Below are 40800 nucleotides of genomic sequence, written 5' to 3' on the forward strand. Positions count from 1 at the left end.
GCGGTCGTCACGACGCGGGGCGCCACGGTCCTCGTCACGACGGCCGTACCCGCGGTCGTCACGGCGCGGAGCGCCACGGTCGTCACGCCGGTCGCCCTCGTGTCGGACGAACCCGCGGTCGTCACGACGGGGAGCGCCACGGTCCTCGCGCCGCACGAACCCGCCGTCGTCGCGTCGCGGAGCACGGTCCGACCCACGGTCGTCACGACGCGGAGCGCCACGGTCGTCACGACGCGGAGCGCCACGGTCGTCACGACGCGGAGCGCCACGGTCGTCGTCGCGACGCCCGTACCCGCCGCGGTCGTCCCGACGGGGAGCGCCCCGGTCGGCACCGCGATCGGCGCCGCGGAACCCACCGCGGTCGTCGCGCGGCGCACCACCGGAGGGGCGGCCGCCGTACCCACGGTCGTCACGGCGCGGAGCTCCGCGATCCGGGCTGCGGTCGTCACGGCGCGGAGCTCCGCGGTCCGCGGTGCGGTCGTCACGACGGAACCCACCGCGGTCGTCGCGCGGCGCGCCACCGGACGACCGTCCGCCGTACCCACCACGGTCGCCACCGCGGTCCGACCCGCCGGGACGACCACGCTCGTCGTCGCGACCCCGGTACCCACCGCGGTCCGACCCACTCGGCCGACCAGGGCCTCCCGGTCGTCCGCCGCCGGAGCCGCCGTCCCTGCGACCGGCGCCGCCGTGTCGTCCGTCCTCATACGCGGCCATCGGGGATCCCTTCGTTCTGCTCGAAACCGTCGACGCCGTCCTCCAACAGGGGAGAGATCAGCGGCAGTTCGTCGAGCGAGTTGATGCCGAGCTGCTGCAGGAGCAGGTCGGATGTGACGTAGTTGATGGCGCCGGTCTCAGAGTCGGTGAAGGACTCCTCGATGAGCCCGCGGGCGACCAGGGTGCGGACGACACCGTCGACGTTGACGGCGCGGATGGAGGCGATCTGCGAACGGGTGATCGGCTGCTTGTAGGCGACGACGGCCAGGGTCTCGAGCGCCGCCTGGGACAGCCGTGCCGGGCGCTCCGCCTCGACGAACTGCTCGACCACCGCGTCGAGCTCCGCGCGGACGTAGAAGCGCCAGCCGCCGCCGACCTCGCGCAGCTCGAAGCCCCGGCGGACCGTGCCGTCGACGCCGTCGAAGTCCGCGACCAGGCGCTCGATCCCCTGGCGGACGACGGGGACGGGGACGCCGATGGCCGTGCCGAGCGCGACGAGCGACTGCGGTTCGTCGGCGATCATCAGGATCGCTTCGAGCTGTCGGTCGACGGCGTGACCGGCCGCCTGCGCGCGGACGGACTGCGCACGGATCGACTGCTCGACGGCGCGGGCGTCACCGATCTCGTCGGCGCCGCCGGGTTCGGCGCTGGAGACGTCGTGGACGTCATCCGTCATAGTCGGCTCCAAGGTTGGCGAGGCTCTCGTCGGTCCAGTGCTCCGCGGTCCACCGCAGGGTCAGTTCCCCGAGCGGCTCGTCCTGTTCGAAGGTGATCGACGCGTTCCGGTAGAGCTCGAGGATCGCGAGGAAACGAGCCACCACGATACCCGTGATGTCGACCCCGGCGACCAGTTCGCGGAACGCGACGTCGGGATCGCCCGTGGCGGCGCGGGTCCGGAGGATCGAGACGACGACCGCGGCCTGCTCGCGGATGCTGACGAGCGGGGCGTGCAGGTGGTCGAGCCCGACGGTCGGGATCTCGCGCGGGGCGAACGCCAGCGCGGCGAGCGCGGCGAAATCCTGCGCGGACAGCGTCCACACCAGCTCGGGTGTGCGGGCGCGGAACCGTTCCTCGAGCCGGACGCTCCGGACGTGCCGACGCGACTCGGTGCTCCAGCGTGCGCCGAACCAGTCGGCCGCCTGTTTGAACGCCCGGTACTGCAGCAGCCGGGCGAACAGCAGGTCGCGGGCCTCGAGCAGCGCGACGTCCTCGGCGTCGACGAGTTCGCCCTGCGGCAGCAGCCCGGCGATCTTCAGGTCGAGCAGGGTGGCCGCGACGACCAGGAACTCGCTCGCCTCGTCGAGCTCCTCGGCGGACTCGGCCTGGCGCACGTGCGCGATGAACTCCCCCGTGACGACGCCGAGCGCCACCTCGGTGATGTCCATCTCGTGCTTCGTGATGAGCGAGAGCAGCAGGTCGAACGGCCCGTCGAAGTTCGTCAGGCGGACCCGGAAGCCCTGCGGCCCGGGGACGGCCGGTGTGTCGGCGACGGGGTCAGGCGACGGCGCCACGCTGGACGAGCTCTCGTGCGAGCTGCCGGTAGGACTTCGCCGCGATGTGCTCCGGCGCCGTCTGTGTGATGGGCCGGGCGGACACGGTGGCGTCCGGGAACTTCACGGTGCGACCGATGACGGTGTCGAGCACGCGCTCGTCGAACGTGTCCACCACGCGCTCCATGACCTCGCGGGAGTGCAGCGTGCGCGAGTCGTACATGGTCGCGAGGATGCCGTCGAGCGTCAGCGCCGGGTTGAGGCGGTCGCGGACCTTGTCGATCGTCTCGATGAGCAGTGCGACACCGCGCAGGGCGAAGAACTCGCACTCGAGCGGGATCAGCACGCCGTGCGCCGCGGTCAGCGCGTTCACGGTGAGCAGGCCGAGCGAGGGCTGGCAGTCGACCAGGATGACGTCGTAGTCCTTCGCGACCTTGCGCAGGACGCTCGCCAGGATCTGTTCGCGGGCGACCTCGTTGACCAGGTGGACCTCGGCGGCGGACAGGTCGATGTTGGCCGGGATGACGTCGAGCCCGGGGGTGTTCGTCGGCTGGATGACCTGGTTCGGGTCCTTCACGGCACCCATGAGCAGGTCGTAGACGGTGTGGATGTCGTGCGTGCGCACCCCGAGCCCCGCGGACAGTGCGCCCTGCGGGTCGAAGTCGACCGCGAGGACCTTGCGGCCGTACTCGGCGAGCGCGGCACCGAGGTTGATCGCGGTGGTCGTCTTGCCGACGCCGCCCTTCTGGTTGCACAGGGCGATGATGCGGGCGGGGCCGTGTCCGTCGAGTTCCTCGGGCACGGGGAACTCGCGAACGGGCCGGCCGGTCGGACCGTACGTGGTCTCGCCGGTGCCGGGCTGGGTCGTCGGGTTCGTGCTCACCCCGTCATCGTACCGGCGCACACGGCGCGGTCCGGGGCGCACCGCCGGACGGTGGCGACGCCCGTGCGGACGGTGGCGACGCCCGTGCGCACGGCGGTGACGACCGTGACCGGGCCGTCGCGCCGGCCGCAGCGGACGGGACCCGGGCGACCGGGCCCTCCCGGCGGACGCCTCAGACGGCGCGCAGCGCCACCCGCATGCTGTCGACGCGTTCCGCGATGACGACGTCGGCCGTCCACCGCTGCTGCAGCCGACCGACCAGGGCACCGACGTGGTCGCGGTCGAGGCCCGGGTGCAGGACCAGCCCGACGGTCAGCTCGGGTCCGGCGAAGCGTCCGAGCGGGTCGCCGGGTGCGAGTTCGACGCGGGCGACGGCGGGCTCGGCGGCGACGGAGTCGGCGAAGGCCCGAGCGACCTCGGGGTCCTCGAAGCACGGCGTCCACGCCAGGTCCTGTCCGAGCGCCCAGACCGCGGGACGGCGCAGCACGAACTCGGTCGACGCGGTCGGGTCGAGCACCACGAGCTGGGTGTCTTCGCTGGCGGCGGCCATCGCCACGCGGCGGGACTCGACCGGGATGGGCCGCGCCGTGGCGTCCCAGGACTGCATCGCGGCGACCGAGGTGAACGCCGGCATCACCGTGCGGCCGTCCGGGCCCGCGACCGTGACGATCGAGAGCTCCTGGGTCTTGTCGACGACCCGGCCGTCCGGGGTCTCGCCGACCTCGCCGGCCTCGGCCACGAGCGGGACGAGCAGTCGTGCGGTCCCGAGCGCTGCGACGACCGCCGACTGCGATCCTCCGGTGGGCAGCGCGGCGATGGCGGCGACCAGCGCCGGGTCCGCCAGGCCGTCGTCGTCGGCGAACGCGTCGTCGTGGCTGTCGAAGGTGCGCCCGGCCCACGGGAAGCCCGCCGAGTCCGCGCTGTGGTCGCCGACGCCGTGGTCGTGCGTCCGCTCGCGCTCGTCCGGTGCGCCACCGAGGCCGTTCGAGATGCCCGCCACGCGGCTACTCCGAGGCGACGTCGAGCGCGGCCGGCAGCGTGAACGCGCCGGAGTACAGGGCCTTGCCGATGATGGCGCCCTCGAGCCCGTGCGGCACGAGTCCGCGCAGCGCGACCAGGTCGTCGAGCGTCGAGATCCCGCCGGAGGCGACCACGGGCTGGTCCGTGCGGTCGCACACCTGGCGCAGCAACTCGACGTTCGGACCCTGCAGCGTGCCGTCCTTCGTCACGTCGGTCACCACGTACCGCGCGCACCCGGCGGCTTCGAGCCGGTCCAGGACCTCCCACAGGTCGCCGCCGTCCTCGGTCCAACCGCGGGCTGCGAGCGTGGTGCCGCGGACGTCCAGCCCGACGGCGATCTGCTCGCCGTACTCACCGATCACCCGCGCGGCCCACTCCGGGTCCTCGAGCGCCGCGGTCCCGAGGTTCACGCGCGCCGCACCGGTCGCCAGTGCGGCCTCGAGCGCGGCGTCGTCGCGGATGCCGCCCGACAGCTCGACCTGGACGCCCTCGACCTCGCGGATCGCGTGCGCGATCACCCGCCGGTTGTCGCCCCGGCCGAACGCCGCGTCGAGGTCGACCAGGTGGATCCACTCGGCACCCTGGTCACGCCAGGCGCGCGCCGCGGCGACCGGGTCGCCGTAGCCGGTCTCACTGCCGGCTTCCCCCTGCGTCAGGCGGACGGCCTGGCCGTCGACGACGTCGATCGCGGGCAGCAGGACGAGGGGCGGGGTGGAGGTCAGCTCGGTCATGGTCCTGTCGGTTCTGTGGCTGGTTGCACGGCGGCCGGGAGGCCCGGTGCGAGACGGTCGCGCAGGTCGGGTCCGGTGCTGGGCGGGTTCGGTACTGGGCGGGTTCGGTGCTGGTGGCGTCGGGTGCTGGTTGCGTCCGGTGCTGGTCGCGTTCGGTACTGGGTACGTCCGGTACTGGGTGCGTCCGGTCCTGCTCGCACCGGGTACCGGTCGCGCCGCGTCAGAGCGAGCGGACCCAGTTGCGGAGCAGCTGGATGCCCGGCTCGCCGGACTTCTCGGGGTGGAACTGCGTGGCGGTGAGCGGGCCGTTCTCGACCGCCGCGATGAAGCGCTGCCCGTGCTCGGCCCAGGTGAGCTTCGGGGCCCGGAACGGCCCGTACGCCTCCAGCGGGAAGTCGGTCACGCCGTACGAGTGCACGAAGTAGAAGCGCTCGTCCTGCAGCCCGTCGAACAGCACCGTGTCCTCGGGGGCCTGCACCGTGTTCCAGCCCATGTGCGGCAGGACGTCGGCCTGCAGTTGCTCGACCGTGCCGGGCCACTGCCCGAGGCCCTCGACGTCCACACCGCGTTCGGCACCGCGGGCGAACAGGACCTGCATGCCGACGCAGATGCCGAGCACCGGTCGTCCCCCGGCCAGACGGTGGTCGACGATCTCGCCGCCCTGGACCCCTTCGAGCTGGTCGATGACGGCCGCGAAGGCACCGACGCCGGGGACGAGGAGCCCGTCGGCCTCGAGCGCTGTGCGCTTGTCCGACGTCAGTGTCACGTCGGCGCCGGCGCGCTCGAGGGCCTTGGCTGCGGAGTGGACGTTGCCGGAGCCGTAGTCGAGGACGACGACGTTCGGTGTCCCGGTCACAGGGCGCCCTTCGTCGAGGGGATGCCGTCGACACGGGGGTCGAGCTCGACCGCGCGCCGCATCGCCCGCGCGAACGCCTTGAACTCGGCCTCGGCGATGTGGTGCGGGTCGCGGCCCTCGAGCACGCGGACGTGCACGGTGATGCCGGCGTTCACGGTGATGGCCTCGAACACGTGGCGGACCATCGACCCGGTGAAGTGCCCGCCGATGCGGTGGAACTCGAACCCGGTCGGCTCACCGGTGTGCACGAGGTAGGGACGTCCGGAGACGTCGACGACCGCCTGGGCCAGGGCCTCGTCGAGGGGCACGAGCGCGTCGCCGTAGCGACCGATGCCGGACCGGTCGCCGAGAGCCTGCTTGAGGGCCTGACCGAGCACGATGCCGGTGTCCTCGACGGTGTGGTGCACGTCGATGTCGGTGTCCCCCGTCGACCGCACGCGCAGGTCGATCAGGGAGTGCTTGCTGAACGCCGTGAGCATGTGGTCGAAGAACGGCACGCTCGTGTCGATGTCGGAGGCCCCGATGCCGTCCAGGTCGAGCTCGAGTTCGACGCTCGACTCACTGGTGCGGCGGCTGATCGTGGCGGTGCGCGCGGTCATGGCCCAACCCTAACCGGCGGCTGGTCGGCGGCGACCCGGCGCATGGCGTCGAGGAAGGCGGTCGTCTCCGCTTCCGTCCCGGCACTCACGCGCAGGTGGTTCGGGATGCCGAGGTCGCGCACGATGACGTCCTGGTCGAGCAACGACTCGAACGCGGCGTGCGGGTCCGCCACCCCGCCGAAGAGGACGAAGTTCGACCACGTCTCGTGCGGGGTGTACCCCATCGCGCGGAGCTCGGTCACCATGCGGTCGCGCTGCCCGCGGATGTCGTCGACCATCGCGAGCATCTCGGGCGCGTGTCGCAGTGCGGCGACGGCGGCCGCCTGGGTCAGGGCGGACAGGTGGTAGGGCAGCCGGACCAGCCGGAGCGCGTCGATCACGGCGGGATCGGCCGCGAGGTACCCGACCCGGGCGCCGGCGAACGCGAACGCCTTGCTCATGGTGCGCGAGACCACCAGGCGCTCGCGGCCGTCGAGGAGCGTCAGCGCCGTGGGCTGACCGACCGGCATGAACTCGGCGTAGGCCTCGTCCACCATCACGATCCCGTCGGTGGCGTCGTACACGGCCTCGATCGTGGCGAGGTCGAGCGGCGTGCCCGTCGGGTTGTTCGGGCCACAGAGGAAGACGACGTCGGGCTGGTGCTGTCGGACCGCCGCGACCGCCGTCTCGGGCGAGATCCGGAAGGCCGCGTCGCGCGCAGCGGGGATCCAGCGTGTGCCGGTGCCGGACGCGATGATCGAGTGCATCGAGTAGGTGGGCGGGAACCCGAGCACACTGCGGCCCGGACCGCCGAAGGCCTGCAGCAGCTGCTGGATGACCTCGTTCGAGCCGTTCGCCGCCCAGACTTGCTCCGGAACGATGCCGTGCCCGAGGTACCCCGCGAGGGACACGCGCAGCTCCGTGAACTCACGGTCCGGGTAGCGGTTGACCGTCTCGAGCGCCCGACGGATCGACGCGATGATGTCCTCGGCGACGTCCTGCGGCACGGGATGCGTGTTCTCGTTGACGTTGAGCTGCACGCTGACGTGCTTCTGCGGAGCGCCGTACGGGCTCTGCCCGCGGAGGTCGTCGCGGATCGGGAGGTCTTCGAGCGTGGTTGCCACCGATCCATCGTAGAGCGCCCGGCCGAGGGGACTCCCGGCCGTCCGGACGGTGGTGCGGCCTGCCGGCGCCGCGCCCCCGCGCTCCTGCGCTACCGCGCTACCGCGCGTCGGTGTACTTGGTCGGGATCGCGATCTGCTCGCCGGCCTGCAGCGCCGAACCGTCGAGCGCATTGAGGCTGATGACGTCCTGCACGAAGTCGCGCGGGTCGGCGTTCGGGGCGGTCTGCTCAGCGAGTGCCCACAGGGTCTCCCCGGGCTGGATGGTCACCGTCTGGAAGTCACTGTGACCCGCCGTGTTGCCGGCGGATGCCTGCCCGCCGTTGAGCGCGAAGAACGCCACGGCGACCAGCAGCGGCAGCGCCGCCAGCGCCGTGAGGACGATCCGGCCGCGCCGGGTCAGGCGGAGGTGGGTGCCGACGACGCGAGGAGCGTCCTGCATGGGTGCAAGTGCGATGGTGCTCATCTCGTGGTGCCTTCCTTGTCTTGGTGGACCGCTGCCCCGATGGACCTGTGATCCGGTTGCGCGGGCGAAATCACGTTCCGAAGCGCTGTACCGAACATACGTTCGAACGGCGGGACACACAAGACCCCTGGGGACTTTTCCGCGAGGTTTTCATGCGACACGCTCGAACAGGTGTTTGTCCGGCTGAAGGCGGTCGGATACTGTTTCGACTGACTGGGACAAGTCTCACGGGGACCACCGACATTCCCCATCGGCCGTCCAGGGTCACGACCAGAAGGCGAGACGACGTGCCGGACGAACTGCGGGTCCAGAAACCGCTCACCGCGAAGCAGCAGGCGATCTTCGACGCGATCCGCGCCTCCATCGCCAGCCGCGGCTACCCGCCGAGCATGCGCGAGATCGGTGACGCCGCCGGGCTGTCCTCGCTGTCCAGCGTCTCCCACCAACTCGGACAGCTCGAGCTCGGTGGCTGGATCCGCCGCGACCCGAACCGCCCCCGCGCGCTCGAGGTCCTGGTCGACGAGCCGTCGGCAGACGTCGACGGCCCGGACGTCGACGCCACGACCCTGGTCCCCCTGGTCGGCCGGATCGCCGCCGGTGTGCCGATCACGGCAGAGCAGCACGTCGACGAGATCATCCCGCTCCCCCGACAGCTCGTCGGCACCGGCGACCTGTTCATGCTCAAGGTCGTGGGCGAGTCGATGATCGACGCCGCGATCTGCGACGGCGACTGGGTCGTCGTCCGGTCGCAGCAGACGGCGGAGAACGGCGACGTCGTCGCGGCGATGCTCGACGAAGAAGCCACCGTCAAGGTCTTCCGACAGCGCGACGGCCACACCTGGCTGCTGCCGCGCAACACCGCCTTCGAGCCGATCCTCGGCGACGCGGCGACGGTCCTCGGCAAGGTCGTGGCGGTCCTCCGCTCCCTCTGATCGTCCGAGTCGCCCCGGTCACGACGAAACGCCGCCATCGCTGGCGGCGTTTCGTGTGTTCCAAGGCGTCTCACGGAACGGGCGACGCGTGGCGGACGTCGGTCGGGCCTCCGGACTGCGTCGGGCCGGAGCCCTAGGCCGACGGGACCGGCGCGACCACGTACGGGTCGAGTTCCGCGACCTGTCGCTGGAACACCTTGACCCGCAGTCGTGTGCCGGACTCGACGTAGTCGACGGTCTCGACCGCGCCGGTGTCGTGCAGCTGCGAGACCAGGTCCCCACGGTCGTACGGCACGACGACGGTCAGGTCGACGTCCGGCTCGGGCAGCCGTGACTCGATCGCGGCGAGCAGGTCGCCGATGCCCTCGCCGGTGCGCGCCGACACGAAGACGGCATCCGGGGCGAGCCCGACGAGCACCAGGCGCTGCGCGTCGTCGATCAGGTCGGCCTTGTTGAACGCGACGATCTCCGGGATGTCCCGGGCGCCCACGTCCCCGATGACCTCGCGCACGGTCGCGAGCTGCGCGGCCGGGTCCGGGTGCGAGCCGTCGACGACGTGCACGATGACGTCGGCCTCGCCGACTTCCTCGAGCGTCGACCGGAATGCCTCGACCAGCTGGTGCGGCAGGTTCCGGACGAACCCGACGGTGTCGACGAAGGTGAACTCGCGGCCCTTGGTGCTCTCGGTCCGTCGCACGGTGGCGTCCAGCGTGGCGAACAGCTGGTTCTGCACGAGCACACCCGCGCTGGTCAGCCGGTTCAGCAGCGAGGACTTGCCCGCGTTCGTGTACCCGGCGATGGCGACGCTCGGGACCTCGTTGCGGTGGCGGTCGGCGCGCTTGGCCTCGCGCGCAGGGCGGAAGCCGGCGATCTGACGACGGAGCTTCGACATCCGCGTGTGGATGCGTCGACGGTCGAGCTCGATCTTGGTCTCACCGGGACCACGCGAGCCCATGCCAGCACCGCCCGACACCTGGCCACCGGCCTGGCGGGACATCGACTCACCCCAACCGCGCAGCCGCGGGAGCAGGTACTCGAGCTGGGCGAGCTCGACCTGCGCCTTGCCCTCGCGGGACTTGGCGTGCTGGCTGAAGATGTCGAGGATGACGGCCGTGCGGTCGATCACCTTGACCTTGACGACGTCCTCGAGCGCACGCCGCTGCGAGGGCGCGAGCTCGGTGTCGGCGATCACCGTGTCGGCACCGGTGGCCTTGACGACCATCGCGAGTTCCTCGGCTTTGCCCTTGCCGAGGTACGTCGACGGGTCGGGGTGCGGTCGCCGCTGTAGCAGCCCGTCGAGCACCACCGCGCCGGCGGTCTCGGCGAGGGCGGACAGTTCGCGCAGGGAGTTCTCGGCGTCGGCCGCGTCGCCCTGGGCGTACACGCCGATCAGGACGACCTGCTCGAGCCGGAGTTGCCGGTACTCGACCTCGGTGACGTCCTCGAGTTCGGTGGAGAGACCGGCGACCCGACGCAGCGCCGCGCGGTCCTCACGGTCGTACTGGTCGCCGTCACCGGCCCAGCCGTGCTCGTCGACCGATCGGGTCTGGATGGCCTGCGCCGGGGCGAAGATGGACGAGCTGGCCCGCGAGTCGGCGTTGCGCAGCACGCGCTCGACGACGCCGTCGCCTTCAGCTTGGTTGTTGGGTTCCGTCATGCTGTCCACAGGGTACCTCCGGCGCCGCCAGGACACACGGGTCAGCCGGTACGGTTCTTCCATGGCGAACGACCACTACTTCTCGGCCACCCCGGAGAGCCCGGCGCGCCCGCGCCAGATCTCCGTCACCCTGGCCGGTCGGACGCTCTCGCTCACCACTGCTGCCGGGGTCTTCAGCCCGGACGGCATCGACCGTGGCACCCGCGTGCTGCTCGGCTCGGTGCCGCCGCCCGCACCCGACGGCGCACTGCTCGACGTCGGCTGCGGCTGGGGTCCGATCGCCATCACCATGGCGCTGCACTCCCCCGACGCCACGGTGTGGGGCGTCGACGTCAACGAGCGGGTGCTCGACCTGGCGCGGCACAACGCCCAGGTCGCGGGAGCCGAGAACGTGTCGATCGGGCTCCCGGGCGACGTCCCTGCCGATCTGCGCTTCCGTACGATCTGGTCGAACCCGCCGATCCGCGTGGGCAAGGACGAGCTCCACGACATCCTCATGACGTGGCTCCCCCGGCTCGAGGTCGCCGGCGACGCCTGGCTGGTCGTCTCGAAGGACCTCGGCGGCGACTCGCTCCAGCGCTGGCTGCACGACGCGCTCGGGTCGTCGTTCCACGTCACGCGGTCGACGACCGACAAGGGCTTCCGCGTGCTGCGCGTCCACCGGGCGACGGAGTAGCGGGGCGAGCGGCCGCACGGGCGTGCACCGTGTGCGCCCGCTCATCCGGTGCGAGGTTGCCCGCCCCGTGCGCCCCAACGTCCTCGCACCGGGCGACGAACCCCGCACCACCCGAACCGACCATGGCGCCGCACGGCAGGCACGAGGAGCGTCACCGACGTCGGCCAGCCGAAAGAAGCCTCCCGGCCTGGGAACGCGCACCGTGCGTGATCACCACCCGGTGCGAGGTTGCCCGCCCCGTGCATCCCAACGTCCTCGCACTGAGTGACGAAGCCCGCACCGGGCATCACGCACCGGGCACCAGACGGACACGGCAGCACCCGCTCGGCACCGTCAGACCGTCAGGTCCCCGGAGAAGACGAGCTCGGCAGGCCCGGCCAGCGAGACGTGTTCGCCGTCCTCGGCCGCGAACATGCGCACCGTCACGACCCCGCCCGGCACCCGCACCCGCCAGGTGTCCGGCGCGGACGCTCCCGCCCAGTGCCGCGTCGCCAGCGCCGCGGCGACGGCCCCGGTGCCGCACGACAGGGTCTCCCCGCTGCCGCGCTCGTGCACCCGCATCGTGATCTGCCCGACGCCGTCCTGCACCAGCGGGTCGCCGGGCAGCACGAACTCGACGTTCGCACCGGCCGCGGGAGCCGGGTCGAGCACGGGCACGTAGGTCAGGTCGAGCCCAGCGAGCTCGTCGTCCGTCGCGACGGCCACCACGACGTGTGGGTTCCCCACGTCGATCCCCAGGCCCGGACGCGCACGGTCCAGGTTCTTCGCCCGGACCAGCACGTCGGACGCGCCACCGCCCTCGATCCCGAGGCCCCAGCGCCCCAGGTCGGCGGCGAACCCGTTCGCCTGGCGCTGGACGTCGACGACGCCCTTGCGGCTGCCGACCGACAGGGTCTCGCCGGGCTGCAGGTCGACGAGCCCGGACTCGGTCAGGTACCGTGCGAACACCCGGATGCCGTTGCCGCACATCTCGGCGACGGTGCCGTCGGCGTTGTGGTAGTCCATGAACCAGGTGGCCTCAGGGGCCTGCTCGACGACGGCACGCCCCTCGGGAAGCGCATCGGACCGCACGGCCCGGATGACCCCGTCGGCCCCCACGCCGAACCGGCGGTCGGCGATGGCGCGGATGCGCTCCGGCGTCAGGTCGACCGTGGCGTCGGGGTCGGCGAACAGGACGAAGTCGTTGCCGGTCCCCTGGCCCTTGGTGAAGTGCAGCTCGGTCACGGCACGATCCTACGGGCCAGCGCCGAGAGGTCCCCGCGGTCGTTCTCGGTGACGTCGAGCACCTGTGCCTCGGCGTACCGGCGGAACCAGGACACCTGCCGTCTGGCGTACTTGCGCGTCGCGATGCCGGTCGCCTCGACCGCCTCGTCGAGCGTTGACGTGCCGTGCAGGACCTCGAGGGCCTGCGAGTACCCGATCGCCGCGCGCGCGGTCCGCCCCTGCTCGAGACCGCGCTCGCGGAGCGCTGCGACCTCGTCGACGAGCCCGTCGGCGAACATCCGGGCGGCTCGCGCGTGCAGGGCCGACACGAGCTGCTCCCGTTCGCGGTGCAGCCGGAGGACCGTGGCGGGTCGCCATGCCTGCGGCGCGGACGGGAGGCTCGTGGTCACGCGGTCCGATCGGCTCGCGATCTCGACGGCGCGGATCAGGCGCCGCGGGTTGCGGGCGTCGATGGTCGCCGCCGCCGCGGGGTCCAGTTCCCGCAGGCGTGCGAGCAGCGCGTTCGGCCCGTGCTGCTCGTGCGCGCGTTCGAGTTCGGCGCGGAGGTCCGGGTCCGTCCCCGGGAAGTCGAGCTCGTACAGGACCGAGGACACGTACAACCCGCTGCCGCCGACGAGCACCGCGACCCCGCCGTCACCCGTGATGCGCTCGATCGTCGCCCGGGCATCCCGCTGGTAGGCGGCGACGCTGGCCTCGTCCGTGACGTCGAGCACGTCGAGCTGGTGGTGCGGGATGCCGTGGCGTTCCCCGGGCGGCACCTTCGCCGTGCCGATGTCCATCCCCCGGTAGAACTGCATCGCGTCGGCGTTGACGACCTCGGCGCGCCGCCCCTGCTCGCGGAACCGGTCGGCCACGGCGATCGCCAGGTCGGACTTGCCGGTCCCCGTCGCGCCGACGATCGCGACGAGACCGTCGGTCGCGACGAGACCGTCAGTCGCGACGAGACCGTCAGTCGCGACGAGACCGTCGATCGCGCCGAGGTCGTGCGTCGGGTCCTGGTCGCGCGACTCCGGGGCCCCCGGCTCCGGGTCGCCCGGCACCGCCGCGTCAGCGACCGACACGGAGCGAGGGCAGTCCCAGCGACACCGGCCGTGCAGCAGCGCCAGCCGCGGTGGGGGTCGGGACCCCGCACGACTCGGCCTGCGCCAGGTCCCAGGCGTCACCGGCACGGGTCCGTCGGACCCGCAGCTGCGCTTCTGCCGCGGCGTCGGCGACCAGGAAGTGCGGCGCCGCGCGCGTGACCTCGACGGTGACGACGTCGCCCGGCCGCGGGACGTCCGAGCCGGCCGGCACGGAGAAGTGCACGAGGCGGGAGTCCTCGGCGCGGCCCGACAGGCGGTGCGTGGCGTCGTCCTTCCGTCCCTCGCCGCTCGCCACCAGGACCTCGACGGTCCGGCCGACCTGCTTGGTGTTCTCCTCGGCCGTGATGCGCTCCTGCAGGGCCGTGAGGCGCTCGTAGCGGGCCTGCACGACCTCCTTGGGCAGCTGGTCGTCCATCGTCGCCGCCGGGGTGCCCGGTCGGATGGAGTACTGGAACGTGAAGGCGGACGCGAAGCGGGCCTGCTCGACGACGCGGAGCGTGTCCTCGAAGTCCTGCTCGGTCTCGCCGGGGAAGCCGACGATGATGTCGGTCGAGATCGCGGCGTGCGGGATGGCGGCTCGGACCCGGTCGAGGATGCCGAGGAACCGCTCGCTTCGGTAGCTCCGCCGCATCGCCTTGAGCACCCGGTCGGATCCGGACTGCAGCGGCATGTGCAGCTGCGGCATCACGTTCGGGGTCTCGGCCATCGCGTCGATGACGTCGTCCGTGAAGGCGGCCGGGTGCGGGCTGGTGAACCGGACGCGCTCGAGTCCCTCGATCTGCCCGGCCGCCCGCAGCAGCTTGCCGAAGGCCTGGCGGTCGCCGAACTCCACGCCGTAGGAGTTCACGTTCTGCCCGAGCAGCGTGACCTCGATCGCGCCGCCGTCGACCAGTGCCTGGATCTCGGCGAGGACGTCACCCGGGCGACGGTCCTTCTCCTTGCCCCGCAGCGAGGGGACGATGCAGAACGTGCAGGTGTTGTTGCACCCGACCGAGATCGAGACCCAGCCGCTGTGCGTCGAGTCGCGCTTGGTCGGCAACGTCGACGGGAAGACCTCGAGGGACTCGAGGATCTCGAGCTGGGCTTCGCCGTTGTGCCGCGCGCGCTCGAGCAGGGTGGGCAACGAGCCCATGTTGTGCGTGCCGAAGACGACGTCGACCCAGGGTGCCTTCTCGAGGATGACGGCCTTGTCCTTCTGCGCCAGGCATCCGCCGACCGCGATCTGCATGCCCGGGTGCTCGCGCTTGATGCCGGCGAGCTGCCCCAGGTTGCCGTAGAGCCGGTTGTCAGCGTTCTCGCGAACGGCGCAGGTGTTGATCACGACGACGTCGGCCTGGGCTCCGTCGGCCGCGACGTACCCGGCGGCCTGGAGCGAGCCGCTCAGCCGCTCGGAGTCGTGCACGTTCATCTGGCACCCGTGCGTACGGACTTCGTAGGTGCGGGGCTGCGCGTCGACGGTCGCCATGATCGTCCCAGTGTAGGTCGGGACCGGCCGCAGGGCAGTCCCGCCGGTCGGTCGGGAGCCGCCTGCGGCCAGCCCGGCGCTACTCGAAGCGGACGGGGCCGCGCGGTCCCCCGGACCGGGGCGGGGTGGAGCCGTCGAGGGCACGTTCGACGGCGATCCGCACGATCCCGCCGTTGTAGCCCTTGCGCATCAGGAAGCCCGACAGACGACGCTCTGCCGTTGCCCGGTCGAGCCCCCGCATCTGCCCGGCGCGCTTCTGCGCGAGCTCGATCGCCCGCAGGAACTCGTCGTCGTCATCGTCCGCCGCGGCGTCGAGGGCCGCGTCGATCGCGACCTGGTCGATGCCCCGGCGGCGGAGTTCCGCGACGACACCCTGACGCCCCAGGCTCTTGCGGTCGTGCAGCCGGTCGACCAGGTCGGTCGCCAGTGCCACGTCGTCGAGCAACCCGACCCGGGTCAGACGCTCGATCTCCTCCTCGACGACCTGGGCGTCGAGGTCGTTGCGCGCCAGCGTCGAGCGCATCTCGGACTCGCTGATGCCCTTGCGTCCGAGCGCCCGCATGCTGAGGCGCTCGGCGTCTGCACGCTGGTCGTCGAGGGGGCGCGGAGCGTCGGCGGGGTCGATCTCGTCGCCGTCCGTGATCGAGAACACCGATGCCGTCGGCGCCGATGCTTCGTCCTCGGTGTCGTACCCGGACTGCTCGGCACGAGCGCTACGGCCCGAACCGTCCCCGATCACCGGGGAGACCCACTCGGACGGGCTCCGTGAGCCCCCGAGCTGCACCGGGACCGGCGTGTCCGCATCAGCAGCGAACGACTCGTCGGCGTCTGCCTCGTCGCGGCCCGACTCGACGCGGCCCGACTCGACGCGGCCTGCTTCATCGCCACCCGGCTCGTCGTCACCGGGCGCGTCCTGGGCACGGCCGGCGTCGCCCTTCCCCGCGGGCCCCCGACCACGACGGGACCGCGCACCGAACAGGTCGGTGACCGGCGCGAGGTCCGCGTCGTCGTCGATGCTCACGCGCCCTTGCGCGCGGCGAGCTTGGGCTCGATGGACTCCACCGGAGCGGCGTCGGCCGCGGGCTTGGCACCACCGACACCGAGCTTGGCGAGGATCTTGCCTTCGATCTCGGCGGCGATCTCGGGGTTCTGGATCAGGAAGGAACGCGAGTTCTCCTTGCCCTGCCCGAGCTGGTCGCCGTCGTACGTGTACCAGGCACCGGACTTCTTGACGATGTTGTGGTCGACACCGAAGTCGAGCAGCGAACCCTCGCGCGAGATGCCCGTGCCGTACAGGATGTCGAACTCGGCCTGCTTGAAGGGCGGTGCCATCTTGTTCTTGACGACCTTGACGCGCGTGCGGTTGCCGACGGCGTCCGTCCCCGTCTTCAGGGTCTCGATGCGGCGGATGTCGAGCCGGACCGACGCGTAGAACTTGAGCGCCTTGCCGCCCGACGTGGTCTCCGGGGAACCGAAGAACACGCCGATCTTCTCGCGCAGCTGGTTGATGAAGATCATCGTGGTCTGCGTCTGGTTCAGGCCACCGGCCAGCTTGCGGAGCGCCTGCGACATGAGGCGTGCCTGCAGGCCGACGTGGGAGTCACCCATCTCGCCCTCGATCTCGGCCCGGGGCACCAGCGCTGCGACGGAGTCGATCACGATCAGGTCGATGGACCCCGAACGGACGAGCATGTCCGCGATCTCGAGAGCCTGTTCTGCGGTGTCCGGCTGCGACACCAAGAGGGCGTCGATGTCGACACCGAGCTTCTTGGCGTACTCCGGGTCGAGTGCGTGCTCGGCGTCGATGAAGGCCGCGATGCCGCCGTTACGTTGGGCGTTGGCGATCGCGTGGATCGTCAGCGTCGTCTTTCCGGACGACTCCGGGCCGTAGATCTCGATGATGCGGCCACGCGGGAGACCACCGATCCCGAGCGCGACGTCCAGCGCGACCGAACCGGTGGGGATGACGGCGACCGGGGCGCGGTCGTCGGAGCCCAGGCGCATGACTGCACCCTTGCCGAACTGCCGGTCGATCTGGGCGAGGGCGGTCTCGAGGGACTTCTCGCGGTCTGCGGGTGAAGGCATGGTGTGCTCCTGCGTGCTCGTGGTCTGCCGCCTGTAGGCTGTCTGGTCCCCAGCAGCCGGTGGTGCAGGGCTGCTGGTTCTCGGACAAGGCTCCGGGTGTCTCCCGATGCCTCCGAACCTAGGGCTGGCCACCGACATGACTGCCGGTCGCCGCGTTGCCTGTGGACGGATGCATCGCTCGACTCCGATGTGCAGGAACGTACCACCCGTCGAACACGCGTTCGAGCGACACGCCGAATGCGTGTTCGACCCCGACGATCAGTCCCGCGGCTCCAGCAGGCCCTTGCCGTGACGGCGCTCCGGCGGGACGTCCTGGGAGTCGCAGAGCGCTTCCCACACCTTGCGGGTCGGCACCCCTGCGGCGATCGCGTCGGCGGCCGAGCGACCGCCGAGTTCCTCGAGCACGACGTCACGGGCGACGACGGCACCGTAGGCCTCGCCGAAGACCTGGTCGACGGCCCGCCAGAACTCACTCACACGCATCCGACAAGGCTAGACCGGCCACGCGCGCACGACGTGACGCAGGGCACCGGCAGTGCACGCCACGGACGCGAGAACGCCCCCGCCGGCGGACCGACGGGGGCGTTCAGTTGCCGTGCGACTCAGCGCACCGCGAGGTCGTTGTCGAACTCGGCGACGAGTTCGTCCGGGAGCATGTCCGGGACCGGGACCAGTCCTTCGACCACGGCGAGACGGTCTCCCACTTCGCGCATGATCGTCGAGATGGGGGTGTCCAGCGCGTCCGCGACGGACGCGAGGATCTCCGAGCTGGCCTCTTTCTGACCGCGCTCGACCTCGCTGAGGTACCCGAGCGCAACGCTGGCCTTGGACGCGACCTGACGGAGGGTCCGGCCCTTCTGCAAGCGGAAGTCACGCAGAACATCGCCGATTTCCTGACGAACGAGAACCATGAGAACTCCTCCTCTCTGTCGTCTCCGCGCCCGACCGGCCGGGATGACCGTTTCGGGGTTCGGCAACACGAGCGTTGCCGGTTGCAGCATGCTAGCCACCTGGGCTGCCGTCCTGCTGGAGATTGCGTGAGATGTAACCCGGTGGTAACGCGGGTCATTCCCCACTCTGGAGCGTGGCGAACAGTCGTACCAGGAGTTCGGAGACGGTCCGCTGTCGGATTGCGTCACGAGCACCGTCGAGGTGCAGCGCGAACGCCTGGGCGCCGTCGGCCGAGGCGATGCCGACGAACACCGTGCCGACCGGCTTGCCGTCCTGCGGGTCGGGTCCGGCGACCCCCGTGGTGCTGATCCCCCACGTGGCGGGCTCGCCGTCGACCGCGAGCGCCGTCCGGACCCCGGCCGCCATCTGCCTCGCGACCTCGGGGTCCACGGCACCGTTCGCGGCCAGCAGCGAGGCAGAGACACCGAGCACGGACGCCTTGACCGGGGTCGCGTAGGCCACGACACCGCCGCGGACCACGGCGCTCGCTCCCGGGACGCCCACGAGCGTCGCGACCACGAGACCGCCGGTCAGGGACTCCGCCACCGCGAGGGATTCACCGCGGACGGTCAGTTCCCCGATCACCCGTGGCGCGATGCGGACAGGGTCCTCGTCCGGGGACGGATCGCCGGGTCGGGTCACGCGCCGGTCCGGTTGTGCCGGTACGCCTGCCACAGGTAGTCGAGCCCGCTGAGCACGGTGGCGACCACCGCCGCGGTCATCAGGATGCCGTTGGTCCAGTGGGCAACGTCGCCGGCGAAACCCCACCACGGGAACAGCGCGAGCGTGATCGCCACGGCCTGCAGCACGGTCTTGATCTTGCCGCCGCGGCTGGCGGGGATGACGCGGTCCGACAGCACCGCGAACCGGAACACGGTGATGCCGATCTCGCGCACCATGATCAGGACCGTGACGTACCAGGGCAGCTCACCGAGGATCGACAGGGCGACCAGTGCGCCGCCGATCAGGACCTTGTCGGCGATGGGGTCGACGAGCTTGCCGAAGTCCGTCACCAGGTCCTGGCGGCGGGCGATGATGCCGTCGGCGCTGTCGGTGACGATCGCCACGACGAACAGCACCGCCGCCCAGATGCGCACGGCCGTGTCCTGCCCGCCGTCCGACAGCAGCAGGACGAAGAAGAGCGGCGCCATCAGGATGCGGATGACGGTGATGATGTTCGCGACGTTCGCCGTCGACGCGGGACCGGGACCCTTGCGGATCAGCCGTCCGCGCCACGGGAACCGCTTCGTGGTGGTGCCGTCCGAGGCGGTCATCATGATCACTCCCTGCCTGTGAGGCCCCAGGCGTCCTCGTCCGGTTCGTCCTCGACCTGATCGTACCCGCGCGTCATGTCGCCCACCGGGTCAGCACCGTACCGGTCGTCGTCCGGCGCAGGAACCGGTACGGCCGCGGCGGGCGCACCGACACCCGGTTCGACCGGCGGAGCGGGCGCTGCCGGCGGCTCCTCGCCGCGCAGCTTCGCGAGCACCGACGGCAGCTGGTCCGCCGTGACCAGGACGTCGCGGGCCTTGGATCCCTCGGACGGCCCGACGATGTCGCGGGACTCCATGAGGTCCATGAGCCGCCCGGCCTTGGCGAACCCGACCCGGAGCTTGCGCTGCAGCATCGAGGTCGAACCGAACTGCGTCGAGACGACCTGCTCGACCGCCGCGAGGAGCAGCTCGAGGTCGTCGCCGATGTCGGCGTCGATCTCCTTGCGCTCGACGACGGCGGCGACGTCCTGGCGGTACTCGGGCTGCGCCTGTCGCGTGACGTGCTGGACGACCTCGGCGACCTCGCTCTCCTGCACCCAGGCGCCCTGCACGCGGACGGCCTTGGACGAGCCCATCGGCAGGAAGAGCGCGTCGCCCTGCCCGATGAGCTTGTCGGCGCCCGGCTGGTCGAGGATGACGCGGGAGTCGGTGACGCTCGTGACCGCGAACGCGATGCGCGACGGCACGTTGGCCTTGATGAGCCCGGTGATGACGTCGACCGACGGTCGCTGCGTGGCGAGCACGAGGTGGATGCCGGCAGCGCGGGCGAGCTGCGTGATGCGGACGATCGACTCCTCGACGTCACGCGGGGCGACGAGCATGAGGTCGGCGAGCTCGTCGACGACGACGAGCAGGTACGGGTACGGCTTGAGCTTGCGCTCGCTGCCGGCCGGCAGCACGATCTCGCCGTTCTGGATCGCCTTGTTGAAGTCGTCGACGTGGCGGAACCCGAAGGACGCCAGGTCGTCGTACCGCATGTCCATCTCCTTCACGACCCACTGCAGCGCTTCGGCCGCCTTCTTGGGGTTCGTGATGATGGGCGTGATCAGGTGCGGGACACCCGCGTAGATCGACAGCTCGACGCGCTTGGGGTCGACCAGGACCATGCGGACCTCGGACGGCTTCGCCCGCATGAGCAGCGAGGTGATCATCGAGTTGATGAAGACGGACTTGCCGGAGCCGGTGGACCCGGCGACGAGCATGTGCGGCATCTTCGCCAGGTTCGCCACGACGAACCCGCCCTCGACGTCCTTGCCGACACCGATCGTCATCGGGTGCTTCGACTTGGTCGCCGCGTTCGAGCGCAGGACGTCTCCGAGGGACACGACCTCGCGGTCGGAGTTCGGGATCTCGACGCCGATGGCGCTCTTGCCCGGGATCGGCGACAGGATGCGGACTTCGTTCGAGGCCACCGCGTAGGACAGGTTCTTGGACAGCGCGGTGACGCGCTCGACCTTGACACCCGGGCCGAGCTCGATCTCGTACCGCGTGACCGTCGGGCCGCGGGAGAACCCGGTCACCTTCGCGTCGACCTTGAACTCGGTGAGCACGCCGGTGATCGCCGCGACGATGTCCTCGTTCGCCTGGCTGCGCGCGACCGAGGGCGTGCCGGCGCTCAGCGTGCTGGCGGCAGGCAGTCGGTACGGGCGCGACGGGTCGTCAGCAGACGGCGCCGGGTCCGCCGGCAGGACCGGCTCCGCCACGTCGGCCGGGAGGGCCGGGGAGACCACGGCAGGCACGTCACGTCCGGGACGGATCACCTCTGTTGCGTCGTCCGGCACGGGCGCACCGAAGTCGCGGAGCGCCTGTTCGGCGCGGTCGAGGTCGGCGGCGACCTCGGTCTCGAGCGAGTCGTTGAGGTTCACCGACGCCGGCTCAGCCGGGGTGTGGTCGACGAGCCCTGCGGCGGCACCGGCGTTCGGCGACGGTGTGGCTGCCGGCGCGGCGGCGGTCTGCGCCGCGGGGATCACGGGGCTGTCGTACGCCGGGTCTTCTTCGCGCCCGGACTTGTTGCGGCGCCACCAGGGGACGTGCCCCTCGGCGTCGGGGTCGGGCTGCTCGCCGTCCTCGAAGCCGAGGTCGTCGAACAGCTGCAGACCCTGCGACGTGGTCTTGCCGCCGCGCTTGCGGGACGGTGCCGCCGGCTCGGCTGCGGACTCGTCGAGTTCCTCGGCCGCCGGGGCGGGCGCACCGAACAGGTAGGCGTAGAGCTCGTGCAGGCGACGGGGGAGCTTGTTCGGGGGCGTCTTGGTGATGATGAAGAGGGAGAGCACGAGCAGCACCACGGCGACCGGCACGGCGATCCACGCGGTGGCGACGGCGACGAGCCAGCCGATGACGACCCAGCCGAGGACTCCACCGGCGGTCGCGAGCGCGGGCATGCCGTCGGCAGCGCTCGGCTGTCCGCCGAACACGTGGCAGAGCGACGAGATCGACACGAGCAGCAGGCCGAGACCGATCCCGATCCGGGTGTTGTCGTGGACGGACGCCGGGTGCCGGAACAACCACCCCGCGAAGACGACCATGATGACCGGCAGCGCGAACGCCAACCGACCGAACAGGCCGCCGAACGTGTAGGCGTCGAGCGCGATCGACACCGCGTTGGTGGGGTTGAGCCACTCGACGACGGCACCGGCGATGGCCAGCACGAACAGGAAGAACGGGAAGCCGTCGCGGCGCTGGTCCTTCTCGAGGGACTCCTTGCCGAGCAGGCGGAACATCGCCCCCACACCGTGCGCCATGCCCATCCATGCGGTCACGAGGGGGTTCGGTCCACTGAACTCGACCGGGGGCGTCGCCTGTGGGAGCTTCTTCGTGGTGGCCTGGGTGCGCGACGTACCGCGCGCTCCACTCGTGCGTGACGACGTTGACGCGCGCGAGCGCGTGGTCGACTTGGTGCCTCCGGCCATGGGGACGACCATAACGCCCCGGGCGGACAATGCCCGGCAGCCCCGCCGCGCACACGACGGGACTGCCGGGACCGGTCCTCAGTACCGGATGGCGTCGATGACCTTGACGCGGACGGCGACCAGTGCCGGCAGCAGCCCGGCGAGCGCGCCGACGGCCACCGCCGCACCGATCCCGACGAGCGCGGCCTCGAGAGGGAACGGCGCTCCCCCGACGTCGGCACCGCTCGTGATCGCCGAACGGACCGTCCCGTTGCTGAGCACCGCGGCGCCGAGCATCACGCCGACCGCGCCGGCGACCGCCGTGCCGAGGACGTTCTCGAGCAGCACGGCGACGAAGACCCGGCCGGCCGTCGCTCCGACACCGCGACGGATGCCGATCTCGCGGATGCGCTGCCGGACGCTCACGAGCGAGACGTTGAGCAACCCGAGACCGCCGAGCACGAGCACCAGGACCGAGACCGCCGCGATGACGTACCGCAGGGGCCCGAGCGGATCGCCGTCGACGGTGCCCGCGGCGTCCATCCGGTCCGCCGAGACCTCCACCGTGCCGCCGGACGCCCGCTCGGCGTCGCTGGCGATCCGCTTCGCGAGCTGCTTCGCGTGGTGGTCGGGCACCCAGACCTCGAACGAGCGGCTGATGCCCATGTCCGGGTCGGCCGTCAGTCCGGTCGACGCGACGGACCGGGCCATCTCGTACATGGACGGCTCGGTGTCGTACTCGCTCGTCACGTACTCGCCGATGACGACGGCCACCGATCCCGGCGTCCCCGGCAACCGGACGGTCGGGTGCGTGACGATGTCCGGGTCGCCGAGGCGCTCGAGGAACGCCCGGTTGACGACGACCGCCGGCGCGAGCCGCCCACGGTCGTCCTCGGTGAACCACGCCCCGGAGGCCATGCGCACCCGGTGCATCTCGGCGTAGTCCGGGTCGACCGTCCTTGTGTACACGTCGGCGACCCCGTCGGGGAACTGGACCTTCCGCGGCCCCTCCATCGCCTCACTGGTCCACCGCACGTCGTAGCGGTCGGCCGCCGCGCGGTACTCGGCGAACAGGGCGTCCTCATCCGCGACGGCGTCCCCGGTCGACGACGACGCCGTCAGCGAGAACGTCGCGGGACGTCCGCCGTACTGCTCGTTCAGTGCCGCGGTCGCCTTCTCGGCGAGCGCGCCGAAGCCGACGACGACGGCGAGCGACGCGACGGCGATCGTCACGCCGACCAGGCTGAGGACGACCCGACCGCGGTGGACCCGCAGTTCCTGCCAGGACTCGACGAACGTCCCGACGACGGTCGTGAGGACCCCGTTCACGCCAGGGCCTCGGCGGTCGCGTCGACGACGAGACCGTGGTCGATCCGGTGCACGACCTCGGCCCGTGCGGCCACCGCGGGATCGTGCGTGATGGTCACGAGCGCCGCACCGGTCTCGGCGGCGACGGTCTCGAGCAGCGCCATCACCGACCGCCCGGTGTCGACGTCGAGCGCTCCGGTCGGCTCGTCGGCCAGGATCAGCCGCGGGGACCGCACCAGGGCGCGCGCGATCGCCACACGCTGCTGTTCGCCGCCCGACAGCCGGTGCGGCTGCGTGTCGGCACGGTCGGACAGGCCCACGCGGTCGAGCATCTCGGTGGCCAGACGCCGACGCCGCCAGAAGTCGCGGCCGGACGCGTAGAGCAGGGGCACCTCGACGTTCTCGACCGCGGTCCGGCCCTGCAGCAGGTTGAACTGCTGGAACACGAACCCGACGTCCGCGCCGCGGATCCGGTCGCGGCGAACCGACCCGGCGCGACCGACGTCGACCCCGTCGAAACGATGGTCGCCGTCGGTCGGGGCATCGAGCAGCCCCAGGATGTTCAGCAGCGTCGACTTGCCCGAGCCCGACCGGCCGACGATGGCGGTCCGGCTGTCGGCGTCGACCTCGAGGTCGATGCCGCGCAGGATCTCGAGCGTCGACCCGTCGGGCAGCACCACGGACTTCCGGAGCCCGCGCACCGAGACCAGGCTCATCCGGACACCACGCTGCCGCCGTCGACCGCGTCGTCGTCGGTCTGCTCCTTGCCGGGGACGAACTGCAGCACCCGGTCGCCCTCGGCCAGACCGGTCTTCACCTCGACCTGCTCACCGTCGGTGATGCCCAGCTCGACCTCGCGCCGCTCGCGGTCACCGCTCTTGCCGACGACGGTGACGACGCCCCGCTGGGCCGTCCCCTGCACCGCGGTGGTCGGGAGCGTGAGCACACCCTCGGCCTTGCCCGCCGGCACCGCCATCGTGACCTCGAGTCCGGGGAAGACGGTGACGTCACCCGGGACGTCGCACTCGAGCTGCGTGCCGCCGGTCGAGGAGTCCGATGCGCTGCCGTCCTGCGAGGCGTCGTCGTCCGCAGCGCCGTCGCCGGACGGAGCGCTGGTGAGGGAGAGGTTCGTGCACGTGAACGGCGCCGGGCCGTCCTTGACGGTGACCGTGGCCTCGGACGGACGGTCGACGAGCCGGTAGAGCTGCGCCGCCTGCAGGGTCGCACTCGCCCGGTAGGACTCCGGTGCCACCCGGGCGACCACGGTGCCGATCTCGACCGGCTGCTTCTCGACCAGGTCGAGCCCGGACACCGTGCCGGCCGCCGGCGCCGTGACCGTCGAGAACGTGACCTTCGGCGGCAGGGCGCTGCCGTCCTCGGTGACGCCCTCGACAGGGGTCTCGACGCGCACGTCGAGGACGGCAGCCCCCTGCTCGACGTGTGCGCCGTCGGCGACGAAGACGCGGTTCACCGCACCCGCGACCGTCGCACGCACCGGGGTGGACGCGACGGAGCGGATCGTGCCCTTCGCCTCGACGTCGTTGCTGATGTCGCCCGTCGCGACGGTGACGACCGGGTCCGTGATCTGCCCGGTCGGGACGGTGTCGGCTTCGGGCGGCGTCGCCGCGAAGAAAGCGAGCCGGACGAGCGCCACCGCGATCGCGGCGAAGACGAGGAACTTGAGGCCGGGCCACACCCAGCGGCGGAGGACGTTCACACCGAAATGCTAGTGTCCGGCATCCCAGTCAGGGTCATTCCTGAGGATGAGACCAGGTGGCCGGTCGGACGAACCGGCGCACGGAACACGACCAGGAGGCCCGGTGCGCGTCCGTGACGGACGTGCACCGGGCCTCCTGGTCAGCTCTGCGCGTCGGCGCTACGCCTCGATGATCACCGGGACGATCATCGGGCGGCGACGGTGCTTGGTGTTGACCCACCGGCCGACGGTCCGGCGGACAACCTGGCTGAAGGCGTGCGCGTCCCGGGTGCCGTTGCCGGCCGCGTCGGCGAGCGCGCGCGCGATCTGCGGACGGACGTCGTCGAAGACGGAGTCGTCCTCGGCGAAGCCGCGGGACTGGATCTCCGGGCCGATGACGCACTGGCCGGTCGCGAAGTCGACGGCGCAGAAGACCGAGATGAAGCCCTCTTCGGCCAGGACGCGACGGTCCTTGAGGTCGGCATCGGTGATCTCGCCGACGGTGGACCCGTCGACGTAGACGTAGCCGATGTCGAGCTGCCCGGCGACGTTCACGACGCCGTCCTTCAGGTCGACGACGATGCCGTCCTGACCGAGGATGACGTTGCGCGGCGGCACACCGGTCTGGATCGCCAGGTCGGCGTTCGCGTACAGGTGGCGCTGCTCGCCGTGCACGGGCAGGACGTTGCGCGGGCGCAGGATGTTGTAGCAGTACAGGAGTTCGCCGGCCGATGCGTGCCCGGAGACGTGCACCTTCGCGTTGCCCTTGTGCACGACCTTCGCGCCGAGCTTGGTCAGCCCGTCGATCACGCGGTAGACGGCGTTCTCGTTGCCCGGGATGAGCGAGGACGCCAGGATGACGGTGTCGCCCTCGCCGATCTCGATCTGGTGCTCGAGGTTCGCCATGCGTGCCAGGACCGCCATCGGCTCGCCCTGCGACCCGGTCGACATGTAGACGATCTGGTCGTCCGGGACGTTCTTGGCCTTCTTGGTGTCGATGAGCACGTTCTCCGGCACCCGCAGGTACCCGAGGTCGGCAGCGATCGTCATGTTGCGGATCATCGACCGGCCCATGAACGCGACCTTGCGGTTGGCGGCGGCCGCGGCGTCGAGGACCTGCTGCACTCGGTGCACGTGCGACGAGAAGCTCGCGACGACCACCTTCTTGCGGGCGCGCATGATGATGTTCTCGAGGACCGGACCGATGTCGCGCTCCGGAGCGGTGAAGCCCGGCACGTCGGCGTTGGTGGAGTCCGGCAGGAACAGGTCGACGCCGGCCTCGCCCAGGCGTGCGAACGCGCGGAGGTCGGTGATGCGGTCGTCGAGCGGCAGCTGATCCATCTTGAAGTCACCGGTGTGCAGCACACGGCCCGCGGGGGTCGTGATGGCGACGGCGAGGGCGTCCGGGATGGAGTGGTTCACCGCGACGAACTCGAGGTGGAACGGGCCGATCTGCTCGGTCTGGTCCTCGGCGACGACCAGCGTGTACGGCTTGATCCGGTGTTCCTTGAGCTTCGCCTCGACCAGCGCCAGGGTCAGCGTGGAGCCGATCAGCGGGATGTCGCCACGGAGCTTGAGCAGGTACGGCACGGCGCCGATGTGGTCCTCGTGGCCGTGGGTGAGTACGACACCGAGGACGTCGTCCAGGCGGTCCCGGATCGGCGCGAAGTCGGGCAGGATCAGGTCGACGCCCGGCTGGTGCTCCTCGGGGAACAGCACGCCGGCATCGACGATGAGGAGCTTGCCCTCGTACTCGTAGACGGTCATGTTGCGACCGATCTCACCGAGGCCACCGATCGGGATGACGCGGAGGGTGCCCGGCTCGAGGGGCTGGGGTTCGGAGACTTGCGTGGGCATTCGGTCCTGACTGCTTCGGCGACGCGCGTCCTGCGCGCCGCGGTCGATCAACGGGTGGTGCCTGGCACCTTCGGAAGCGCACCGCCGGCGGCCGCGTTGCGGTCCGGGCGGAAGTTCGAGAAGTCGGCGCCGGGGATGCCGTGCACCGCTTCGAGGGAGGTCTCGATGGCGTAGGCCTCGGAGTCCTCGGGGCCGACGAGCGGCAGACGGACGCGCGGGCTGCCGATGCGGCCGAGCCCGTGCAGGATGTACTTCGCCGCGACGGTGCCCGGCACGTGGGTCATCACGGCGCGGACCAGTGGCTCGATGCGCTGGTGCTCGCGGGTCGCGGTGGCCAGGTCGCCGGCGTTCACCGCGTCGACGATCGTGCGGTACGGCGTGCTCGTGACGTTCGCGGTGACGCCGATCAGGCCGGTCGCCCCGATCGACAGGTGCGGGAGCACGTTCGTGTCGTCACCGGAGAAGTACATGAGGTCGGTGTTGTTGAGGACGCGGGAGACCTCGGCGAAGTCGCCCTTGGCGTCCTTCACCGCGAGGATGTTCGGGTGCTTGGACGCACGCACGATCGTTTCGTACGTGATCGGGATGCCCGTGCGACCCGGGATGTCGTAGAGGATGACCGGCAGGTCGGTGGCGTCGGCGATCATCCGGAAGTGGGTGAGCACGCCCGCCTGGGTCGGCTTGTTGTAGTACGGCGTGACGATCATCACGCCGTCGGCGCCGGCCCGCTCGCTCTGCTTGTAGAGGTGGATGGCGTGCGCGGTCTCGTTCGAGCCACCGCCCGTGATGATCTTCGCGCGACCGGCCGCGACGGACTTGCCGACCTCGACCAGACGGAGCTTCTCCGGGTCGGTCAGGGTCGAGGTCTCGCCCGTGGTGCCGGTGACGACGATGCCGTCCGCCCCGGCCGTGATGCAGTCGTCGATGTGCTGCTCGACGCCCGGCCAGTCCACTTCGCCGTCGGCGGTGAACGGGGTCACGAGGGCGACGAGCACCTGGCCGAAGGGGTTCTCACGCGGGGACACGGCGTCCAGCGTACCGGGGATGGGCGACACGCAGGCCGTCCGCGTGGACGGTGGGCGGACAGGAGGCCCGGTGCGGCCCCGGTGCACCGGTCGCGCCCGCCGGTTCGCAGCTGCTGCGAACCGCCTTCCGGACACGGAACCGTGAACGAGCGAGGTGCCGTGTCCGCGAGGCGGTGCTGTGTCGGGCTCGACGCTACGAGCGGCGGCTCCACTCGACGAAGCGGTAGCGGACGCCGCCGTTCCGTGACTGATGCCAGTCGCCGTCGTCGACGCGCTGCCAGCCGTCGTCGAGCGTCGGCGCGACCGTGTCGCCGTCGACCTGCACGTCGATGACCGTCTCGGAGACCCGGTCGGCGAAGGGCAGTGCCGCCGCGTAGACCTGACCACCGCCGATCACCCACACGGGTTCGTCCGTGTCGAGCGCGGTCGCCAGGTCGTGCACGGGCACGGCGCCCTCGGCAGCCCACGACGGGTCTCGCGTCAGCACGACGTTGCGGCGACCGGGCAGCGGACGGAAGCGCGGCGGGAGCGCGTCCCAGGTGCGGCGCCCCATCACGACGGTCGCGCTGCCGGTGACCTGGCGGAAGTGAGCGAGGTCCTCGGGGACGTGCCAGGGCATCCCGCCGTCGGCGCCGATCACGCCGTCGGTCGACCGGGCCCAGACCATGCCGACGCCACGCACGGGCTCGGACCATGCGGCGTCGGACATCAGACCGCGACCGCGCCCGAGATCGCCGGGTGGTGGTGGTAGCCGACCACGGTGAAGTCGTCGTACTCGTAGTCGTCGATCGAGTCGCGCGGCGCGAGCTCGAGCGTGGGCAGCGGGTACGCCGTGCGGGAGAGCTGCTCCTCGACCTGCTCGACGTGGTTGTCGTAGACGTGGCAGTCGCCGCCGGTCCACACGAAGTCGCCGACCTGCAGGCCAGTCTGCGCCGCGATCATGTGGGTGAGCAGCGCGTACGAGGCGATGTTGAAGGGCACGCCGAGGAACATGTCCGCGCTGCGCTGGTAGAGCTGGCACGAGAGCTTGCCGTCGTTGACGTGGAACTGGAAGAACGCGTGGCACGGGGCGAGCGCCATGTCCGGGATGTCCGCGACGTTCCAGGCCGAGACGATCAGGCGACGGGAGTCCGGGTTCGTGCGGATCTGCTCGATGACCTGGGCGATCTGGTCGATGTGCTCGCCGGAGGGCGTCGGCCATGAGCGCCACTGCACGCCGTAGACGGGTCCGAGGTCACCGGACGCGTCCGCCCACTCGTTCCAGATCCGGACGCCGTGCTCCTGCAGCCAGGTGGCGTTGCCGTCGCCGCGCAGGAACCACAGCAGCTCGTACGCGATCGACTTGAAGTGCACCCGCTTGGTGGTGATGAGCGGGAAGCCCTGCGACAGGTCGAACCGCAGCTGCGCACCGAACAGGCTGCGCGTCCCCGTGCCGGTGCGGTCCCCCTTGGGGGCGCCCTCGGTCAGGACGCGGCGCAGCAGGTCCTCGTAGGGGGTGGCAACGGTGGCGTCGGGCTGGACGGCCTGGGTGTCAGTCACGCCTCCGAGCCTAAACGCCACCACCGTCGCCGGCGACCCGTCACACCGGGGCGGCATCGGGCCTCCCGTCAGTGTCCTGAGTAGCCTTGCCCGCATGACCGATCAGCCGCTCTCGATCCTGGTCGCCGGCGCGTCCGGCTTCATCGGGACTCCCCTGGTCCGCGCCCTGCGTGACGCCGGACACCACGTCTCGACCCTGGTGCGGCGCGAGCCGCACTCCCCCACCGAGTTCCGCTGGGCCCCCGGCAGTCGGCCGCTCGACCCGGCCGTCCTGGACGGCGCGGACGTCGTCGTGAACCTGGCCGGTGCGAACATCGGCAAGCTGCCGTGGACCGAGCAGTACAAGCGGGAGATCCTCGACTCGCGACTCGGCGCCACCGGCACCCTGGTCGAGGCGATGCGGCAGGCCGGCACCCCGCCCCGCCTGTTCCTGTCCGGGTCGGCGTCCGGGGTGTACGGCGACCGTCCGGCGGACGTGCTGCAGGACGACGCGGCGCCCGGTCGGGGGTTCCTGGCCGACGTGACGACGAAGTGGGAAGCGGCCGCACAGCAGGCGCCCGAGGGCGTCCGCGTGGTCCTGCTCCGGACCGGCATCGTGATCGGGAAGGGCGGCGGTGCGCTTGCGCCCGTCCTGCCGCTCACGCGGTTCGGGCTCGGCAGCCGACTCGGCACCGGCGGCCAGTACTGGCCGTGGATCGCGCTCGAGGACGAGGTCGGCGCCGTCGTGCACCTGGCGACCGCCGCTCACGACGTCAGCGGCCCGGTGAACCTTGCCGGCCCGGTGCCCGCCGTCTCGGACCGCATCACACGGCGCGTCGCCGAGGACCTGCACCGCCCCTACCTGTTCCGCGTGCCCGAGTTCGCGCTGCGTGCCCTGCTGCGCGAGGCGGCCGACGAGATGCTCCTGTCCAACCAGCAGATGGTGCCGACGAAGTTGCTCGAGTCGGGGTACGTCTTCCGCCACGCCCGCGCCGAGGACGCCGTCGACGCCGTGCTGTCGCGCTAGCCGGCCACGCGGGCGCGGGGTCGGTCACCGGCCGCGGCTACCGAGCATGCGACAGTGCCGTGCGCATGGCCGACCGCGCTCGCTTCCGGTCGCCGGCCGCGTCGTAGACGACGCCGAGCCGGTACCAGGCGCGCCAGTCGTCGGGCGATGCCTCGACCGCCGCGCGGTACCGCGGGAAGAGCTCGTCCGCCGCCGCGCGGGTCGGGCGACCCGAGGGGCGGACCTCGACGACGTCGTCCGGCGTGCCGCCCTCGTGTTCGAGCCGGGCGCCGAGCCGCGTGATGCGCAGCCCGAACCGGAACTCGAGCACGAGCAGCAGTGCCCCGATCAGGGCGATGACGATCAGCGCCGCACCGATCGCGATCCCGATGGCGAGCCCGGTCGCGATGAAGGCCACCGCCCGTGCGCCGATCAGCACGATGTAGACCAGCAACAGCACCGCCATCAGGGCCGCACCCCAGAACGGCGAGCGGATCCCCACGTCAGCTGATCCCGAGCACGGTGCCGAGCCCGACGGACAGGCCCCGCAGCGCGCCGACGGCCGACAGCGCCGCGCGGATGCCCGGTGCGTACGCGGTGTCGTCAGTGGTGTCGTGCCGGATCGTCAGGGTCTCGCCCGGCCCGCTCAGCACCACGTCCTGCACGGCCGTGACGCCGGGCAGCCGCAGCGAGTGGATCGGCACGCTCGCCACCTGCTGCCCGCGCGCACGCTGGTCGACGTGCGGCGCGTCGACCGGCCCGACCTCGCGCCGGGCCTCGGAGATGAGTTCGGCCGTGCGGACCGCGGTGCCCGACGGCGAGTCGATCTTGCCCGCGTGGTGCGTCTCGATGATCTCGATCGCGGGGAACCACGGCGCTGCGATCGTCGCCAGGTGCGTGCCGACCACGGAACCGATCGAGAAGTTCGGCACGACCAGGACACCCTGGTCGGGGCGGTCGGCGAGGGCGGTCCGCAGGGTGGCGAGCCGCGACGCCGACCAACCCGACGTGCCGACCAGCACGTTCGCGCCGCTCTCCAGCGCGTTCGCGACGATGGCCGGGCTGAGGGCCGGGACCGTCACGTCGATGACGACCGCCGCGCCGTTGAACACCGTCGGGTCCGGCTCGTGCGCACCGTCCTTCGACGACAGCCGTGCGACGAGTTCGAAGTCGGGCAGTTCCTCGACCACAGCGGCGACGAGGCCCCCGAGACGACCGGTGGCGCCGACGACGGCGACGGGAGTGACCATGCGCTCCATCCTAGGATCGACCCATGACCACCGATCGCACGCCGGTCACCGTCCGCATCGTGCCCGGCGACCTGCCCGAGGTCGACGCCCTGCTCGAGGCCTACCTCGACGAGCGCGAGGCGACGTTCCCGAGCGCGCAGGGGTCGTACTCGCGGAAGCGCACGCCGGCCGAGCAGTTCACCCCGCCGCGCGGTGTGTTCGTCCTGGCCCACGACGGCGACGAGCCCGTGGGGTGCGGCGGGCTCCGCCGGATCGCGGACGACGGCACCGACGTCCGGTTCGAGGTCAAGCACGTCTTCGTCACCCCGTCCGGCCGGGGGCGCGGGGTCGCGACGGCCATGATGGACGAGCTCGAACGCGCGGGCGCGGCACTCGGTGCGACCGCGATCGTCCTGGACACGAACGACTCGCTGGTCGCCGCGGGGGCGATGTACCGCGGCCGGGGCTACGAGCGGGTCGAGCCCTTCAACGACAACCCGAACGCCACCGCCTGGTACCGCAAGCGGGTCGTGCCCGACGCGTCCGTCTGACGGACTGGAGGCGCGGGGCGGGCCCGACCCGCGCCTCCAGTCCGACGGTCCGACGGTCCGGTGCGCTCCTCGCTAGAGCGGCTGCTCGACCGGCAGGCCGGTCCGGAGCTCGACCGGCAGGTGCGCCGTGTCGTTGAGCGTGACGAGCTCGGCGGGCTTGGCCGAGCGGATCCGGATCACGGTCAGCGCGGTGTGGGCGACGTTCGTCCCCATCCAGCGCCACTCGGGGGCCTGGAAGACCTCGCGGACGAACCAGCCGATCACCGCGTTGTGCGTGATGATCAGGTCGTGCCGGTCCTGGATGGACGGGGTGAACCACTCCGCGACCGCGTCACCCATCTGCGCCTGCCCGGCGACGATCTCCTCGTCGGTGATCCCGCCGTAGAACTTCTTGTAGGCGGTCGGCATGTCCGGTGTCGGGCCCGACGGGATGCAGTCGAACAGCAGGGTCGAGGGCTCGGGCTGGATCGCGGGCAGGCGCTGTGCCAGGAACGACGCGGTCTCGCTGGGCGCTTCGAGCGGGGAGTGCCAGACGCCGTCGAACGGCACGCCGCCCAGGCGGTCGGCGATCAGCATCGACTGCCGCTTGCCGCGTTCGGAGAGCTTGCCGTCACGGAGTCCGTGCTCGGCGTCCTGGTGTTCGCCGTGCCGGACGAGGTAGAGGTAGTGCGACATCTCCGTCATCGACCGCCGATGCCGATCGCCGTCTCGAGCGCGGCGCGCTCGACGTCCCCGACGACGGCGGTGACGGTGGGCCGGGTGAGCAGGTCGCGGGCGAGTTCGAGCACGTCGGCCGTGGTGACCTGGTCGACGCGTTCGAGCGCCGTGTCCAGGTCGGTGAACTCCCCGGTACCGAGCTCGGCACGCCCCAGCCGGGTCATGCGGGCGTCGGCGTCCTCGAGGGACAGCGTCACGGCGCCCTCGATCTGGCCCTTCGCGCGCCGCAGTTCGTCCTCGGTGATGCCGTCGTCGACCATCTTGCGGAACTCGGCGTCGATGATGTCGATCACCCCGGCGACGTTGTCCGGCGCACACCCGGCGTAGACACCGAACGCGCCGTTGTCCAGGTAGGCCGGCGCGAAGGACGACACCGCGTAGGCCAGACCACGGCGTTCGCGGACCTCTTGGAACAGGCGTGAACTCATCCCCCCGCCGAGCACCGCGTTGAGCACGCTGAGCACGGGTCGGCGGTCGTCACGCAGGTCGATGCCCTGCGAGCCGCGCAGCATGCTGACCTGTTCGGTGGGGCGGTGCACGACGGTGAGTCGCTCCTGGGCACGGTCGGCCACGGGCTGGGCGGTGCGCCGTGCCACCGGACGGGCCTTCGGGCTGCCGCTGAACACCGCTTCCACCAGCGCGCAGAAGGCGTCGTGGTCGACGGCACCGGCGGCGGTGATGACCAGGCCGCTCGGAGCGTAGTGCTCGGCGTAGTGCGCCATCACCTCGTCGCGCTGGACGGCGCGGATGCTCTCCGGCGTGCCACCGATCGGTCGACCGAGGGCGTGACCGTCGAAGGCCGATGCGAAGAAGGCCTCGCCCGCCAGGTCGGCCGGGTCGTCCGCGGCCATCGCGAGCTCCTCGAGGATGACGCCGCGCTCGATGTCGAACGCCGCGGGTTCGAGGACCGAGTTCGTCACCATGTCACCGATGACCTGGACGGCCATCGGGACGTCGGTGTCGCGGACCCGGGCGTAGTAGCAGGTGTACTCCTTGGCCGTCGCCGCGTTGTGCTCACCGCCGACGGAGTCGAACGCGACGGCGATGTCGAGCGCGCTGCGCGTGGTCGTGCCCTTGAACAGCAGGTGCTCGAGGAAGTGCGTCGAGCCGAACTGACCGTCGCGTTCGTCGCGGGAACCGACCCCGACCCAGTACCCGATGCTCGTCGAGTGGGATGCCGGCACCGCCTCGGTCAGCACGCGCACGCCCGAGGGCAGGACGGTTCGGCGGACGAAGGATCCCCCGGACGTCAGGAACGACGTGTCCGGGGCCTCGAGGGGCAACGGCACTGGGTGGTTCATCGCGGTCGAGCCTACTGATGTCCCAGGGCCTCCCATCCAGATTGACCACGGCATGGGGAGCACCCTCGGACGACCCTCGAAGTGGGGTACATGTTCTGAGGACAGACGGACTCGTCTGTCTGTCCTCCTTGTGTTACATTGGGTGCACCGGATCGGCAGCCCCCCTAGATACCGATCCGGTGGCTCGGGACATCAGTCCTCGGCGGAACGAGTCCCCCCACTCGTCCGCGGAGCCGATGACCCCAAGGAGAGCCACGCTGTGACGGTCGATTCCCCCCAACCGGCCGTCCGGCGTCTCCTTGGCCCGAGCGTTCCGGCCTCCGCGTCGTCGGACGGGTCGAGCCTCCCCCCGGCTCCCCGCTCCGGCGGCGCGAAGGTCCGAATCCTCGAGACCGCGTCCCGGTTGTTCTACGACGAGGGCATCCACGGGGTCGGCGTCGACCGCCTCATCTCCGAGGCGAGCGTCACGAAGGCGACGTTCTACAAGCACTACGGGTCGAAGGACAACCTGATCCTGGCGTACGTGAACACGCAGCACGAACGCGTCCAGCAGCGCTTCGAGCAGGTCGTCAGCGACGCGGGCGATCCGCAGTCCGCGGTCCGCGCCTGGGTCGCGTCGCTCGTCGCCGACGTCAACGACCCGGCCTTCCGCGGTTGTGCGTTCCTCAACGCCGCCGCCGAGTACCACGACCCGCGCGACCCCGTCCGCCAGGTCGTCGCCATGCACCGCGACTGGTACACCGAGCGCCTCGGTGACCTGCTGCAGGAAGCCGGTCACCCGATGGCCGGCGACGGTGCCGACGAGCTCATGCTCGCGCGCGACGGTGCGATGTCGGGCGCCTACGCCGGCGACGCCATCGCCGCGACGGCCGCGCTGCAGCGCGTCGCCGACCGCGTCCTCGCCGGCTGACGACCCGCCCACTCCTCGGACACCGGACGACGCCGACCGATTTGCGCGTTGCCCCTCGTGGCGTCCCCCGTCCGGGGGTAGCTTGACCCGCACGGTCGACCATCCCGCCGACCGTGACCCGACCGGCCTGCTTCCCTGCCGTGCCGACCGGGCCCCGTGCAGCCAGCACGTCTCGAGGACACCGATGTTCGACAACGCCTTCATCCGTCACGCCATCGACCGCAGCGCTGAGAACGCGCTCGACCGACGTCGCTTCTTCGCAGCCGCCGGGGTCGCCGGCGCTTCCGCCGGCATCGCCGCGCTCGGCTCGTCGGTGGTCTCCGCCGACCGAGCCTCCGCCTCGCCCGCCGAGGACGGTGCCGTCTCCGACGCCGCCATCCTCAACTTCGCCCTCAACCTGGAGTACCTCGAGGCGGAGTTCTACCTGCGCGCCGTGTTCGGCACGGGCCTGACCGACAGCATGATCACCGGCATCGACCCCCAGGGGCCGGTCGTCGGCGGCAGCAAGGTGCCGTTCAAGACCGCCGCCATCCGTGGGATCGCGACCGAGATCGCCAACGACGAGCGCGCGCACGTGGCGTTCCTCCGGTCGGCGCTCGGTGGTGCGGTCGTCTCGCGGCCGAAGATCGACTTCACGAACGCCTTCACCGCAGCCGCCCGGGCCGCGGGTGTGGTCGGACCGACGGGGACCTTCGACCCCTTCGCCAGCGAGGAGAACTTCCTGCTCGGCGCCTACGTGTTCGAGGACGTCGGGGTCACCGCCTACAAGGGCGCGGCTCCCCTGATCTACAACAAGACGTACCTCAGCGCCGCGGCGGGCATCCTGGCCGTCGAGGCGTACCACGCGGGCATCATCCGCTCGAAGCTCTTCGACAAGGGCCTGCAGGTGCCGGCGAACAAGATCTCCGACGCCCGCGACTCGCTCGACGGGCCGACCGACGACGACCAGGGCATCACGACGTCGACCGGCGCGGTGAACTTCGTCCCGACCGACGCCAACTCCCTGGCGTACGGCCGCACCGCGGAGCGCGTGCTCAACATCGTGTTCCTCACGCCGAACCAGATCGACAAGGGCGGCTTCTTCCCCGAGGGCGTCAACGGCGCGATCGTGGCGAGCGGCAACCCCGGGAGCGCCACCGGCCCGGCCTGATCGGTCATCACCTGAACGACGGGAGGCGCGGTGCCAGCTGGCACCGCGCCTCTCGTCTCCCGGCCACCACCAGGGCATCGGTGGTTGCCTGGGTGCATGGCCAACGACCCGCTCTGGCGCCTCCCCGAGGTGCCCACCTTCACCCTGACCAGCCCCGACTTCACCGACGGCGGCGTGCTGCCCACCTCGGCGCGCGGCTCCGACGTCGGCGGCGAGGACCGCTCGCCCGCGCTCGAGTGGTCCGGCGCTCCCGAGGGCACGCAGAGCTACGTGCTCACCGTGTACGACCCCGACGCCCCCACCGGCTCGGGCTTCTGGCACTGGAGCCTGACGGACCTGCCGGCCTCGACGACGTCGCTGCCTGCCGGTGCCGGCACCGACGACGCCCTGCTGCCGGCCGAGGCACTCCGACGTCGCAACGAGTACGGGACCGCCACGTTCCTCGGCGCCGCTCCCCCGGCCGGGCACGGCGAGCACCGGTACTTCTTCACGCTGAGCGCCCTCGACGTCCCCGTGCTCGAGGTCCCCGCCGACGCCACCCCGGCGGTCGTCGGCTTCATGCTGCGCGAGCACCTGGTCGGGCGCGCACAGCTCATGGGCACGCAGGAGACCCCCGCCCCCTGACCCGCCCGGACGACATGCGGAACGGCCGCCGCCCCGAGGGGCGACGGCCGTTCGTGCAGTCAGGCGAGGGGCGTTCAGCCCTCGGCCGGCGCCTCGGCGTGCGACGCGTGGTCGTCACGGCCGTCGGTGTCGACCTCGTCCGCCACGACCGGCGCGAGCGAGAGCTTGCCGCGGTCGTCGACCTTGGTGACCTCGACCAGGATCTTCTGGCCGACGCCGAGCACGTCCTCGACGTTCTCCACACGCTTGCCACCGGCGAGCTTGCGGACCTCGGAGACGTGGAGCAGACCGTCGCGGCCCGGCAGCAGCGACACGAAGGCGCCGAAGGTGGCGATCTTCACGACGGTGCCGAGGAACTGGTCCCCGATCTCCGGGTTGGTCGGGTTCGCGATCGCGTTGACCTGCGCACGCGCGGCCTCGGCGGACGGACCGTCGACGGCACCGATGTACACCGTGCCGTCGTCCTCGATCGAGATGTCGGCACCGGTGGTGTCCTGGATGCCGTTGATCGTCTTGCCCTTCGGGCCGATCAGCTCGCCGATCTTGTCGACGGGGATCTGCACCGAGATGACACGAGGGGCGGTGTCCGCCATCTCGTCGGGAGCGTCGATCGCCTCGTTCAGCACGCCGAGGATGGCCGAGCGGGCCTCCTTCGCCTGCTTCAGCGCGGCGTCGAGCACGGACGACGGGATGCCGTCGAGCTTGGTGTCGAGCTGGATGGCGGTGACGAACTCGGAGGTACCGGCGACCTTGAAGTCCATGTCACCCAGCGCGTCCTCGGCACCGAGGATGTCGGTCAGCGCCGCGTAGCGGGTCTGACCGTCGACGGTGTCGGAGACCAGGCCCATGGCGATGCCGGCGACGGGTGCCTTGAGCGGCACACCGGCGTTCAGCAGCGACAGGGTCGAGGCGCAGACGGAGCCCATCGAGGTCGAGCCGTTCGAGCTGAGCGCCTCGGAGACCTGACGGATGGCGTACGGGAACTCCTCGCGCGACGGCAGCACCGGCACGAGTGCGCGCTCGGCCAGGAAGCCGTGCCCGATCTCGCGACGCTTCGGCGAACCCACGCGGCCGGTCTCACCGGTCGAGTAGGGCGGGAAGTTGTAGTGGTGCAGGTAGCGCTTCTTCGTGACGGGCGACAGCGAGTCGATCTGCTGCTCCATCTTGAGCATGTTCAGCGTGGTGACGCCCAGGATCTGGGTCTCACCGCGCTGGAACACCGCGGAACCGTGGACGCGCGGGATCACGGCGACCTCGGCGTCGAGCGGGCGGATGTCGGCGAGGCCGCGGCCGTCCATGCGGACCTGCTCGGTCAGGATGCGGCCGCGGACGACCTTCTTCGTGACCGACTTGTACGCGGCGCTGACCTGGCTGTTCGCGACCTCGGGCAGCGTGCCCGCGGCGACCTGCTCGGCGATGGCTGCCTTGACGCGGGACTTCAGTGCGTCGTCGGCGTCCTGGCGCTCGGTCTTGGCGGCGATCTTGTAGACGTCGCCGAGCTCGGACAGGGCGAGGGACTCGACGGCCGAGTAGACCTCGGGTGCGTACGGCGGGAAGACCGGGAAGTCCTGGATCTCCTTGGCCGACTGCGCGGCGAGCTTCGCCTGCGCCTCGACGAGGGACTTGAGGAACGGCTTCGCCGCCTCGAGGCCCTGTGCGACGACGGCCTCGTCGGGCTTGGTGGCGCCGCCCTGGATGAGGTCCCAGCTGTGCTCGGTGGCCTCGGCCTCGACCATCATGATCGCGACGTCCTCGTTGCCGGCGTCGTCCGTGACGACACGGCCGGCGACGGTGAGGTCGAAGACGGCCTCGGCGAGCTGCGACGCCTTCGGGAACGCGACCCACTGGTCGCCGATGAGCGCGAGGCGCACGCCGGCGATCGGGCCGGAGAACGGCAGACCGGAGATCTGCGTCGACGCGGACGCCGCGTTGATCGCCAGCGCGTCGTAGAACTCGTCCGGAGCGATGCTCAGGACGGTGATGACGATCTGGACCTCGTTGCGCAGGCCGTCGACGAACGACGGACGCAGCGGCCGGTCGATCAGACGGCAGACGAGGATCGCCTCGGTCGACGGGCGACCTTCACGGCGGAAGAACGAGCCGGGGATCTTGCCGGCGGCGTACGAGCGCTCCTCGACGTCGACCGTGAGCGGGAAGAAGTCGAAGCCCTCGCGCGGGTGCTTGCCGGCGCTGGTGGCCGACAGCAGCATGGTCTCTTCGTCCAGGTACGCGGCGACGGCACCCTGTGCCTGCTGCGCGAGACGACCGGTCTCGAACCGGACCGTCCTGGTGCCGAAGCGACCGTTGTCGATGATCGCTTCAGCGAACTTGATCTCGGGACCCTCCAAGAGGATGCCTCCTTGTGTTCTTGATGCAGCAGACCCGGCCTCGGGCACACGCGTGCACGTGCGCTCCACGACGCGGAACGCATGTCTGGCCAGCAGTAGAAACAGTCGGGACGCCTCGGCCCGCATGCCACCACCGATGACCAGCTTCGTGCCGGTCTGCGTGCGATGTTGTGTGTCGTCACGGGAAACGGTCCCCGGACGACCCGACTTTAGCAGTCGGCGGTGAATCGACGGCGAGGCTCGTGGCGAACGGGCGTGTCCTCGTTAGCCTGACCGCATGCGTCGAAGCCATTCCGGACGCGCGTTCGTCGCGGCCGCCGTCGTCCTCGGTGCGCTCGTCGTCCCCGTCGTCACCGCCACGCCCGCCAGCGCCACCGACTACCCGACGTGGCAGGACGTCCAGGCGGCGAAGGGCAACGAGCAGGCCAAGCAAGCCGAAGTCGCGAAGGTGCAGGACGCACTCAAGGCGGTGCAGGCCGACGCCGCGGCCAAGTCGCAGACCGCGCTCGACGCATCAGCCAAGGCCGACCAGGCCGATGCCGAACTGGGCGAAGCCACCCAGACCGCCACGAGCCTCCAGGCACAGGCCGACCAGGCTGCGCAGACCGCGCAGCGGGCGCAGACGCGGGCCGGCCAGCTGGCCGCGAACCTGTACCGCGACGGCTCGACCAACCAGATGACCACGAAGATCGCGACGGCGAAGGACCCCGACGAGCTGCTCTACCAACTCGGCGCGATGGACCAGCTGACGACCACGTGGACCAGTGTCCTCGACGATGCATCGGTCGCTGCGGGGACCGCGTCGTCGCTGCACGACCAGGCCACCCGGGCCGAGGCGGAGCGCGCACGGCTGGCCCAGGCCGCCGAGGACCGCGCGGCAGCGGCGACGTCCGCCCAGGCGAAGGCCGATGCCGCCGTCGCCTCGACGAAGGACCACAGCGACGAGCTGTACGCGCAGCTGGCGTCACTCAAGGACACGACGGCGAAGGCCGAGCAGCAGTACGCCGTGGGTCAGGCGGTCGCTGCGCAGGCTGCGGCGCAGGCCCGGGCAGCGCAGGCAGCAGCAGCGGCTGCAGCAGCCGCGCCGACGGGTGCGGCCGCGTCCTCCGGCGACTCGTACCCCAGCACCGGTGGCGTGACGGTCGATCCGGACGCGGCGAAGGCCTACGCCCGCAGCGTCCTCGGCAACTACGGCTGGGGCGACGACCAGTACGGCTGCCTGGTGTCGCTCTGGACGCAGGAGTCCGGGTGGCGCGCGAACGCCCTGAACGCCTCGAGTGGTGCGTACGGCATCCCGCAGGCGCTGCCGGCGAACAAGCTGTCCGCCGCGGGCGCCGACTGGCGGACGAACCAGGACACGCAGATCAACTGGGGCCTGTCCTACATCAAGTCGAGCTACGGCACCCCGTGCGGTGCCTGGAACCACGAGATGAGCGTCAACCCGCACTGGTACTGAGCGGCGGG

At 71.2% G+C, this 40800-nt stretch carries 41 protein-coding genes; 8 read left to right on the forward strand and 33 right to left on the reverse strand.

Going from position 1 to position 40800, the window contains the following annotated elements:
* The 10 genes from ASG04_RS17570 to ASG04_RS06610 form a co-directional block, all read right to left on the reverse strand.
* Positions 1–485, reverse strand: a 485-nt coding sequence (locus ASG04_RS17570; protein WP_200938416.1) for a hypothetical protein, incomplete at its 3' end; no start/stop codon positions are given.
* A 218-nt stretch (positions 486–703) separates the two neighbouring features.
* Positions 704–1393: an SMC-Scp complex subunit ScpB gene (gene scpB, locus ASG04_RS06570; protein ID WP_082517855.1), complete on the reverse strand. Its 690-nt coding sequence runs from the start codon at positions 1391–1393 to the stop codon at positions 704–706.
* On the reverse strand, positions 1383–2228 hold the full coding sequence (locus ASG04_RS06575; protein WP_056121713.1) for a segregation and condensation protein A: 846 nt from the start codon (positions 2226–2228) through the stop codon (positions 1383–1385). The genes scpB and ASG04_RS06575 overlap by 11 nt, the downstream gene beginning before the upstream one ends.
* The gene (locus ASG04_RS06580; protein ID WP_056121715.1) at positions 2212–3090 is read right to left on the reverse strand and encodes a ParA family protein; all 879 of its coding nucleotides are present in this window, start codon (positions 3088–3090) and stop codon (positions 2212–2214) included. The genes ASG04_RS06575 and ASG04_RS06580 overlap by 17 nt, the downstream gene beginning before the upstream one ends.
* 172 nt (positions 3091–3262) lie before the next feature.
* Positions 3263–4090: an SseB family protein gene (locus ASG04_RS06585; protein ID WP_056121717.1), complete on the reverse strand. Its 828-nt coding sequence runs from the start codon at positions 4088–4090 to the stop codon at positions 3263–3265.
* A gap of 4 nt (positions 4091–4094) precedes the next feature.
* On the reverse strand, positions 4095–4841 hold the full coding sequence (gene priA, locus ASG04_RS06590; RefSeq protein ID WP_056121719.1) for a bifunctional 1-(5-phosphoribosyl)-5-((5-phosphoribosylamino)methylideneamino)imidazole-4-carboxamide isomerase/phosphoribosylanthranilate isomerase PriA: 747 nt from the start codon (positions 4839–4841) through the stop codon (positions 4095–4097).
* Positions 4842–5061: 220 nt separating this feature from the next.
* The gene (hisH, locus tag ASG04_RS06595; RefSeq protein ID WP_056121721.1) at positions 5062–5697 is read right to left on the reverse strand and encodes an imidazole glycerol phosphate synthase subunit HisH; all 636 of its coding nucleotides are present in this window, start codon (positions 5695–5697) and stop codon (positions 5062–5064) included.
* Entirely contained in the window at positions 5694–6296 is a 603-nt protein-coding gene (gene hisB / locus ASG04_RS06600; protein WP_056121723.1) for an imidazoleglycerol-phosphate dehydratase HisB, read from the reverse strand. Before hisB ends, hisH begins: the two co-directional genes overlap by 4 nt.
* Positions 6293–7399 (reverse strand): histidinol-phosphate transaminase, encoded by a 1107-nt coding sequence (locus tag ASG04_RS06605; RefSeq protein ID WP_056121725.1) that lies wholly within the window; start codon positions 7397–7399, stop codon positions 6293–6295. The genes hisB and ASG04_RS06605 overlap by 4 nt, the downstream gene beginning before the upstream one ends.
* A 97-nt stretch (positions 7400–7496) precedes the next feature.
* On the reverse strand, positions 7497–7862 hold the full coding sequence (locus ASG04_RS06610; RefSeq protein WP_056121727.1) for a LysM peptidoglycan-binding domain-containing protein: 366 nt from the start codon (positions 7860–7862) through the stop codon (positions 7497–7499).
* Positions 7863–8149: 287 nt separating this feature from the next.
* On the opposite strand from ASG04_RS06610, the gene lexA reads away from it, so the two are divergent.
* Entirely contained in the window at positions 8150–8794 is a 645-nt protein-coding gene (gene lexA, locus ASG04_RS06615; protein WP_056121730.1) for a transcriptional repressor LexA, read from the forward strand.
* Between the two features lie 133 nt (positions 8795–8927).
* Here the strand turns inward: lexA and hflX are convergent, their stop codons facing one another.
* Complete coding sequence (hflX, locus tag ASG04_RS06620) at positions 8928–10451, reverse strand: GTPase HflX (protein ID WP_056121732.1); 1524 nt, start codon at positions 10449–10451, stop codon at positions 8928–8930.
* Positions 10452–10512: 61 nt separating this feature from the next.
* Between hflX and ASG04_RS06625 the strand changes: the two genes are divergently transcribed.
* Positions 10513–11127, forward strand: a complete 615-nt coding sequence (locus ASG04_RS06625) for a class I SAM-dependent methyltransferase (RefSeq protein WP_056121734.1) — start codon at positions 10513–10515, stop codon at positions 11125–11127.
* A gap of 333 nt (positions 11128–11460) precedes the next feature.
* Here the strand turns inward: ASG04_RS06625 and dapF are convergent, their stop codons facing one another.
* From dapF to ASG04_RS06710, 17 genes are all read right to left on the reverse strand, one after another.
* Positions 11461–12351 carry a diaminopimelate epimerase gene (gene dapF / locus ASG04_RS06630; protein ID WP_056121737.1) on the reverse strand — a complete coding sequence of 297 codons (891 nt, stop codon included), beginning with the start codon at positions 12349–12351 and terminating at the stop codon, positions 11461–11463.
* A complete protein-coding gene (gene miaA, locus ASG04_RS06635; RefSeq protein WP_056123697.1) occupies positions 12348–13250 on the reverse strand; it encodes a tRNA (adenosine(37)-N6)-dimethylallyltransferase MiaA in 903 nt (300 codons plus the stop codon). Before miaA ends, dapF begins: the two co-directional genes overlap by 4 nt.
* A gap of 148 nt (positions 13251–13398) precedes the next feature.
* On the reverse strand, positions 13399–14898 hold the full coding sequence (miaB, locus tag ASG04_RS06640) for a tRNA (N6-isopentenyl adenosine(37)-C2)-methylthiotransferase MiaB (protein ID WP_056121739.1): 1500 nt from the start codon (positions 14896–14898) through the stop codon (positions 13399–13401).
* A 79-nt stretch (positions 14899–14977) separates the two neighbouring features.
* Positions 14978–15919, reverse strand: coding sequence for a regulatory protein RecX (locus ASG04_RS06645; RefSeq protein ID WP_056121741.1), 942 nt, complete (start codon positions 15917–15919; stop codon positions 14978–14980).
* Positions 15916–16983 (reverse strand): recombinase RecA, encoded by a 1068-nt coding sequence (recA, locus tag ASG04_RS06650; protein ID WP_056121744.1) that lies wholly within the window; start codon positions 16981–16983, stop codon positions 15916–15918. Before recA ends, ASG04_RS06645 begins: the two co-directional genes overlap by 4 nt.
* 258 nt (positions 16984–17241) lie before the next feature.
* A complete protein-coding gene (locus ASG04_RS06655) occupies positions 17242–17466 on the reverse strand; it encodes a DUF3046 domain-containing protein (RefSeq protein ID WP_056121746.1) in 225 nt (74 codons plus the stop codon).
* 119 nt (positions 17467–17585) lie between these two features.
* A complete protein-coding gene (locus ASG04_RS06660; RefSeq protein WP_056121748.1) occupies positions 17586–17894 on the reverse strand; it encodes a helix-turn-helix domain-containing protein in 309 nt (102 codons plus the stop codon).
* 154 nt (positions 17895–18048) lie between these two features.
* The gene (locus ASG04_RS06665; protein ID WP_082517857.1) at positions 18049–18576 is read right to left on the reverse strand and encodes a nicotinamide-nucleotide amidohydrolase family protein; all 528 of its coding nucleotides are present in this window, start codon (positions 18574–18576) and stop codon (positions 18049–18051) included.
* Entirely contained in the window at positions 18573–19211 is a 639-nt protein-coding gene (gene pgsA / locus ASG04_RS06670; RefSeq protein ID WP_056123703.1) for a CDP-diacylglycerol--glycerol-3-phosphate 3-phosphatidyltransferase, read from the reverse strand. The genes ASG04_RS06665 and pgsA overlap by 4 nt, the downstream gene beginning before the upstream one ends.
* Before the next feature lie 2 nt (positions 19212–19213).
* Positions 19214–22117, reverse strand: coding sequence for an FtsK/SpoIIIE family DNA translocase (locus tag ASG04_RS06675; protein ID WP_056121749.1), 2904 nt, complete (start codon positions 22115–22117; stop codon positions 19214–19216).
* A gap of 78 nt (positions 22118–22195) precedes the next feature.
* Complete coding sequence (locus ASG04_RS06680) at positions 22196–23425, reverse strand: ABC transporter permease (protein WP_056121751.1); 1230 nt, start codon at positions 23423–23425, stop codon at positions 22196–22198.
* Positions 23422–24120 carry an ABC transporter ATP-binding protein gene (locus tag ASG04_RS06685; RefSeq protein WP_056121753.1) on the reverse strand — a complete coding sequence of 233 codons (699 nt, stop codon included), beginning with the start codon at positions 24118–24120 and terminating at the stop codon, positions 23422–23424. The genes ASG04_RS06680 and ASG04_RS06685 overlap by 4 nt, the downstream gene beginning before the upstream one ends.
* The gene (locus tag ASG04_RS06690) at positions 24117–25121 is read right to left on the reverse strand and encodes an efflux RND transporter periplasmic adaptor subunit (protein ID WP_056121755.1); all 1005 of its coding nucleotides are present in this window, start codon (positions 25119–25121) and stop codon (positions 24117–24119) included. The genes ASG04_RS06685 and ASG04_RS06690 overlap by 4 nt, the downstream gene beginning before the upstream one ends.
* A 159-nt stretch (positions 25122–25280) precedes the next feature.
* A complete protein-coding gene (locus ASG04_RS06695) occupies positions 25281–26957 on the reverse strand; it encodes a ribonuclease J (RefSeq protein WP_056121757.1) in 1677 nt (558 codons plus the stop codon).
* Between the two features lie 47 nt (positions 26958–27004).
* The gene (gene dapA / locus ASG04_RS06700) at positions 27005–27982 is read right to left on the reverse strand and encodes a 4-hydroxy-tetrahydrodipicolinate synthase (protein WP_056123707.1); all 978 of its coding nucleotides are present in this window, start codon (positions 27980–27982) and stop codon (positions 27005–27007) included.
* Positions 27983–28175: 193 nt separating this feature from the next.
* On the reverse strand, positions 28176–28691 hold the full coding sequence (locus ASG04_RS06705; RefSeq protein ID WP_056121758.1) for a dihydrofolate reductase: 516 nt from the start codon (positions 28689–28691) through the stop codon (positions 28176–28178).
* Positions 28691–29521: a thymidylate synthase gene (locus ASG04_RS06710; protein ID WP_056121760.1), complete on the reverse strand. Its 831-nt coding sequence runs from the start codon at positions 29519–29521 to the stop codon at positions 28691–28693. Before ASG04_RS06710 ends, ASG04_RS06705 begins: the two co-directional genes overlap by 1 nt.
* A gap of 94 nt (positions 29522–29615) precedes the next feature.
* Between ASG04_RS06710 and ASG04_RS06715 the strand changes: the two genes are divergently transcribed.
* The gene (locus ASG04_RS06715) at positions 29616–30527 is read left to right on the forward strand and encodes a TIGR01777 family oxidoreductase (protein ID WP_056121762.1); all 912 of its coding nucleotides are present in this window, start codon (positions 29616–29618) and stop codon (positions 30525–30527) included.
* A 37-nt stretch (positions 30528–30564) separates the two neighbouring features.
* On the opposite strand, the gene ASG04_RS06720 is transcribed toward ASG04_RS06715, so the two are convergent.
* Positions 30565–31008, reverse strand: a complete 444-nt coding sequence (locus tag ASG04_RS06720) for a tetratricopeptide repeat protein (RefSeq protein ID WP_414835822.1) — start codon at positions 31006–31008, stop codon at positions 30565–30567.
* Position 31009: 1 nt separating this feature from the next.
* Positions 31010–31756 carry a 4-hydroxy-tetrahydrodipicolinate reductase gene (dapB, locus tag ASG04_RS06725; protein ID WP_056123714.1) on the reverse strand — a complete coding sequence of 249 codons (747 nt, stop codon included), beginning with the start codon at positions 31754–31756 and terminating at the stop codon, positions 31010–31012.
* A 23-nt stretch (positions 31757–31779) separates the two neighbouring features.
* On the opposite strand from dapB, the gene ASG04_RS06730 reads away from it, so the two are divergent.
* Positions 31780–32286 carry a GNAT family N-acetyltransferase gene (locus ASG04_RS06730; protein ID WP_056121764.1) on the forward strand — a complete coding sequence of 169 codons (507 nt, stop codon included), beginning with the start codon at positions 31780–31782 and terminating at the stop codon, positions 32284–32286.
* A gap of 72 nt (positions 32287–32358) precedes the next feature.
* Here ASG04_RS06730 and ASG04_RS06735 read toward each other — a convergent pair whose 3' ends face one another.
* Together ASG04_RS06735 and ASG04_RS06740 are read right to left on the reverse strand one after the other, a co-directional pair.
* Complete coding sequence (locus ASG04_RS06735; protein ID WP_056123718.1) at positions 32359–32961, reverse strand: histidine phosphatase family protein; 603 nt, start codon at positions 32959–32961, stop codon at positions 32359–32361.
* Positions 32962–32966: 5 nt separating this feature from the next.
* Positions 32967–34304, reverse strand: a complete 1338-nt coding sequence (locus ASG04_RS06740) for a M16 family metallopeptidase (RefSeq protein WP_056121766.1) — start codon at positions 34302–34304, stop codon at positions 32967–32969.
* Between the two features lie 259 nt (positions 34305–34563).
* Between ASG04_RS06740 and ASG04_RS06745 the strand changes: the two genes are divergently transcribed.
* The 3 genes from ASG04_RS06745 to ASG04_RS06755 all read left to right on the forward strand — a co-directional run bounded on the left by ASG04_RS06745 (position 34564) and on the right by ASG04_RS06755 (position 36988).
* Entirely contained in the window at positions 34564–35214 is a 651-nt protein-coding gene (locus ASG04_RS06745) for a TetR/AcrR family transcriptional regulator (protein WP_082517858.1), read from the forward strand.
* Between the two features lie 184 nt (positions 35215–35398).
* Positions 35399–36364 carry a ferritin-like domain-containing protein gene (locus ASG04_RS06750; protein WP_056121768.1) on the forward strand — a complete coding sequence of 322 codons (966 nt, stop codon included), beginning with the start codon at positions 35399–35401 and terminating at the stop codon, positions 36362–36364.
* Between the two features lie 96 nt (positions 36365–36460).
* On the forward strand, positions 36461–36988 hold the full coding sequence (locus ASG04_RS06755) for a YbhB/YbcL family Raf kinase inhibitor-like protein (protein WP_056121770.1): 528 nt from the start codon (positions 36461–36463) through the stop codon (positions 36986–36988).
* Between the two features lie 74 nt (positions 36989–37062).
* Here the strand turns inward: ASG04_RS06755 and ASG04_RS06760 are convergent, their stop codons facing one another.
* Positions 37063–39336: a polyribonucleotide nucleotidyltransferase gene (locus ASG04_RS06760; RefSeq protein ID WP_056121772.1), complete on the reverse strand. Its 2274-nt coding sequence runs from the start codon at positions 39334–39336 to the stop codon at positions 37063–37065.
* Positions 39337–39613: 277 nt separating this feature from the next.
* On the opposite strand from ASG04_RS06760, the gene ASG04_RS06765 reads away from it, so the two are divergent.
* The gene (locus ASG04_RS06765) at positions 39614–40792 is read left to right on the forward strand and encodes a coiled-coil domain-containing protein (RefSeq protein WP_056121774.1); all 1179 of its coding nucleotides are present in this window, start codon (positions 39614–39616) and stop codon (positions 40790–40792) included.
* Positions 40793–40800: the final 8 nt, after the last annotated feature.

Source organism: Curtobacterium sp. Leaf183 (assembly GCF_001424385.1).
GTDB lineage: Bacteria > Actinomycetota > Actinomycetes > Actinomycetales > Microbacteriaceae > Curtobacterium.

Bases quoted from the DNA above. Each gene is read 5' to 3' on its own strand.
- scpB (WP_082517855.1), bottom strand. From the start codon at position 1,393: ATGACGGATGACGTCCACGACGTCTCCAGCGCCGAACCCGGCGGCGCC.
- priA (WP_056121719.1), bottom strand. From the start codon at position 4,841: ATGACCGAGCTGACCTCCACCCCGCCCCTCGTCCTGCTGCCCGCGATC.
- hisB (WP_056121723.1), bottom strand. From the start codon at position 6,296: ATGACCGCGCGCACCGCCACGATCAGCCGCCGCACCAGTGAGTCGAGC.
- ASG04_RS06610 (WP_056121727.1), bottom strand. From the start codon at position 7,862: ATGAGCACCATCGCACTTGCACCCATGCAGGACGCTCCTCGCGTCGTC.
- hflX (WP_056121732.1), bottom strand. From the start codon at position 10,451: ATGACGGAACCCAACAACCAAGCTGAAGGCGACGGCGTCGTCGAGCGC.
- ASG04_RS06625 (WP_056121734.1), top strand. From the start codon at position 10,513: ATGGCGAACGACCACTACTTCTCGGCCACCCCGGAGAGCCCGGCGCGC.
- miaB (WP_056121739.1), bottom strand. From the start codon at position 14,898: ATGGCGACCGTCGACGCGCAGCCCCGCACCTACGAAGTCCGTACGCAC.
- recA (WP_056121744.1), bottom strand. From the start codon at position 16,983: ATGCCTTCACCCGCAGACCGCGAGAAGTCCCTCGAGACCGCCCTCGCC.
- ASG04_RS06655 (WP_056121746.1), bottom strand. From the start codon at position 17,466: ATGCGTGTGAGTGAGTTCTGGCGGGCCGTCGACCAGGTCTTCGGCGAG.
- ASG04_RS06660 (WP_056121748.1), bottom strand. From the start codon at position 17,894: ATGGTTCTCGTTCGTCAGGAAATCGGCGATGTTCTGCGTGACTTCCGC.
- pgsA (WP_056123703.1), bottom strand. From the start codon at position 19,211: ATGATGACCGCCTCGGACGGCACCACCACGAAGCGGTTCCCGTGGCGC.
- ASG04_RS06675 (WP_056121749.1), bottom strand. From the start codon at position 22,117: ATGGCCGGAGGCACCAAGTCGACCACGCGCTCGCGCGCGTCAACGTCG.
- ASG04_RS06685 (WP_056121753.1), bottom strand. From the start codon at position 24,120: ATGAGCCTGGTCTCGGTGCGCGGGCTCCGGAAGTCCGTGGTGCTGCCC.
- ASG04_RS06695 (WP_056121757.1), bottom strand. From the start codon at position 26,957: ATGCCCACGCAAGTCTCCGAACCCCAGCCCCTCGAGCCGGGCACCCTC.
- ASG04_RS06705 (WP_056121758.1), bottom strand. From the start codon at position 28,691: ATGTCCGACGCCGCATGGTCCGAGCCCGTGCGTGGCGTCGGCATGGTC.
- ASG04_RS06715 (WP_056121762.1), top strand. From the start codon at position 29,616: ATGACCGATCAGCCGCTCTCGATCCTGGTCGCCGGCGCGTCCGGCTTC.
- dapB (WP_056123714.1), bottom strand. From the start codon at position 31,756: ATGGTCACTCCCGTCGCCGTCGTCGGCGCCACCGGTCGTCTCGGGGGC.
- ASG04_RS06730 (WP_056121764.1), top strand. From the start codon at position 31,780: ATGACCACCGATCGCACGCCGGTCACCGTCCGCATCGTGCCCGGCGAC.
- ASG04_RS06735 (WP_056123718.1), bottom strand. From the start codon at position 32,961: ATGTCGCACTACCTCTACCTCGTCCGGCACGGCGAACACCAGGACGCC.
- ASG04_RS06740 (WP_056121766.1), bottom strand. From the start codon at position 34,304: ATGAACCACCCAGTGCCGTTGCCCCTCGAGGCCCCGGACACGTCGTTC.
- ASG04_RS06750 (WP_056121768.1), top strand. From the start codon at position 35,399: ATGTTCGACAACGCCTTCATCCGTCACGCCATCGACCGCAGCGCTGAG.
- ASG04_RS06755 (WP_056121770.1), top strand. From the start codon at position 36,461: ATGGCCAACGACCCGCTCTGGCGCCTCCCCGAGGTGCCCACCTTCACC.
- ASG04_RS06765 (WP_056121774.1), top strand. From the start codon at position 39,614: ATGCGTCGAAGCCATTCCGGACGCGCGTTCGTCGCGGCCGCCGTCGTC.